This is a genomic window from Pseudoalteromonas sp. APC 3355 (assembly GCF_030407615.1).
GTDB lineage: Bacteria > Pseudomonadota > Gammaproteobacteria > Enterobacterales > Alteromonadaceae > Pseudoalteromonas > Pseudoalteromonas distincta.
In genome coordinates this window covers 1-57,671 of sequence record NZ_JASDDB010000004.1, presented here as the reverse complement: position 1 = coordinate 57,671, position 57,671 = coordinate 1, and the positions used below count along the sequence as shown (strand labels likewise).

The window sequence follows — 57,671 nt, the reverse complement described above, 5'->3', positions numbered from 1 at the left end:
TGATACACGGCTAGAGCCAGTATCAGACTGTGAAACAGTATTACCATCGTTGTAGTTATAGATTAAGTTTGCACGGTGATCTTCGTTGATGTTCCAATCTAGTTTAACTAAGATTTTTTCATCTTCAACAGGCATACTTGAAGGCATTCCGCCTACATCGTAACCATATACAGTTTGAGCAACGCTTGTGATACGCGAGATATCATCAGCAGTTACACTGCCACTGCTTAAACCATCGTAGTTAAACTGTTGAACACCTTCAAGTTTTTCATATGAAGTGAATAAAAATAGTTTATCTTCAATTAGTGGAAGACCTACGTTGAAGCCGTAACGTTTTTCAGTATAGTTACCGTTATCAACGTCATCACCTTCAATTTTATCACCCTTGAAAGAGTCACTAGTGTAATCGTAGAAAACAGCGCCATGAACATCATTGCCACCAGATTTGGTTACAGCGTTGATGTTACACGATGTAAAACCACCGTATTGAACGTCAAACGGTGCAAGTTCAGCTGAAACTTGTTCAATTGAATCAAAAGAGAAAGGGGCGCGAATAGTAGGGTAACCATTTGAGCTTAAGCCGAAGTTATCGTTCATACGAACGCCGTCTAGCGTTAAGCTATTGTAGCGAGGGTTACCACCACCACAGTTAATTGAACCACGGCTATCATCAATTGTGATACGCGGGTCGATACGGATAATGTCTTTTAAATCACGGTTAATAGCTGGTGTATTTTCAAGATCAGTTAGCGTAAATGTAGACGCCGGACCAGTACCACCAGACATAGAGCTAATTGGCGCGCCAGAAACTACAATTTGTTCCATGCTTGATTGTGACTCAAGAGAAACGTTTACTGGATAATCGTTACCAATATTAAGAATAATGTTATTGAATTCTTGGTCTGCATATACATCTGAATCAACAATTACTTTATAAGGGCCGCCAACTCGCAGGCCTTTAGCTGTGAAATAACCCGCGTCATTTACTTCAGTTGTTTTTACTGATCCAGAAGGTACGTGTAAAATTGTTACTTTAGTGCCGGCTGCTGGGTTGCCGTTAGGCCCCATTACTTGACCTTTAATTGCAGAGGTCGTTTCGTTAGCCATTGCAGCGCCACTTACACCAACACATGCTGCAATAGCAAGTGAAAGAGCTGTTTTGCGTAATTGAGTTTTCATTTAATTTTCCCGTGTAGTTATTAATTAAATTTTTATATTTTTATTTTAAAATTTTTCAAAATAAACAGTTAAAGTTCATTTATTCAAAATCCGTTACTAGTGTACCTTATTTATTCGTTACAAATAAAATACAACTGCAATATATTTTTAATAAATAGTACTATTTTTGTCTATTTGAGTGTTTTTTTGAGCAATAACTCTATATCGGGGTATATATTACGTGGGCTTTATGACAAACATGTGAAATTGGGGTGTGAAAAACAAAAAACCCATTACAATTTTGCAATGGGTTTTGTTAAAAAATAACTTAATGTGTTATTACTTACCTATTAAGGCTTAAAACTTGTAGCTAATACCAACTTTAGCCTGCCAAGCTGATGACGATGAATTGATTTGTGAGTAATTACGCACATCTGCACCGCCAAAGCTGTTGTCTATTTTATATCTGCCTTGGTCATCAAGGCCACCAAAGTCATAAATAGTTTGGTTAGAGTAACCTAAGCGTTTTTCTACACCCCAGTCGCTGTTTAGAAGGTTTGCGAAATTATCAATCATTAGATAAACCTCACCAGTGTGACCTTCAGCAAAGCCTGGTATTTCTTGCTTAATGCTAACGTCCATCGTAGTAACCCAAGGTTGAGTTGCTGTATTTTTACCTAAAATACCACCACGCTGAGATATACCAGCACGCTCTAGTAATGGTTCTAACTCAGCCCAAGTCGTACCTGATTCATCCCAGTTTACATTTGGATCATCAGCACCTGTAGGTATATATGGTAAGTAAGCACCATTACTGAAGAAACTACTCGTATCACCCAAATCACTGTCTTTATACATGTTCATTGTATAACTAAATGGACGACCTGAACGACGTTCAAAATACACGTTAAACTTAGTCGCATACCCTTCAAAAAACTCTGTGTTATATGCTAAGTTGATTTTAAAGCTGTGCTCAACTTCGTAAAAACCACGTGCTGCAATATCTTCATTACGATTTACTGTAATATTATGCTTGTAGTTGCCTTCCGCTTGAGAAGCTGAACCGGCTGATGACTCGGTAACATCCTGGTGTGCATAGCTTGCCGATACAAACAGGCCATTATCCCACTGTTTAGCAATACCTGTTGAAAAAATAATTGAACGTCCATCATCAGATGAATTCGTCATTTCTATGTCAGCGTTATCAGCTAAAGAGCCACTATAAATAGTTTCATTTATAACGCGTTCACCATCAGCTGCAATACCAATTGGGTTAATAGATGTATTATGCCATACCGCCTCATTCTCTTTTTTATGATAAGCAATCTCTGCTTGCCATTTAAAGCCATCACCTAATAGTTCAGAATCAAACTCATATTCAAAACCTATTTGGGTGCGAATGCTTGAAGGCAATTTAAAATCAGGGTCGATATAAGCAACGCTACCAGCACCTTGTTCTAATGAGTTTTTAATTTCATCAGGCACCTGAGTAATATCAGCAGTGTTATTTGCATAGTAGTCGTTAATTACATCGTTAGGAGCAGATACTAATGTAATACCATCGCTTTGGAATGAGTTGTTATACCAAACATTTGGAATACCACCTTGGAAGCGACCAATACCACCGTTAATAGTAAGGGCTTCTGTTACGTAGTATTTAAAGCCAACGCGAGGAAGTATAATGTCTAGACCATCTAGATTTTCTTGGTTAGTAAAGCCATACGTATTCGCAAAATTTTCATTTAGAGTTGGTTTATCATCTGATGATAAACGCTCATAACGAACACCTGCTGTAACTTCTAAATCGTCACCTACATAAAAAGTGTCTTCAATGTAAAGTGCTAGTTGATTGCGTCTTACATCATATGCTGTATCAGATGAATCATTAGTGTAAGCATTCTGATAAGAGAAATCATAAGAACCAATTTCACGGTTTTCAAAATTTTCTAAGCTATCAAACTTCCACGTGCCAAGAGAGTTTTCAGCAAATAAGTTATATAAACGAAGTGACTCATATTGAGCACCAAAGTTTATTTCATGCTCATCCATTAAATAGGTAGCATCGAGTGTAAAAGTTAAATTTTGCGTTTCAGAGCGGTTAGCATGACGATATTGATCTGTACCAAAGTTGTAAGAAGGGCCATTTCGACCATCTTCATCAACTGAAATACTACCTAGATTTGAGCGAGTTGCGCTATCAGAGGTAACATCTTTATACGAAACACCAATTTCAGTAGAAAAATCTTCAGTCCAATCAGAGTAAAGCTTTGTTGAAAAGTTATTGAACTTCGTTACGTAGGCGTAGGTGTTCGATGTTAGTACAATATTATTGCCACCGGTGCTAGTGTTACGCTCATCTTGATCGTCTTGCCATTGGTAAGTAAAATCTAAACGATGGTCATCACTTGCGTTCCAGCTTAGCTTAACTAACAGGTTTTTATTTGTATCTTCTGGCGCACCTGCTAATGAATCAGTTAAGCCATATTCATTATTTAAAATAGAGATGAAACGGTTATAGTTAGCTTCAGAAGTATTAAATTCGTTGGCTGCACCAGAGCCGTCAAAGCCGTAATCAAGATCTAATTCGCTTGACCATTCTGAATAGTTAACGAAATAAAACAGTTCGTCTTTAACAATTGCGCCACCAACGTTAAAACCAAATCTTTCTTCAGTTTTAATCGGCTCTACTTTATTTGTAGAATAAGTTTTATGACCTAGCTCATCAAGGCCATCTTCTTGAACAATGCTATCGACATCGCCTGCAATCTCTGGAGTAGAGATTTCATAAAAGCCAGAGAACTTAAACTCATTTGTACCAGATTTTGTTACTGCGTTAATAGTACCGCCACCAAAGTTACCTTTAGAAGCTGAGAAAGGAGATACATCAACAGAAACTTGTTCAATAGCATCAAGTGCTACAGGAGGCTGAGAAGTAGGGTAGCCACCAAAGTTCAAGCCAAAGTCATCATTTTGACCAATACCGTCAACGGTTAAACCGTTGGTACGAGGGTTACTACCTGCAAACGTTAGCTCGCCATTACCATTAATACTGGCAAGTGGGTTTAAGCGCGCAATATCTTTAATGTCGCGGTTAAAGCTTGGCATGTTCTCAATAGTATCAGAACCAAATGAGCTGCTTGAGCCACCAGATTGCTGAACAATTTTATAACCAGACACTTCAATTTTTTCGATGTTTAGCGGAGCAAGCTGCGAGCTTAAACGGTAAGTTTCACCCAGATTTAGATAGATATTTTCAACAGTTGTATCATTAAACTTATCAGAATCGATGATAACCATGTAAGGACCACCTACACGTAAGCCATTAGCGATAAACGTACCACTTTCGTTTGTAGTTAGCTCGCTAATAGTTCCCGTTGGTTGGTGAACTACTTTAATTTTAACGTTTGCAGCACTGCCACCTGAAGGCGTCGTAATTTTACCACGCATTGCAGATGAAGTATCAGCAGCCATTGCGCTTGTAGAAACACCTAGAGCTAAAATTACCGCTCCAGTTAATTTCGAAAGGCGAAGCTTAGTCATAATGTTGATTTCCCGTGTGTAGGTTATATAAATTTAATACTGTTTATTTGTCAGTCGTCATTTTTAGTGCCGTTTCTAACTCTTTTGCAGAAGGGTCAAATAAGGCGTTTAATAGTCCAGCTAGTCGAATACCCGCTTGTTGTAGGCGTGTTTTTACAATTGGAGTGTTGTTATAAATGTAGCTGTACCCAACTTCGTCGTTGGTGTACTTATAAATTTTTGTTGCTAAATTGTGTGATTCTTCAACCCAAGTTTTAGGTGAGCTTTGTAAATACTCAGCAATTAATTCGCTGTTATTTGTATCAATAAATTGAGCGTATTCAGTAAACGACAAGTTCTCGTTCTCAACTAACTTTGTATCCCAAAGGCTGTGAAGATTTGTTTCTTCGTTAAAAAATGAAACCTTAATACGGTTACCACCTCTGTCTTCACCTCGACCGGCATGAAATGGCTGATGGCTATCGCCTACTAAATGCACTAAAAAACGCAAACTGAACTGCTTAGCATCTAAGGTGCTATTTTTATCAGTGAGTGTTTGCATTGAATAGTGAATGCCTTCTAGGATATTACTTACAGATTCTTTGTTTTTAGTGTGCTCGTGATTGAAGCTGAAAGATTTTCCTGGTGCTGCATTAATATAATGCCAACGAGATGATTGCTTTTGCCAAAAGTCGCCAGGAGCAGAGCGCATTTCATCAGGCCACGTTGATATTTGCGCAAGTGACTCACCATCTAAATAAGGTTTAATTGCTGCTTTAGTTGTTTCGCTTATATGAGATTGTGCAATCTGCCCTACAATACGGTGGCCATTTTGACCCCAAGCGTGTGAGTTAGTGCTTGTGAATATCGCACTAATCAAAAGCGCAGAAGATATCGAGTACTTTATATTGTTATGCATTAAAACTTCCTAAATGAATATTTCATGGGGTTGCTATAAGCTAATGCGGTCAATTGTCCTCATTTTTAATGTTGATAGGAAGGACTTATTAAAATTCATAGTTTCTTATTCAATTGCGTTTAAAATCAGTCCCTTATATTTAACAGGTAAAATTACTTGTTGTAATAGGTAAGCGAAATTGTTCAAATACACTATATCGTCTATTTTTGGGTGGCATTGCTTTGAATTATAAAAATATTGTGTTGCACAAAATGTTAATTGTTACATTTTTGTTTCTATTGTTGATCGTTACGTGGGTTTGCGGTCAAGTTAGTGTATACAATGATGATTTACATTTTCCGGTTATGATCGAAACCTCAACAGAGTGTCAAACAACTGCTACAAGTAATAAAGGCCAATTAATTGTTTTTACACAATCAAAAAAAATAGCCAAATTATTAACACAAAAGTTATGCTCTGATAACGTAGTAGCTAAGCAATATGGCTCGGTAAAAGGGTATTGGGGATATAGAACGGCAGATAGCTTTGAGTTTGTTGGTAAAGGAATTGCTGACCTAATTTTGGCTAAAAGTAATATTATGGCTGCATTTAAAGCGGAGTCGACCTATAACTACCAACCCGTAGTTGGTTTTTCTGACTACACGGCTTTTTTTATATCTTCTAAAGAAAAACCTCGAATTACTAAACAATATTTTTTAGATAAACGCATAGGTTTGCTTGATTATCCTACCAGCCGATCAGGGCATATTTTACCAAAGCAAATGTTTAAAGAACTGGATATAAATTTAGCTAATTTGAAAATCACTTATGCTAGTTCTCATAACGAATTACGCGATTTACTCGCCGACGGAAAAGTAGATATTATTGCTTCGTTTTGGAAAGAGAGTGACGAAAAACGTTTTTCAAAAAACTATATTACGCCTTTGAGTAATAATATTACTGGAACAAGATGGTATTTAAAAATGCAGCAAAACAATACTGATTTATTATGTGCAGTACAGGCAAATTTGCTTGATATGTCTAAAGATCAAAGTTTGCATTATTATCAAAATGCACAATCGTTTTGGAGTTGCGGTACTAGCTCAGTAAACTTAAAAGAGGAAGTTAGTGATGAGTAAATATAAACAACTACTTGTTTTACTATGCTTATTTTTAACTTTATCTTCTGTGTTTTATATTTCTGTAATTCAAAAAAGCCAGCAAGTGACTAAACAAAAAATAACGCAGATAGAAAGGCAAATTGCACTCGACTTACCATTACTTGATTTATCAAATGAGCTGCTAAAGCATTCGGGGAATAAAGATGCGGTTAATAGCTACATTAAAACCTTAAATAGCTACATTAATTCGAACGATCTTAAAGTTGTTGCTATTGCACCAAAAGGCGAAATGCTAGCACCTGTAAACTTACACCAAATAACACGTAGTTTGAGCACTAATAACGGACCTATATTAGTTGTATTTAACGTTCAGCAAACCCACTTTACATTAAGCCATTTTATTTACTATTTTATATTTTTAGTATTAAGTGTGCTGATTAGTTTTTGGGTAAAGTTTGCGTTTATTAAACAAAGTAATAAGCAGTTTAATAATGCACAGCATCAGTCAATTATAGAGCCTACGCCGCTGATGCTTATAGTTGATCTTAACGATAAAACACTATCAAGTAGTTGTAATACAGAGCAAAAAGTGGGTTTAGCCAATAAGCCATTATGCTTTTATTTAGCACTTATAGAGTATTGTACAAATAACGATGATGTAGCGCTTAGTCATAATAAAGATGTACCAGAGGAGCTTCTAGAGCTCGCTAACAAGTATTTTTATAGGTTGGTCGAACTTGGTCATACGGTTAGAAAAAGACCTAATTTTAATAATAGCCTAGAAAAAACCTTGAGTGAGATACGTGCGGCGTTAGATGAAGTACTTAGTGAGTGTCCTGAAGAAAAAGAGTTATATTACCCACCTAAAGCCTATGGAGAAGGCTCTCGTTCTCGTTTGCATAGTTATGGGCTGGCAAATATTAAAAAAGGTAATATTGAAATAAGAGGAAAGTAACTAGATTACTTCCCTCTTATTCTTAGAGGTTATTTAGGGGTAAATTCAGCCGCTTTGAGAGGGCTATTTTTTGAAATAAAGTCTTGAAGTGCTTTAGCATCTGTTTCGTCTGTACTTACAAAGCCTTTTTTATTTGTAAGTGCAGGATAACCATCACCGCCTGATGCGTTATAGCTATTTAGACTCATTCTGTATGTTTTATTTTTATTAAGCGGTTCGCCATTGATCAAAACATTAACCAACTGATTATTTTTACGCTCAAACGATATTTTATGGTATTGCAAATAAGCACCAGCATCCGGTGGGAAGCTCGTTACTGTATTTAAGTAATCCCATAAATCACTGCCTTGCCAATCCATATAAGTAATGCGGTTTTTAAAAGGATGTACTTTTAAAATATCTTTATAGCTTACTTTACCAGCCTCTATTGAGCTGCGAATACCACCGCCACTTATTAATCCAAAGTCTGCATTTACTACATCCATTTGAGCTTGAATAATTACACGTGCAAGGTTTGTTTGTTGGTAACGAACTTTGTTTCTGTCACCTTCTAAGCGAGCATCTACTTCACCAATGGTACCTTCAATTTGTTTAGCGCCTTTAGCTTGGTATACCGCTAAATAAGATTCAAGTTTAGGGTCTGGTTTAATGTACTCGTTTGCTAATACTGCTTTAGTAGAGCCATCAGCTTGAACTTTATCTACATACAAATTAACAGGCATGAGTTTGTAGTCTAGTAACGTTAATTTTCCGTTTTCAAGCTTAAACTCAGCTTTACCAACATACTTACCCCATTCATGGGCTTGCATAATGTAAGTACCGTTTTGCTGGTCTGGCTTACAGGCAAGGCCAGGTTTAAAGTTATCGTCATTTACATTTGTATCACTCATACACACAGGTTCTTGTGAGTGACCGCCAATGATCATATCAAGTGTGTTTGCAGGAAGTGAGCGAGCAAGTGTTACATCACCTGGTGCATTAATGCCAAAGCTAGCATCAACATAATGACCCATATGAGTCAGCGCAATGGTAATGTCAGGGTTGTACTTAGCTTTTATTTCTTTAGCTAGTTCTGCGGTAACATCAACAGGGTCTTTAAACTCTAAGTGCCCAATATACTGAGGGTTACCAATTTTAGCTGTGTCTGTTGTTGTTAATCCAATGACAGCAATAGTTAAGCCATTTTTTTTGAATATTTTATAGCTATCAAACGCATGTTCGCCTGATTCTTTTTCAAATATATTGGCTGATAGAAAAGGAAAGTTCACCCATTTTTGCTGTTGCTTCAAAACATCAATAGGGTTATCGAATTCGTGATTACCTAATGCCATTGCATCATAACCAATCAGCGACATGCCTTTAAAGTCAGGTTCTGCTTTTTGTAAATCTGACTCAGGAATACCGGTATTAATGTCACCACCAGAGAGAAGTAAAACGGCATGACCTTGCTTTTGGGCGTCATTACGTAAAGAGTCAATTAACGTTTTGCGAGCGGCCATACCGTATTCGCCTTTTTCGTTTTGCCAAAAACGGCCGTGATTATCATTAGTATGAAGAACAGTTAAATATTCAGTAGGAGTACTGTTAGAGGTTGATTCAGGAGCAGGAGATGTACATCCAAGTACACTAAAAATAATCGAAAATAAAATAATTATACGCATAAAATACCTATGGATTAAGGTCTACTTAATTTATCAAGCGGGTAGTTTAAACTAGTTTTATGCTAAAAAAACGTACTTATTGACATTTTATTTAGAAGGTACAGTTAATCGATTTGTGGCGGCACTTTCGCGACGCTTTAACTCTGCATCCGCATATTCCCGCTTAGTATGGTTTATACCTACCATCCACGTTAAAAAGCTCGCCGGTAGTTTTGTGTATGGTTCACCTTTGTGTAAACCAAAGTCGCAAATTGTTTGTTTAGTGTGTGGCATTGTTAATTCCTGTTGTTTGTGTTTTTTTAAGGTAACAAATAAGTGACCACACTTTTAAGATGATTTAATTTTAAATAGTTAGATTTATATAGCAAAAAAGAATATAAATAATGGCATATGTAATTAATTTGTTATCAACACGGTCTTAATTGTATCAACTCACACTTTAGAATCGATTTTAGTCGCCGATGGCATTAATGTGTTAACGCATTAACTAATTATTTAAAAAATATAACAACAGGAATAAAACATGAAAAAACTTTTACTTGGATCAGCACTTGCTGCAGCAAGTTTTACAAGCACCGCTACTATAGTTGAAATGAACACGAGCCAAGGTGTCATAGAGATTAACCTGTTTGATCAACAAACCCCCAAAACAGTCGCAAATTTTTTAAGTTACGTTCAAGACGATTCATATAACGAAACAGTAATTCACCGCTCTGTTAGTAACTTTGTTATTCAAGGTGGTGGATTTACATTTTCTGATTCGCTAGATGCGATTACTACAAAGCCCGCTGTAGATAATGAGCCCGTTTTTTCTAATGTTAAGGGCACCATCGCGATGGCTAAATTATCGGGTGATGCTAATAGCGCAACAAGTCAGTGGTTTTTTAATATGTCTAATAATAGCGCAGGAAGTGCAGCACTTGATACGCAAAATGGTGGCTTTACTGTGTTTGGACAAATTACTGCAGCAAGCCAATCAACTTTAGATAAAATTGCAGCCTTAGTTCACTGTGATGAAACACCCGTGGTTGATATTACTGCTGAGCAATGTGCAAGTACTGATGTAACAATTAGTAGTGCTAACTTAGTGACTATTCAAAATGTGGCGGTAATGGATGATGATCCTAATTCAGCAGCAGGCCTTACTGTTACTGAAAATACGCTAATTGATTCTGACACATCAACAGATTCTAGTAGCAGTTCTGGCGGCGGGTTAATTTGGCTTTTAGGTGCTTTTTTACTTGCGGTACCTCGTTTAAAACGTGCTAAATAATTAAAATTAACGGTAATGTGGATGGCCTAAACCAGCCGTCCACATTACTATTATTAAACTTTGCTGTTTAAAATAGTACTCGCCAAACCATTGCTAGCCAAATTGAAAACACACAAATACAACCCAGTAAAAACACTTTAAAACGTGCGCGTACGTTATTTTCACCTAAATGAATAACACTGTGCACAATACGTGTTGCTACAAATAAACAGGCCAGTATTGCCACAAGTGTACTGGCGCTATTTAGTTGCAGTGCAAGTAAACACCCCGCGTAAAAAAGCACAGGTATTTCAAACTGATTTGAAAAGTTTCTATCTGCCACCCTAATAGTGTCGCCAGCCTTATCTAATTGCATTGTTTTAAAGTCACTTAAATCTAGTTGTTTGTTTTTAGCTGCGGCAAAGCGCCTTTTACCCATAATGAGCATGACAACCAGTGAAAGCGTAACTTGTGCAAACATGGCAAGTATGATGATTTTTTCCATTGTTTTTCCTTATTATTATTTAGAATTTGCGTATTTTTTGATATTGAATGATTTTTAATCTCGCAAGGTTGGCAGACTCCCAACTAATATCCGATTATGAAGACATTTTTCACAATGTGTTACACAAAATAGCGTTATTTTGTAGAAAGTTATTAATTGAAAATGTTAGTTTAGCTTAACTATATTGCTTTGAATTGGCGCACGCTATTTTGCGCAATACTTTTTAATGGAAAACAAAAATGAAAAAGATTATTGGTTTTAGTGCTATCGCACTTGCAGTTTTAAGTGGTTGTTCAAATACGGCTTTGGTTTCAGTGGCGCCTCAGGCCTCTTTACTATCAGATACGTTAGTCGTTAGTCCTAACGATAACCGTGAATATAAAACACTTAAGCTGGCAAACGACATTGAAGTAATTTTAGTGTCAGATCCAGGTGCTGAAAAATCAGCAGCGGCACTAAGCGTTGGTGTTGGTTTACTGCACGACCCAATGTCGCAACAAGGTATGGCGCATTATTTAGAGCACATGCTGTTTTTAGGCACAGATCGTTACCCAGATACAAAAGGGTATTCTGATTTTATGACCAAAAATGGTGGCGCGCACAATGCTTACACGTGGCTCGATATTACTAATTACATGTTTAAAATTAATAACGACGCGTTTGATGAAGGGCTAGATCGTTTTGCCGATTTTTTCAAAGCGCCAAAGCTATACCCAGAATACACAGACAAAGAAAAAAATGCAGTGAACGCAGAGTGGTCAATGCGCCGCGAAATGGACTTTTTTGGTCAGTTTAAACTCGCGCGTAAAATGATGGGCGATCACCCCGCTAATCGTTTTTTAATCGGGAACCTTGAAACGCTTGGCGATAAAGAAAGCAGTTCACTTCATAAAGAAACGGTTGATTTTTATAATAAATACTACTCTTCAAATATTATGAAAGTTGCGCTTATTTCTAATTTACCTATTGCTGAAATGGAGCAAAAAGCGCAAAAATACTTTGCTGACATAAAAAATAAAAATATCGAAAAACCAACAGTGACTGCAAAACTTGATTTTGATAACGCTGGCGGAAAACGCGTGTTTTATGCACCAAATGAAGATGTAAAACAGCTGCAACTTGATTTCACCATTGCTAATAATAATAGCGAATTTGCACTTAAACCAAACCGATTTGTAGCGTATTTACTAAGTAATGAAATGCCGGGCAGCCCAGCGCAACTTCTTCGTGATAAAGGGTGGGTGTCTCAGCTTTCTGCTTCAGCTGCACCAAATCAATATGGTAACTACGGTTCGTTAAATGTAAATGTAGAGCTTACCGATGAAGGCATGAAAAATCGTGATGAAATAGTTGCGACTATTATGCAGTACATCGATTTAATTAAAAAAGAAGGTGTTGATAGCAAGTACTTCAACGAAATTCGTACTTCCCTTAATAACCAATTTAAGTTTTTAGAAAAAGGTGATGAATTTAATTATGTAAGCTCGCTTACGCAAAGCATGCAAGATTATCCGTTAAATCACGCTATTAATGCACCTTATTATTATGCAAAGTTTGACGCTGACGCTGTAAACAATGTACTTGAGCAGTTAAATGCCGACACCCTTCGTATTTGGTATGTATCGCAGCAAGAAGAGACAGACTCACAACTACACTTTTACGACGGTAAATACCGCATCAGTGACATTAGCGATGATGAAATTGCCAGCTGGAAAAAACCAAGCGAATTTAAGTTAGCACTACCAACAGTAAACAATTTATTGCCTGAAAATTTTGCAATAAAAACGCAAGCATTTAAAGAGCAAAAACACCCAGAACTTGCTTACGATAAAAATGGTGTAAAAGTATGGCGCCAAGCAAGTCAAAAATTTGCAGAGCAGCCAAAAGGGCTTGTTGAAGTTTATATAAATACTCAACCCGGTTTGAACGATATTAAGGCAGAAGTCCTTTATTCTGTTTGGGCTGATTTATACAATATTCAACAAAGTCAGTTAAGTACCGAAGCAGCAATCGCCGGTATGAGCGTAAGCTTAGCACCGAGTAATGGCCTTGTTTTATCTATGAGTGGTTTTACAGATAAGCAAGATGTATTGCTTAAACAAGCTTTAACCGGGTTAAAAGCTGATGAAACAGCACAAGCATTTAGCCAAGCGGTAGATCGTTTTAAACGTAATTTACTAAACCAACAAAAGCAGTTTCCGTATGCACAAGCATTTGGCGAGTATTCAAAACTAACGCGTACTGGTGGGTTTGATACAGATGCGCTTATAAAAGCCGCTGACTCACTGAGTGTTGCCGACTTAGCACAATTAAAAACAGCTACGTTTGCACAAAACGATTTACGCGTATTTAGTTACGGTAACTACGATCAGCAAGATATTGACGCGATAGCACAAGAGTTAAGTGCAACATTACCAAGTAATCATAAGCGCAGTGAATTTGCGCGAAGCAAAGCGTGGTTGCCACAACCTGGCGAAACGCTGGTATTGCAAAAAGATATTGATGTAGCCGATGTAGCGGTGGTTGATATGACCGTTCATCCTGTTGCGGGTTACAAACAAAAAGCAGAAGCAGCTGTATTACAAAGCCACTTTAGAACTGTTGCGTTTGATAAAATGCGTACTGAGGAGCAACTTGCATACGCAGTAGGTGCGTTAGCTCGCCCAATTGAAGATTACTCAGCAATAGGTTTGTATATTCAAACACCGGTTAAAGGACCAAAAGAAATACAAGCTCGTTTTGATAAGTTTAAAAAAGAATACGCAGTTGAACTTGATAACATGAGCGAAGAGACTTTTGAGCAGCTGAAAAACTCTACCCTTGTATCACTTAAAGAGCAGCCTAAAAACTTAAGTGACGAAATGAGCCCACTTATAAACGATTGGTACCGTGAAAACTTTACCTTTGATTCTAAGCAAAAGCTGATTGATGAAGTTGAAAAAGTAACGCTTGCAGATATAAAAGACTACTACAAGCAAACAATGCTTAACCCTAATGCTGCACGTTTAAATGTGCAACTACGCGGGACTAAGTTTATAGAAAGTGACTTTGCCGATTTACCAAATCAAACTAAAATCACAACGCTTGATGCCTATTACAATGGTATTAAACTACAAAAATAAGCTTTATTTATGTAGCTTAAATAAACCCCAATGTATCACTACATTGGGGTTTATTATTTATTCAGCTAATTTAAGCCATTATTAAAAAGCCTATAACAGCTAATGCCGCAGCAATTAGCGTGTAAGGCAATTGTGTAACGGCATGGCTCATTAAATTACAACCAGAGCCTTGCGCTGCGAGCACCGTTGAATCTGAGTAAAAACACGCCTGGCTACCAAAAGAGGAAGCCGATAATAGCGCACCAATGACCAGTGGTATGTTTGCATCAACCGCATTTGCCAGTGGCATAACAATGGGAATTGATACAGCAAAAATACCCCAGCTAGACCCTGTTGCAAACGCTAAAATAGCCATTGAAATAAATACCACGGCTGGTAAATATGCAGCGGTCATATAAGGGCTTAAGCTGCCAATAACAAACTGAGGCAAACCAATTAAGTCGCATACATCTTTAAATATAAACGCAGCTATAACAGTACCAATCGCGGGGATCATACTTTTAAAGCCATCAAGCATGCGTTCAATCATTTCACTTACGCTCATTAATTTTTGTAGAGCATAAAACGGGAGAGTGACCGCCATTGTTGCTAATAAGCCTTTGTATACGTCTATTTCAAAGTAAACAGTAAATGCAACCAGTAAAATAATCGGCACCAAAAAGTTACGTAATTTACCTTTAGGATCAGCATCTTCAAAGTTCTCTTCTACGGCTTTTACTGCATATTCATCCGCTGTTTGAACGTCATTGTATTGGGCTGGATCAACTTGAGCTTGCTCAATTTGTGCCATTTGCTCTGCTTTTTTCATTGGACCAATCGCAGGAATAATACCCAGCACAACAAGTAAAACAACAAGCACTGCAAACCACGCATAAAACATATACGGTATGGCTTGGATATAAACTGCAATCCCTTTGCCTTCTTCAGCAATACCGTTATCTACGAGTAAGCCACCAAAAAAAACCGCCCAAGTAGATAAAGGGACAAGTACACAAATTGGTGCAGCAGTAGAGTCTACAACATAGGCAAGCATCTCACGGCTCACTTTAAATTTATCGGTAATGCGTTTCATGGTTTCACCCACGGTAAGCGCATTTAAGTAGTCATCAATAAAAATAACTACACCCAAACAAAAGGTCATAAACAAAGATGAGCGTTTACCTTTAGTGTATTTAAGGGCTAACTTGCCAAAAGCCGATGCGCCACCTGTGCGCACTAATAGCGCGATTAAAGCACCAAAGCCACCACATACAAGTATTAGCCAGCCGATGGTTTCGTCTGTCATCACTTTTAGCGATGTACTCGCAAAGTTAGTAAGTACCTGTGCAGGATCGGCGATAACTAAACCAACTAAAGCACCAATAAGTAAAGATAAAATAGGGCGGCGTAATACAACAGCCAATACAACTACCACCAACGGTGGCAGTAAACTTAACGCAGAAGGTTCAAGCATTTAAGTATTCACAAAATTAAAAGCATGTATAAAAATTAAAATAGTATTAATTTTTAAACTGCTTATACAAAAACAAAGAAGATGATAAGTTTGTTGTAAAATCATCTTCCAAGTCACTGCTTTTGTACGCGAGGGAGGGACACATAAACAGTTATGTTAAATAGCGGCTTAAGTGAAACGCGTTGGCTTTGGCGCCAGACGGTGCAAGGAGTGCAAACCGCTATTGTTGTGCCTGTAAAAACATCGGCGCAAAAATAATCTGCTTTTTAATTTCAGTCAACAAAAATTTACATGTTTGATAAAATTTTATTAGAGGTGGTTTAATAGAGTGCTTTGTAGCGCTAATTCCTTGATGTAAAGAGATGCCATTCATCAACTTAAAAAATTATTGAAGAAGCAGCAAAAAGTAAGATTCGACGGTAATTGATGTTAAAACCGCCGTGATTATATTGTCACTTAATGATTAAAGTCTTGCTTGTTCTATTTGTTTTGCAACATTTAGGTTTATATTTAGCCATGTTGCTTCAAGTGTCGAAACCAGGCCGTCATAGCCATCATCATCAATAGGCACTAGGTTTGAAAAATTATGAATACTTATAAGACGTCGGCCTGTTTCAGGGTGTGTGTAATATAAACGCCAAAGCCCAGAAATATCAGCGTTACCTTGCATATCGCCATTAAAGTGGTGAATTTCGTATTCAAGCTCATAAAACGTTTGTTGATCAAGTTCAGTAATGACCGGTAAGCCTTTTATTACCATCCAGTTGGGCATAGCATTAAAAAGTGTTTGCTGGGCTGTTGCAGTAAGCATTACATCCGGCGATTCGCCCCATAGGTTGTAATTTGCAGCATGAATTTGGTTGCTATCTATTTTCATCGCAATGCCCAAATTATTTAAAGCGCCTCTAAGTACAACAGTTTGTATTCTTAGTTGCGCATCTGTATCTGCAACGTTTCGAGACGATGCACCTATAGGCTGCTCAAACTGGTAATACTGTGTCGCAGTTTGTATTGATGAACTACAACCTGCCAATAGTAATAATAAACTTGCAGTTAAAAATAACGATTTCATTATTGCTTCCTTGGTTTTGGATCTGCTGGTAATGATTTATCAAAAATTAGCATATTAGGTTGCTCGTTTAATCCGCGAGTTAGAGGCTGTAGGCCCTCACTTAAACGTTTAAACTCTTTTAATGTTTGCTGTATTTGATGATGAAGTTCAGAACCGGCTTGGTAACTGGCCATGGTTTTATCAAATTGGCGCATAGTGACTTCAAACTGCTCCATACTTTTTGTCATCTTTTCGAAGTTACGATTAAAGTCGCCTGGTAAGTTTTGTGTATCTTTTTGGCTTAGCAGCTCTCGCATTTCATTAGCAAGCGCTCGGTAATCGGTAAATGTGGCTTGCATTTGTGCCAAGCTATCTTCAACTTTTAAGTTATTTACTTTATTAAGTACGTCAGAGACTTGGTCTGCTAATACGGTTATGCCGCTAGAAATACTCGGAAAAACATCATACTGCACAAGTTTACCTAGGTGCGCTTCTGGCGCGTCGGGGTATATGTCAAAATCTACATACACAGCACCCGTTAATAAATTACCGGGCTTTAACGAGGCGCGCATACCACTTTCAATCCAGCCCTTTAAACTGCCTTGCCAATACTCTTTTGCTGAAGCACTGTCGTGATACAAGCGTCCGTATTCTACTTTTATAAGCACTGGAACCGCCGTATTATGGTTTCTAAAGTGGGCAGGTTTACCGTCAATAATTACATTGGCAGGGGTTTCAACAACAGTACCTACACGCATACCTCTGTACTCGACAGGTGCACCTGTGCGTAGTCCTCGAACTGATTGTTCAAATTCAATTAGGTAGTAATCAAAATCATAAAAGCGCTCTTCTAACGCCTCTTTATAGCTTTGGCTTAATGAAAAGCTATGCCCATCTTGTGCTATTTCACCCGGGGCCTGTTGTTCAGGTAAACCAACCGAAATACCGCCTTTTAATAGTTTACTCAAAGAGCCTGTATTAATATTGATGCCATCGGCAGATAGGTCAATTTCAATTCCTGCGTTCACCCAAAAAATAGAGTTCATGGTGATCAGATTTTGATAAGGGGCTTTAATAAATACGCCGTACTTCATTGCTTGGTTTTCCCAATCAAAAGTGGCGGTTTCTATTTGCCCTATTTTATAATTTTTGAAGAATATACCGGTGCTTACATCAAGTACTTCAGCGTTGTAACTCATTAATTTAAAACGACCACCTTTCACATCTTTACCAATGAGGGCGGGTTCATCTTGTAACTTAAAACGCTCTTTTAGCTCTTTACTTTCACCGGGTGAAAACTCTAAATATACACCAGACAATAACGTACTCATCCCGCTAATACCTGTTTCATCAATGCGTGGTTTCACGACCCAAATTTTAGCATCGTCAGTCAGTAGCTCGTTGTAATTTTTATCTATTTGCGCGCGAGCAATTACGCTGTCTTGCGTGTCGGATAGCCTAACATGATCAATTTGGCCTATTTTTACACTGCGCACTTTTATTTCAGTCTTACCTGCAATAATACCTTCTGCTTGTGGCATTTCGATAAAAATAGTAGGGCCTTTATTAGCTTGGTATTGGTATAACATCCACATGCCCACTAACAGCGCAATTGCCGGAATGATCCAGATAGCGGAAATTTTCGGTTCTTTTGTTATTTCAGCGGTTTCGGTCATGCTTTGTTCTCTGATTTTTTGTTTTTAGGGGAATCCCACAATAAGCGTGGGTCAAAGGCATGGGCAGCCATCATTTGGCATATTACCATAACTGTAAAAAATACAATGCCTAATCCTGGCGTTACTGACATTAAATTACCCAGTTGAACTAAGGCCACTAAAATAGCAACCACGAATACATCTATCATCGACCATTTACCAATAAACTCGGTCAGTTGATAAATTCGGGTGTAACTTTTTGTATGTTTATTGGCAGGCCTTGTAACCATAAAGCATAAAAAGCTCAATACAAATGCCTTAGCAAGCGGTACAACCACACTGGCTAAAAATATAATAGCGGCAATAGGGTAGGAGCCACTGTTCCAAAGAGTAATAACACCACCAATTAAAGTTGAAGGGGATTCATCCCCAAGGCTAGTGGTGTGCATAATAGGTAAAACATTAGCCGGAATATAACAAACAACAGAAGTAATTAGCCAAGCTGCTGCTTTTTGTACGCTATAAGGGTTTCTTACGTGTGTTTTTGTATGGCAACGCTGGCAAATATTACCGGTACATAGTTGATGGCACACATGGCAGGCTTTAATATTTTCATCTATTGCACGTTTAGCATGCTCTGCGCCTTCGAGTACTTTTACAGGCTTTATTTGAGCCCATAAGCGTGGGCGATTTAAGTGAACAAGTGCAGCTATATATAAAATAACAAACCCCACATAAGCCCAAAAACTCGTGCCGAAGCTAATATCAGCCAGCGACATGATTTTAACCATACTTACAAGTACGCCAATTAAAAATATTTCCGACATAATCCAAGGCTCTAACGCCAAAGTGAACTTTAGTAGTCGCCTTGCAATGCTCTCTGGTAATGCTTTTAAAAGCCCAAGATGCAAAGGAATTAAAATAAGAAGCAAACCCATGGGCAGGGCAATAATGCTCAAATCAATAAATAAGCCAAGCAGCTCACTATCATAATTAAACAAAATTCGAGCCGCGTCGGGTAGTGTAATAGTTTGAGTTATACCGCTACTACTAAATGAAATAAAAGGGTAAAACATACTGCTGAGCAGCATTAATAGTGCGCTAAAGCTTAGTGCAACTATGCGACTGTCGTGATTAACATCGGCTTCGCAAAGTTTATGGTGACAATGTGGGCATATCGCCATTTGTTTTGCGATTATGCGAGGTATATCTATGATCAGATCACAACAGGGGCAGACAGTTTGCAATTTAATACCAAGCAAGAAGAATATTTCTTCAATTTTGCTATATTTAATACATTAATACAACGCGTTCTGCCATCAAGCTGCTCGTTATATAAAGGAAGCGTGTGAAATATTATTTGTACTGCATATTAATGTGGCTCTTTATTTGTTCGCAAAATGCTGTGGCTATTAATAAAGAGCGAGAAGTAATTATCGCCGCGAGCGCATCAATTCCGCCCTATGTTTTTGCAAAAACAGACTCGGGTATACACCTAGGTTTAATCAAAGCCGCGTTAAAGGCTAATGGATTTGCCAATATTAATGTGCAATATATGTCGAATAAACGCGCTGAGCATCAATTGCACAATAAAGGAGTAGATATACTTTTAAATTATGCAGGAGGAAGTAGTCCTGGTGTTTACCCAAGTAAACCGGTACTTAGTTATGAAAATGTAGCCATTACACTCAAGCGAAATAAATATAATATTGATGAAATAGAAGGCATGTTTAATAAAAACGTTCTTGCTTTTCAAAATGCAATTGCATATCTGCCTTCTATATTTAAAAGTAATGTTAAACACTTTAGCTCATATCAAGAGGTTATTAATCAAAAGGCGCAGGTAGATAAGCTGTTAAAAGGTTGGGTGGATGTAATTGTGTTAGATAAGCGTATTTTTTACTATTACTACAATCAACATAAATCACCCGAAGCTGTGCAAATTTACACTTTATTTCCAAAAGCAGAGCGACCTGCTTATTTTAATAACTTCTCTTTAGCTACTGAGTTTGATATAGGTTTGGCGCTCATCAAGCAAAACGGTACTTATAAAAGAATTGTTGATGAAGGCCAAACCCATTCATCAATCAAATAACGCCACTGTTTGACGTGTAAGCGCTATTAGCTCACCGGATTGTGACCATATACAGCCATCTTCTAAACCATAGCCATCTTTTGAATGATGAGTGATTGCTTCAAAGCCAAGCCATTCTCCAGGTGTTAAGTTTGGCTCTTGTACAAACTCTAAATACCATGACATGCTACTAGCTGGAGCGGGTTGTTTAAACATTTGTAATAACGTAGGTGGCCATGCATCTGTTAATGCAATTACATGCGCTTCAGTTATTTGCTCTGGGGTGTGCTTAAAGCGCATCCAGCCCCCTAAGTGAGAAGTTTCTGCGCTGCTAAATGGCATGGCACCTTGTTGAGGGCATAAATCAACATGTTGAAAAAATTCAGGCATCTGGCCTTTAATAAAAGGTAGAGTATGGCGCTCGTCTACCGGTTTTAACCCTAAAGACTTTGAAACAGGCACATTTACACCCGACTCTCTACTTTTAGCAAAACACGCTTGTACAATTACACACACTTGTTCATTTTGAATCGCTTTGGCGAGTACCTGTGTGCTGCTTTTACCTTGTCGTAATATTTCTACCGATAACGAAAAAGGAGTATCAGCTAGTAATGGCCCTACAAAATTTGTACTGAGTGAGAGTAGGCGACGATCATTAGATACTTTTCCTCTGATAGCTTGATACAACAGTGCGGCTGAGAGACCACCAAAAGCAGTTCTGCCTTGGCACCAGTTTTCTGGAAATTGCATTGTGCTAGTTAATTGTTCGGTATTGTCTGAACTTCCAATTTTTGAAGCTTGGAGAAGTAATTGTTCAAAGTGCATGAAGATGTCCTTTTATAGTGCGATTTAATAAATTTATAACACAACCAAACTAGTCAGACCAGTAATTAAAAACGTCTCTGGCGGTGCAAAAATCACCATTCCTTACAATTATTAGGGTTATTTTGTAAATAAATCACAAAAAATGAATTTTTTTTCATTTTTACAGTTGAAATAAGTTTGGCGCATCCCTATTTACTATGTCATCGAACGTATTAACGAATATTGAAGTTGGAGAAGTTTCATGGGTAAAATTATTGGAATCGATTTAGGTACTACAAACTCTTGTGTTGCAGTACTTGATGGTGGCAAAGCACGTGTTATTGAAAACGCGGAAGGCGATCGCACAACCCCGTCTATTATTGCTTACACGCAAGACGGCGAAACATTAGTAGGTCAATCTGCTAAGCGTCAAGCGGTTACTAACCCGACAAACACATTATTTGCAATCAAGCGTTTAATTGGTCGTCGTTTTGAAGACGAAGAAGTACAACGCGATATCGGCATCATGCCGTTTAAAATCATCAAAGCTGATAACGGCGATGCATGGGTAGAAGCGGGTGGCGAAAAACGCGCTGCACCACAAATTTCTGCTGAAGTACTGAAAAAAATGAAGAAAACGGCAGAGGACTTCTTAGGTGAAGAAGTAACTGAAGCTGTAATCACAGTACCTGCATACTTTAACGATTCACAACGTCAAGCAACGAAAGATGCTGGTCGTATTGCGGGTCTTGAAGTTAAACGTATTATCAATGAGCCAACTGCTGCGGCACTTGCTTACGGTATGGATAAAAACCGTGGCGAAAACATCGTTGCAGTATATGACTTAGGTGGCGGTACTTTCGATTTATCAATCATTGAAATTGATGAAGTTGAAGGCGAGCACACTTTTGAAGTACTTGCTACAAACGGTGATACTCACTTAGGTGGTGAAGATTTCGATAACCGTGTAATCAACTACTTAGTAGCTGAATTCAAGAAAGATCAAGGTTTAGATTTAAAAACTGATCCTCTTGCAATGCAACGTGTTAAAGAAGCTGCTGAAAAAGCAAAAATTGAACTGTCATCTGCACAATCAACTGAAGTAAACCTTCCGTATGTAACTGCTGATGCATCTGGTCCTAAGCACATGAACGTGAAACTAACACGTGCTAAGCTTGAATCACTAGTTGAAGATTTAGTAACTAAGTCTCTAGAGCCACTTAAACGTGCACTTGCTGATGCTGATTTATCAGTAAGCGACATCAACGATATTATTCTTGTTGGTGGCCAAACACGTATGCCTTTAGTACAAAAAACAGTTGCTGATTTCTTCGGTAAAGAACCACGTAAAGACGTAAACCCTGATGAAGCAGTTGCAGTAGGCGCAGCGATTCAAGGTGGTGTACTTGCTGGTGACGTTAAAGATGTACTATTACTAGACGTTTCTCCATTATCTCTAGGTATTGAGACAATGGGCTCAGTAATGACTGCATTAATTGAGAAAAACACGACGATTCCTACTAAGAAATCGCAAACATTCTCAACAGCTGAAGATAACCAATCTGCTGTAACAATTCACGTGTTACAAGGTGAGCGTAAACGTTCAAGCGACAATAAATCTCTAGGTCAATTTAACCTAGAAGGTATTCGTCCAGCACAACGTGGTACACCGCAAATCGAAGTAACATTCGATGTTGATGCCGATGGTATCTTACATGTATCTGCGAAAGATAAAGATACAGGTAAAGAGCAAAAAATCACAATTCAAGCATCTTCAGGCCTAAGTGATGAAGAAGTTGAAAAAATGGTTCGTGATGCAGAAGCACATGCTGAAGACGATAAAAAGTTTGAAGAACTTGTAGCTGCTCGTAACCAAGCTGATGCTCTAGTACACGGTACTCGTAAGCAAATTGAAGAAGCTGGCGATGCATTACCAAGCGAAGACAAAGAAGCGATTGAAGCGGCTGTTGTAGATTTAGAAGCTGCTATTAAGAGCGACAACAAAGAAGAGATTGAAGCTAAAACTCAAGCTCTTGCTGAAAAGTCTCAAAAACTAATGGAAATTGCACAAGCGAAAGCACAGCAAGGTTCAGCAGATGCAGGCGAGCAACAGCAATCAGCTAAGCAAGACGACGACGTTGTTGATGCAGAGTTCGAAGAAGTGAAAGACGACAAGTAATTGTTGCTAACGCTTCTCGCTAGCCAAAAACACTTAACTCAATCGAGTGTTTAGGTTAGGATGAACAATTGAGGCGCGCGAGCAATAGCTTGTCGCGCCTTTTGCATGTATTTAAGGTTTAAAAATTCAATGATAAATCGATGCGATTTATCGGTTTATCCAGCAGCTCACGCTGCAAACAGAAAAGAGTAGTGTGATAGATATGTCAAAACGCGATTATTACGAAGCCCTCGGCGTAAGCAAAGATGCGAGTGAGCGAGACATAAAAAAAGCGTATAAACGCTTAGCGATGAAATATCATCCAGATCGTACCGCAGGCGATAAAGAGCTTGAAACTAAATTTAAAGAAGTTAAAGAAGCTTACGAGATTTTAACCGATCCTCAAAAACGCCAAATGTATGACCAACATGGTCACGCGGCATTTGAGCAAGGCGGTGGCGGTGGTCATGGCGGCTTTGGTGGCGGTCATGGCGATTTTGGTGATGTATTTGGTGACGTATTTGGCGATATTTTTGGTGGCGGCGGTGGTCGACGTCAATCTCGTCAACAACGTGGTTCTGACTTACGTTACAACATGGACTTGAGCTTAGAAGAAGCGGTTCGTGGTAAAGAAGTTGAAATTAAAGTACCAACATGGGTGGGTTGTGAGCCGTGTGATGGCAGTGGTGCTAAAGCAGGTTCTAAGCCTAAAACATGTACTACGTGTCATGGTGCTGGCCAAGTACAAATGCGCCAAGGTTTCTTTGCTGTTCAGCAAACGTGTCCAACGTGTCAGGGACAAGGTCAGATTATTTCAGACCCTTGTAACAAATGTCATGGCCAGGGCCGCGTAGAAAAAACTAAAACGCTTTCAGTTAAAATTCCAGCTGGCGTTGATACAGGAGACCGTATCCGCTTAACTGGTGAAGGTGAAGCCGGAATGCACGGCGCGCCATCTGGCGACTTGTACGTGCAAGTATCTGTTCGCGAACATGAAATATTTGTACGTGAAGCAAATAATTTATACTGTGAAGTACCAATTAGCTTTACAACAGCAGGTCTTGGTGGCGAAATTCAGGTGCCAACACTTGATGGTCGTGCAAAACTTAAAATACCTTCTGAAACGCAAACGGGCAAAATGTTCCGTATGCGTGGCAAAGGCGTTAAGTCTGTTCGAAGTGGTGCCCAAGGCGATCTAATTTGTAAGGTAGTAATCGAAACGCCAGTTAATCTTAACGAGCGTCAACGTGAACTACTGCAAGAGTTAGATGAAAGTATGGGTACAGATAGCTCGAAAAATCGTCCTAAAGAGCAAGGCTTTTTTGACGGTGTTAAAAAGTTTTTTGATGATTTAACCAAGTAAATTTAAATTATTATTAATAATGAAACGGCGCTTTTTAGCGTCGTTTTTTTTTGCTTTAAATTTTATTTTTGTTACTGTTAAAAAAAACACGATTAAATAGTATGACCCCAGCAATCGAATTACTTAAAAAACAAAAAATCCCCTTTGAAATACTCAGTTACGAACACGATGCAGGTAATAGTCAATATGGGCTTGAAGCTGTTGAAAAGTTAAATTTAGATAGCGCCCAAGTATATAAAACCCTCGTTCTTGAAACACATGAAAGGCAGCTAATTGTTGCTGTTACTCCTGTGTCGCAACAAGTTAACTTAAAACAGTTAGCAAAATTATGTGGTGCCAAAAAAGTAGCCATGGCTGCCCCGCAAAAAGTTCAAGCTAGCACTGGTTATATTTTAGGTGGAGTAAGTCCACTTGCGCAAAAAAAACGCTTAGCTACGTTTATTCATAGTAGTGCTTCACTTTTTGATACTATTTATGTGAGCGCCGGAAAGCGAGGTTTAGAAATAGCACTCTCCCCAACTAATTTAGCGGCGTTAACTAGCGCTAAATTTGGCGATTTATAGCCTTTATTTTTAAAATTACTCTCCATAAAGGCAATTAACTCAAGTTAAGCAATTTGCTCAATACCTTATTTGTAACTACATTGAGAGTATCTTTATACCGTTAATATTTAATACCAAACGGTATTACACATTTTGTATACGGCTGTTTGTATGAACCTTTTAGATGTAGATTATTTTGCAATACTGGTGGCTGCACTGTCTTCTTTTATGCTTGGCGGCATATGGTACTCAAAAGCACTCTTTAAAAACGCTTGGCTAGAAAGTATTGGCTTAACTGACCTTGATTTACAATCAGCCAATCCTAAGTTGATATTTGGCGGCAGCTTCTTTTTAGTATTTATAGCGGCTTTAATGTTGTCTCTATTTTTAGGTAAAGACGCAAGCTTAGTTGAGTGTATAGGAACAGGCTTTGTAATCGGCTTTTTTTGGATCAGTAGTTCACTAGGATTAAGTTATATATTTGAGCAACGCCCTTTAAAGCTATTTTTAATTAATGGGAGTTACTGTATTTTACAGTTTTCGTTAATGGGGCTTATTTTAGGTATTTGGCCGTAAGGGTTGAGTAGCCGTTAATGCCCGGTTTGATTCTTACCTGAGAGTAGAGTAGGTTTATATAATCGTATTTACATGATTTGGTAGCGGTATTAATGAAAATATTAGTAGTTGATGATATGCCACTCATGCGTCATGTTTTAATTAATATGCTAAGAAAGTTGGAGTATTGCAATATCGTTGAAGCTACAGATGGATTACAAGCTTTGGCTTTATTACGTGAGCAACATTTCGATTTGGTTATTACAGATCTTCATATGCCAAAAATGGATGGTGTTGATTTACTCACAAACATTCGAAAAGACAGAGCCCTTGCTGATATTCCTGTGTTGATGGTTACCTGTGAGGATAGTACAGATAAAGTTAAGCAAGTTATTGCGGCTAAAGTATCGGGGTTTATAATCAAACCTTTTAATATGAATGTATTATCATCTCAATTAAACCGCTTCTTTTTCAAAGATTAGGTTATATTTTTCATCATCATTAAATTATTATGAGCTCACTTTAATAACCATACCGCGTAAAAATTTTAAAACCCAGTGGTCACCTTTACCCACCTAATACCAATGAGCAATGATACTTAATCATTTTGCGAGGCTAAATGTGTCGCTCCCTGTGTTAAAAAATTCTCATTTAGAACAGTTAAATAGCGAATTTTCGCCTAGCTATCAACACGTTTTTCTACCCTCAAATAGATCACTTAATTAAACGAATTGCTATAAACTGGTATCATAAAGAATAATTTTTTATATAGTACTGAAGGACTTAATGGCAAAACCTAATAAAAAAGGCCCAACTAAAACGGTCGATATTTTTTGCTCTGCTTGTAAAGCTTCCTTATTTAAATATCGAAAAGGAGGCAAAGGAGCATTAGTTAAGTGTTTTAAAGAGCGTATTAGTCAAGACTTTACACAAGAGCCTTGTATTTGTCCTAACTGCAGTCGGCCTTTTGCCCGAGAAGCGATTATTCGTGGTGCACCTGCCTATAAAATAATTGGTGGCAAAGTAACGTTTAAATAATTCAGATACAGTAAAATTTCTTCATACGGACATATGGCCTTGTTAGAATTTACCATATTGATAGAATCGCTCGGTTTGCTGTTTCAATGAATGAAAAAATACCCTCCCCATGGATCGGGCCAGTTTATTGGGTTATTTAAAAATGGATAAAGGATAGTTTCGTGATAGCACTCTTATTTGACATCATAGGTATGACAGGTACTTTTTTAGTAGTTGGTTCATTTTTCTTACTGCAGCTAGGAAAAACGTCTCCATCTAGCCTAACGTATAATATGATGAATTTAACAGGGGCGATTTTGTTGTTAATTAGCCTTTGCTATAACTTTAATTTAGCGAGCTTTGTGATAGAAATATTTTGGATAGCTGCTTCATTAATTGGTTTATACAAATACCTAAAAAACAGATCAGCTTTAGCTACAAATTAATAACGTATTAATTTTGTTCTAAACCTTAAACACTGCAAGCACAACTGTTTGCGGTGTTTTTTGTTTTTAGGACTAAATTTAATTAACAAGTATAATTAAATTCATTTGTTAACAAAAAGTTTATATCCCTGCCTCATATAAGTCGTTACACTAGCGACCTTAAATTTTTAGGCTATTTCTCGGGTAGGCCATGTTTACGTTTTCTAAAAAAATAATTACAGTATGTATATTATTAGTATTAATTTTGGTTGTTACATTTTGGGTAGGCCGCGCTCACGATATTGAAAAAGCAACAGCTCAAGCGCAGCGTCAGGTTACTCAATTAAATAATTACATTGATACTGAACTCGCTCGTTTTTCGGCTATTCCCCAGCTACTTACTTATAATCAGTTAATGATTGAATTTGCAAACGGCGACCAAGCCCATTACAACGCTATAAATAACTACTTAGCTGATATACAACAAGCCAGTGGTGCATCAGATATATTTGTACTTAATGCCCAGGGCGCAGTTACGGCAAGTAGTAACTGGCAAGCCGATTACACATTTTTAGGCAGTAACTTTGCCTTTAGACCTTACTTTAAGCGTGCATTTGCAGGTGAAAAAGTGGCCTACTTTGCACTAGGTATGCGTTCAAAAGAGCGTGGTATTTATTTTTCGCAGGCTGTTTATCACGACAACAAAGCGGTTGGTGTTGTTGTATTAAAAGTGAATGTAAGCAAATTTGAAAACGACAGAGAGCTTTTAAATACATCTAAAGGTAGCCATTTTTATTTAGAGCTTAGTGATAATGTAATTGCGATGTCTGATATGCAAACATGGCGTTTAAATAGCTTCAGCGAGTTTGATATAACAAAGCGACGTAATATAAAGTTACGCCGTGCTTATTTAGATCATCAACCTGTATATATTAAGCAATTTCAATATAAGAGCCAGGGTATTTCGCATTTCAAAATTAATAAAAACCTTTATGTGAGTGCGACAAAACCATTGCGTTACTTTAGTGCACATATGAACGTACTTGTTGATATTACAAAAGTAAATTCAGCTCAATTAATACGCTTGTTTTGGGCATTTAGTATTTATGCTTTAGTTATGATTGTTGGTTATAGTTTACTTGCTCGTTTTGCGGGTTATAAAAAGCTCGTTTACTCTAGGCATAGTCTTGAGCAAAAAGTGATTGAGCGCACACAAGAGCTTGAGAAAACGCAAGTTGCATTAGTTCAATCAGCAAAACTTGCAACAATTGGGCAGTTAAGCGCAGGTATTAATCACGAAATAAACCAGCCCCTTAGCGCTATGAATACTTACCTAGCAAGCGCCAAACGTTTACTCGCTAAGCAAAATTACACCGCACTTGGCGAAAGCATAACGGTGATTGAGGGGCTTGTAGGTCGCGTACACAAAATAGTGGGGCAGCTAAAACATTTTAGCAAACCATCACAAACTCAATTAAGGCCTTATCCGTTAGCTGGTTTATTAAATAACGCCTTGATGATTGCCAGCTCACAACTAAAACAAGATAACGTACACGTAGAGCAGCCTAATTTAGATAGTGGGTTAATAGTGTGGGTTGATTCACTTAAATTTGAGCAAGTGTTGGTTAACTTAATAACTAACGCGAGCCAAGCTATGAATGGCGCAATAATACGTAAATTAAGTTTTAATGTTGAGTGCTTTGATAACCGAGTAAAACTCTCAATTTTAGATACAGGGCCTGGAATAGAGCAACATGCTTTTGGTAATATTTTCGAACCTTTTTATAGTACTAAAGAGAGTAACGGCTTAGGCCTTGGGTTATCTATTTCAAAACAAATCATTGACTCGTTTAATGGCTCTTTAAGTGCGCACAATCGACTGCAAGGCGGGGCTGAGTTTATAATCAGTCTATCAAGCACGCAGGATAAAACCGATGATTGAAAACTCACCGTGTAAGCACATCATTGTAGTTGATGATGAAGCGATGATCAGAGATTCATTAAAACAATTACTTACTCTCGAAGGCTATACAGTTGAGTGCTTTAATGATGCAAGTACGGCTCTAACAAAGCTTAATCGACGTTTTATGGGCGTTGTACTGAGTGACATAAATATGCCTGCAATGGATGGGCTTACTTTACTTGAGCAAGTCACGGCATTTGATAGTGAACTGCCGGTTATATTTTTAACAGGGTACGCCGATGTAACTATTGCTGTTAAAGCTATGCAATTAGGCGCGTATGACTTATTTGAAAAACCAGTAAACGAAACATTGCTTGATTGCATAGCAAGAGCATGCGACAAGCGTAGCTTAGTGATTCAAAATCGTGCACTAAAACTTGCTGTACAAAAAACCTCAGCGCCGGGTGTAAGAATCCTGGGTGATACTCCTAAAATGCAAGATATGATGCATTTACTCAATACGGTTATTGATACCCCTGCTGATGTAATGATTGAAGGTGAAACTGGCACGGGTAAAGAGCTTGTAGCGCGTTACTTACACGATCAAAGTATTCGCTCAGCAAGTAACTTTGTGGCTATAAATTGCGGCGCGGTGCCTGAGCAGTTGATAGAAAGTGAGTTATTTGGTGCTGCAAGTGGTGCCTATACCGGAGCAACTCACACTCGTAAGGGAAAGTTTGAATTTGCACAAGGTGGTACAGTTTTTTTAGATGAAATAGAAAGTACCCCAATGTCGTTGCAGGTTAAATTATTACGCGTATTAGAGGAGCGAAAAGTAACTCCAGTAGGTGATAATAAAGCAATTGAATTAGATATAAGAATTGTTGCAGCCACTAAAGTAGATTTGCTTTTATTAGTTGAAAAAGGTGAATTTAGAGCAGATTTATATTATCGGCTAAGTTTGGTAAAAGTAGATATACCGCCTCTTAGAGCTCGAAAAGCAGATATAGTATTACTCTTTAAGCACTTTAGCTCTATTGCAGCAACACGCTATCATAAGCCGCCAGCACCTCTTAATAGCGAAATACAACAGCGACTCTTAGCGTACGACTGGCCTGGTAATGTAAGGGAGCTTAGAAACCAAGCTGAGCGCGCGGTTTTATTAGGAGTAGAACTTGCTTTTAGTGTTAGCAAAACGCAGGCTAAAGGTGAGCTTTCTCCCGATTTAAGCCTATCTGAAAAAGTTGCTTTTTATGAGCAGTCGTTAATAGAAGAAGCCCTAGAGCGTAACCATGGAAGTATTAAAAATACGATGGATACACTGCAAATCGCTCGTAAAACCCTTTACGATAAAATGAGTAAATACAATTTAAACCGTGATATGTTTATTGACTAAATTGTGTGGTTTATGTGACAACTTCGTTTTTATGGTGTGTGGGAAACCGCACATTTATTCTCTTTTTTTATACGCAATATCCATTAACCATCTGAAATATAGAAGTATTTTACCATTGGCAGTAAAGTTGCCTTATTAGGTCTGACAACAAGTAGATTCTAATAATTAGGACACATAATGATAAAGTTTACACACTCTACTATTTTACTCACCTCAATAAGTAGCTTTGCTTTTTACTCGTACACGGCTTGCGCTACTGAATATGATGTTTATGGTAAAGCCGAAGTGCAAATTGCTAATACAGATACGGGTATTATGCGTTACGCAGAAGAAGGCACGCAGATTGAAGCGCCATTTTCGCGTATAGGCATTCAAGGGCAACACAAATTAAATGAATATTTAAACGTTGTTTTTAAATACGAAGTGCAAGTAAAAGGTTTTGAGCAAGATGACACCGAAGAGCCATTTAGTGCAAGGAATACATACCTTGGTTTAAAAGGTCAATTTGGCGAGCTTGTAGTGGGAAGAAATGATACTCGCTTTAAATACTCTGAAGGCAAAGTTGATAACTTTAATGAAACCCAAGGTGACATAGCTCAAGTTATTGCAGGACAAGATAGACTTGGTGATACGCTAACATACACTTCTAATTATTGGCATAATACGCAATTTTCGTTTACTTATGCTCCAAAAGACGACAACAAAGATAACGAAGCTGGATTTGCAGCAACCTTTATTTATGGTGATCGTAGCTTAAAAAACACCTCATATTACTTATCATTAAGCCATGTTGATTCTCTTAATAATATTAATGCGAGCCGAATAGCAGCAGCCTATAAATTTGAACAATTACAGCTTGGTGCACTGTATCAGCATTCTGAATCAACAGATGGTATAAAATCAGGTAACGGTTATGTGTTAAGTGCAAGCTATACGCTTGAAAAATGGGTACCTAAATTACAGTTTGCTAAAGATGACTCTTTACTTCGTCAAACTTCTGAGGCAACGCAATGGACTACGGGCCTTGACTATGTATTTGATAAGCAAACAACTGCTTACCTTTTATACACCGACCTTAATTTAGAAGAACAAGACGACAGCAGTGTTGCGCTTGGTCTTAAATACAAATTTTAGAGGCCTGCCATGACAGATAATATACTCACGCAAAAACCAGATAAGAAAAGACATTTCCAATGGCTTTTTTTGATACTAGGCCCTGTAGTAATGCTATTAACATGTTTACTCGATCCACCAACGGGTATGTCTGTAGCGGCATTTAAAACCGCAGGTTTAGCATTTTGGATGGCATCGTGGTGGGTGAGTGAAGTAGTACCAATTCCAGCAACTGCTTTGCTCCCTCTGGTAATATCACCACTTGCTGATATAGCAGCAATTAAAAGCGTGGCTGCCCCATATGCGCACCCGCTAATATTTTTATTTTTAGGTGGTTTTTTAATTTCTATTGCTATGGAGCGTTGGGGGTTACATAAACGTATTGCGCTAAGCACCATGTTATATGCGGGTAAAAAGCCAAGCTTGCAAATTTTAGCAATGATGCTTGTAACTGCATTTTTGTCGATGTGGATGTCTAATACCGCAACAGCCGTAATGATGCTACCTATTGCGCTTTCAATTACTAATTTAGTTAAGCAATCAGACCCGAGTAATGAAGGTTTTGGTAAGGCTTTACTGTTATCAATCGCTTATGGTGCAAGTATTGGTGGTATTGCTACCTTAATCGGTACTCCGCCTAATGCTTTAATGGCTGCTTACTTGTCAGATAGTTACGAAATAGAAATTGGCTTTGCGCAATGGATGATTGTAGGCGTACCTCTGTCTTTAGGTATGCTAATTATTAGCTGGGTTTGGCTTACTAAATTTGCGTATAAAGTAGATGCTAATGTTAAAAACGATCAAAAAATTGATACAAAAGCGGTGTTTTCAACACAGTTAAAAAACCTAGGTATAATGCAGCGCGCCGAAAAAGGCGTGTTATTTGTATTTGTTTTAGCAGCACTGTGTTGGATATTTAGACCTTTATTAGGTGACATAACAGGTCTTAATATTTCAGATACTACTATTGCAATTGCAGCGGCATTGCTGTTGTTTGTAATGCCAGCGAATAAAGGCAAAGATGAGCGTATTCTTGATTGGGAAAGCGCAGCTAAAGTGCCGTGGGGCGTTTTATTATTATTTGGTGGCGGGCTTACACTTGCATCTCAAATTAAGTCATCAGGGCTTGCTGAGTTTATTGCTCACCTAATTGAAGGCGCTAGCACTATTCCACTTGTTATGAGTGTACTTGTTGTTGTGGCATTAATTACGTTTTTAACTGAGATCACAAGCAATACAGCAACTGCAGCTGGCTTTCTTCCTTTGTTAGGGCCCGTTGCAGAGTCTATAACAGGTTCACCATTGGTTTGGGTTATTCCTGCAGCTATAGCGTGTAGTTGTGCGTTTATGATGCCGGTAGCGACACCACCAAATGCTATTGTGTTTGGCTCAGGGCAAATTCAAATGCGCGACATGATAAGAGCGGGCTTTGTGCTAAACATTGTGGCTATTGTATTAATTACGCTGGTAACAATGACGATTGCAGCCCAAGTATTTGGTTTTTAAAGCTGTACTAAATTAGTTCTAACCAACCTATGCCAGAGTAGTTTTGTTTATACTTACAATTTTAAACAAAGCTACTCTTTATGCTTATATATATATTGCTTAAGAAGCTCTTTTTTAGATAATTAGTGTTATTGCTCGAAAAACAGAACAAGGTTATAGTCGTTAATAACTTTAAAAATTGAGTAACCTATTTTGAGCACTGAGACATCACAGGCAATGCCTTTAATTCCCCAGTTTGATGAATTGCAAAAAAGCTTTCTCGAAACGCCTTACTTGCCAATTGATAAACGTCTCGTTTTATTGAAAAAACTCCGTGTACGTATTGTTGAACTTGAGCAAGAGCTAGTAGATGCTGCTTCAAAAGACTTTGGTTACAGAACCGCTTTCGATACTTTACTTGGCGATATATTGCCTACAGTGCAAACACTCGCGCACATTATTAAAAAACTGCCAAAATGGGCAAAGCCAAGTAATCGCTCTGTGGGTTTAAGCTTATGGCCTTCAAAAGTAAGTGTTAATTATCAGCCCAAAGGTGTGGTTGGTATTATTGCACCGTGGAATTACCCGATTCAGTTAGCGTTAGTACCTGTGCTTACCGCCATAGCTGCCGGTAATAGAGTGATGCTTAAATTAAGCGAATTCACACCTCATACAAACGCCGTTATCGAAAAAATCTTTAAAGATGATCTGCAAGCTCATTGTAAAATAATACTAGGGGCGAGTGATGTTGCAGCACAGTTTTCATCACTGCCATTTGCTCATTTATTATTTACGGGTTCTACGAACGTAGGTAAATTAGTAATGGCGTCAGCGAGTCGTAACTTAACGCCGGTAACGCTTGAACTCGGTGGTAAATCGCCGGTTATTATTACGCAAAATGCCGATATTAAAAAAGCGGCACAAGCCTTACTGTTTGGCAAAATGGCCAACGCAGGGCAAATATGCGTTGCACCCGACTACGTATTTGTACCCAAAGAGCTTGAGCATCAGCTTATTCAGCAATTATGCGAGTTGTATAAAAAGCATTTTAAAGACGGTGTTGAAGGTAAAAACTTAACTTCTATCATTAGCGATGCGCATTATAAACGTTTGGCAACCTACTTAGAGCAAGCCCAAGAACTGGGTGCAAACATTATTAAGCCACTTGAGCAAAACCAGCAAGACGAAGAAAAGCACCGTATGGGGCTGCATTTAGTAACTCAAGTAACTGACGAAATGCAGCTTATGCAAGATGAGTTATTTGGTCCAATACTACCAATAATGAGTTATGAAAAGCTCGACAGCGCAATTGACTATATTAAAGCTCATCACCACCCATTAGCGCTTTATATTTTAGGCCAAGATAAGCACGCTCAAGAATACATTATGAAGCAAACAATCAGTGGCACTGTGGCAATAAACGACACCTTAGTGCAAGTAACTGCTGATGATGCTCCCTTTGGTGGTGTAGGGCATTCAGGAATGGGGCATTATCATGGTATAGAAGGGTTTTTAACGTTTAGCCATGCTAAAAATACGTTAGTATCGGGCTCGTTTAATCCTCGCATTGTTATGCTACTAAAACAAAGCAAACTTATTATTAAGCTTCTAAAGTGGCTTTACATAAAATAATAGGGTGCTGATTTGGTAAAGTTGAATAAGTGTTAACTTGCTAATCAAGATATATTAAAAAGGCTGAATTACATTATGTAATTCAGCCTTTTTTAGATTAGTTTAAAGCTACGGTCTTAAACTCTAAAATAAGACTTTAAAATAAGCGACCTTCGCCAGCATAGGTACCCACTTGTATTTTTGCATAAATGGCATCGGCTTTTTCTTTAGCTTCTTCAATTTCTTTAGGCAGCATTTTACGCTCATCAAGTTTACGGCTATGACTCGCTTGCATATTACCGTTGTACTCAGCGATAGTATTCCAAATATATGACTTTTCTAAATCTTTTGGCATACCTAGTCCTTCAAAATACATGAGGGCTAAATTAAATTGCGCTAAAGAGTAATTGTTTGCAGCTGCTTTTTCGTACCAGTTACGTGCCGCTTCATAGTCTCGTGTAACACCCACGCCATTAGCGTACATTACGCCCAAATTAAATTGAGCTGCAGGTAAATTCTTCTTAGCTGCTTTTTCAAATAAGGTAACTGCCATTTGATGATCAAGTTTAACGCCTTTACCTTCATCGTATAAAACAGCTAGAGCAAACATCGAATCAGCATGGTTCTTTTTAACGCCTTGTTGATAAAGTGCAGCTGCTTTGCGGTAATCGCGTGTTACACCGTATCCACCTTCGTATAATTTGGCTAGTTCGTAAATTCCTGGCGCAAAACCTTTGTCTGCTAGGTATTGGAATTCTTTTAGGGCGACTGCAAATTCACCTTCGTTAGCTGCTCTTATGCCATCTTCTAATGTTGCATGAGCGAAAGGGCTGACAAGTAAAACGCCAGCAAGAATGAGTGCTTTTAAATTAAACTGTGACATATTAATGTCTCCAATTAGTAATAGTTTCGATAGATTTTAGGGCCAGTACATTTTTAGATTAAACATCCACTGCTATTTAGGCTCGCCCTTGAGGCGGTTTGCTCTTTGTTGCTCGGTTTTTTAATGAGCTTACTAAGTTACAAACTTCGCGCGGCGATTAAATAGCGCCTAGATAGAACAAATTTTAACCCTAAAAGGTCAACAGGCCATAGTTAAATGCTAATTTATTAAATTTTTGCACTATTTGCACATTATAAACGTTTAATACCCAATACATTTATGTAAAGACTAAATCGGTTACTATAGATAGATGCAAAAAAGGGTGTCTACTGTTATGTTTTACGCCAGCTTTAGTGTAAACGCAAGGCGGTACCTTATTAGATCGTGCGTATAAAATGTAAATAACAGCGCGGTGGACTTTCAAGGTAAGTAAATGAGTTTAAGAAGTGTAAGATACAGATTTTATAGAAAATTTAAAGATATAAAAAAAGCCCGTTAGGGCTTTTTTGAGTCATATTAACCGTCACTAATATGAGCAATGTAGCAAGTAAATGTGATATTTGGTGTTATTACTTGGGTCGAGTAAGTAATACCACGAAGCGGCACGTTCTTCTTTTAATGTGTCAGCATCCTTGCTGAATATCCTTCCATAGGCACTGAGGTCGGTACATTTTGTTTCTGATAATGATTATTAGTTAGATTAGCGCGCAAGTCAATGCTTAAATGATAATTATTATCAAATAAGATTTTCATGATTATAAAATTTAAAATAAGGAAAGTGATGCTTAATAATCTTAAAGCTAAAAAAGTGATAAATGCATGCTTTGCTATCAGCATGGTATTTTTGTGTAGCTGTTCAGCCTCATTCACTTATAACAACTTGAGCTGGCTTTCGTCATTTTGGGTAGATGATTATATTGATCTAAATAAAACACAAAATAAGCAGCTCAAACAGATTATTAACACGACCCAAGCGTGGCATAGAAGTACGCAGCTACCAGCCTACAAACAAGACATTCAAAATATTAAGGCACTTTTTAACAACACACTAAGCATTGATCAGTTAAAAGAGCAGGTGGTTTTTGCTAAAAAGCATTGGCAAAACCTACTTGAATACGCGCACATGCCTTTAGCTGAGCTTGGGGCAACCTTATCAAGTGAGCAAAGAGAAGAACTTTTAAACAATATTCAAATAAAAATTAACGACGAACGTGAAGAGTTTAACGAACAAACCCCGCTTGAGCTAAAAAGTGAGCGTTTGGAAGAGCAATTTGAATACTACGAGCAGTGGATAGGCAAACTTAATAAACAACAAAAAGCGCTGATTAAATCAACTAATGAGCAACATCAAGACTCAGGAGCGCTGTGGTTAGAGTACAAGCAAGCCCGTTTGAATGCGGCCAAACAGGTATTTACAAATGCTGAAATTACAAAAAAAGAATTTATAAATCAGTTGAGTACAGTTATTAAAGAGCGCGAACTATATATGAGCGACGCACTATTGAAAACCAATGAAGCAAACTTAGATTTATATATAAATTTACTCTACGAATTAAACTCAACCTTAAATGATAAACAACGCCAAAGCGTTAATGATCAATTTGATGAGTTAATTGAGACCTTAAACGATATAATAGAAAACTAAATTGTGCGTGAATTATTAAGTTTTAAATTAGCTGTTTAGGCTGATTTGTTTTTAAACGCAAAAATGCTTTTTAAAGGGCAATATATGGTTACAGATTTGAAAAGTATCTTAAACACTTGGTATCCCAACAGGGACAACCAAGAATGGGTTTTAGCTACTTTGTATAAAATTGAAGGCTCTAGCTACAGAAAGCTAGGTGCTATGATGCTTATTTCGAGCCTAGGCGAGCGCTTAGGGATGCTTTCGGGTGGCTGTTTAGAAGCTGACATACAGCGCCATGCTAAACAAGTAATGAGTACTTTAAGCAGTAAAACTATTAGTTATGATGCCACCGATGAAGACGATTTAACATTTCAACTTGGCATTGGTTGTGGAGGCATAGTACATATTTTACTGCAGCCTATTCATAAGGCTAATGACTATTTACAGTTAGAGCTTGTATCTAAAGCACTTAATGAGAATAAACCAGGGCGATACCTTCAACAAGTAAGCCCCATTTTACCAGCCGGTAGTGGTGTATTTACGCAAAATGATGAGTTACATGGTTTATCAATGAACCGCAAAGCGCAGTTGGTAGAATTACAAGGCGCTACGTGCTTGCAAACCTCTATTTATCCACCGCCCCATCTATTAATAGTAGGTGGTGGCGCTGATGCAGTTCCGGTTTATACATTTGCCAAACAACTTGGTTGGAGTGTAACTGTATGGGATACGCGCGCTGCCAATGCAAAAAGACAGTATTTTAAAAATGCAGATGCTATTTTGCGCATCACACCGAGTGAGTTAAAAGAATATTGCATAACCCATAAAGTTGATGCGGCTATTTTAATGGCTCACAGCGTTGAACTTGACGCCAGTACATTGGCTCAATTTAAAGATGTTCCGTTTAAGTATATAGGGCTATTGGGTCCTAAGCACAGACGTAAACAAGTTTTAGAGCACGCAAATACGCATGTTTCACAAATTAAGTCTCCTGTTTTTGGGCCTGTCGGTTTAAATTTAGGGGGCGACTCGCCAGAGAGTATTGCACTATCGCTGATCAGCGAAATACATGCAGTGCTGTGTGATAAAGATGCCCAATCACTAAGTCATTGGGGGCAAGAGCCGTGCTAATTGCAAAAGTTGTTTTAGCCGCAGGGCAATCATCTCGCTTTAACGGCTGTAAATTAACAGCTGATATTGGCTTTGGCAAAACAATGATTGAGCATGCTGTAAATACACTTCAAGAACTTGATGACACGCCGGTGTATGTAGTTACCGGGGCATGGCATAAAGAAGTAGTACAAGCACTGGCAGGTTATAAAAACATAGAGCTGATTGAGAACAAGCAATGGAGCCAAGGCTTAGGTAATTCAATCGCGATAGCTTCTCAAACAGTGTTTAAAAATAAGTCCTTTGATGGGATTTTATTTATGCTCGCGGATCAGGTTGAGCTAAAAGTAGCGCACTTAAGTGAGCTAGTTACTGGTTTTAAACGTAACCCATCGCGCTGGTGCGCAAACTATGGCGAGCGTTTAGGTGTACCCGCTATATTCCCAGCGGTTGATTTATCTCAGCTTGCAAGCTTAACTTCAGACAGAGGTGCGCAGCAATTACTGCGCTCCAGCAGTGAGGTCGTCAATACAATTAGTTTAAGTAGTGCGAGTGTAGACATAGATACTCAAAAGCAGCTAAGTAATTTTATAGCTAAAAATGAGTGATAAAGTAGTAGTAGGGCAAAATAAGTTTTAGCTGCGCTAACGCTTTAGTGCAGTGGTTATGGTATTTAGCTGTTAATGTAGCTGATGCGGTAACTATATGTGTTATGGATTAGTAGTTACAACAATCTTAACTGTTATAACCTGAGTTTAAATTAAACAATTTAAACGCAGGTTATAAAGCTTAATCAAGGGGCAAGCTATGGTGACGTTTACAATTAATGGCAAGGTGGTTGAATCACACGCAAGTGAAGATACACCATTGTTATGGGTTATTCGCGATGAAATTGGATTAAAAGGTACGAAGTTTGGTTGCGGTATTGCAATGTGTGGTGCGTGTACGGTGCATTTAGATGGGCAAGCAACTCGCTCATGTGTTTTACCAATTGGCGCAATTGCAGGAAAAAACATTACCACAATTGAAGGGCTTAATAACGAACATCCACTTCAAAAAGCATGGGTTGAAGAGCAAGTACCACAGTGCGGTTACTGTCAGTCGGGGCAAATAATGCAAGCTGCTACATTACTGGCAGCTAATCCAAGTCCTTCAGATGAAGAAATAGTAAGCCATATGAATGGTAACTATTGTCGCTGTATGGCTTATAAACGTATTAAAACTGCTATTCAACGCGCTGCAGATGAGTCACAAAGTGTAGTAAATATATTTGATCCAAATGCACAAAACGCTTAACTGGAGCCAATAATGAAAAAATTATTTCAAAAAAATAGCGAAACCGTTAATTTAAATCGTCGCTCGTTTATGATTGGCACTGCTAGCGCAGGCTTAGTCATGGCGTTTGCCCCTGCGTTATTTTCGGGTTCGCTCAGTGCAAAAGAATCAATTGCGCAACAGGCTTTTTCACCCACTATTTGGTGGACTATGAGCACCGACGGCGCCGTAGAAGTGAGTATTGCTAAAGCTGAAATGGGTCAACATATCGGTACTGCTCTTGCGCGCATTGTGGCTGATGAGCTTGAATGTGATTGGGATAAAGTATCAATTACCTATGTAGATACTCATGAAAAATGGGGCTTTATGGTAACGGGTGGTTCGTGGTCTGTATTTCAAAGCTTCAAGCCATTATCTCAAGCCGGCGCTGCGGGTCGAATTGCATTAATAGAAGCCGGAGCTAAAATGCTCGGCGTGCCTGCAGACAAATGTCGTGCTGAAAAGGGCTATATTATTGCAGGCGAAAAATCGGTTAGTTACGCAGACATAGTTAAAAAAGGCGAGTTTAATCGTACATTTACCAGTGATGAAGTTGCAAACCTTCCACTAAAACCGGCTAATAAACGTCATTTAACTGGGCTTAAACAAGACTTTAAAGCGCTTGATATACCAGCCAAAACAAATGGTACAGCAGTATATGGGATAGATGTAGAAGTTGAAGGCATGCTGTACGCGCGTCCAGTTATTCCACCAACTCGTTATGGCAGCACAGTAACAAACGTTGACGATAGTGCAGCAAAAGCTATTAAAGGTTACAAAGGCTATGAAATTTTAAATGACCCTAGTAACACAGTGCAAGGCTGGGTTGTTGTATTAGCTGATAGTTACCCAAGTGCCATTAAAGCAGTAGATGCTTTAAAGGTGAGTTACAAAAAGGGTGAGTCAGCAAATATATCTGAAGCTGATATTCAAAAAGAAGGTAAGCGATTATGCGAGCAACGCGACTCGGGTACTTTGTTTGTTGATGAAGGCGATATAAAGAAAACCCAAGCAGACGCCAGTGAGTCGTTAGAATCAATGTATACCACAGCGACAGCGAGTCATTATCAGCTAGAGCCATTAAATGCGGTTGCAGAATTTAAAGACGGAAATTGGATTATTCATACCGGTAACCAGTGGCAGTCACTTACGTTACCTGCGCTTGCTAAAGCACTCGAAATAGAACAAAACAAAGTAATTATTCGTCCTTACTATTTAGGTGGTGGTTTTGGTCGTCGATTATTTGGTGACTGGACTGTACCTGCAGCTCTAACTGCAAAAGCAGTAGGTAAACCAGTAAAACTGGTATTTACACGAGCAGACGATAGTTTATTCGATCAGTCTCGCTCAGCATCAGCTGCAAAAATGACGGCGTCGTTTGATAAAAATGGTACATTCACAGGAATGGAACATGCATTTGCTGCTGGTTGGCCTACTAAAGCTATGGCACCAGGGTTTTTATCACCGGGTGTTGATGGCAAAGGTAAATTTGATGCATTTTCGGCATCGGGCGCTGATCATTGGTACAGCATGAGCAGTCATCGTGCACGCGCTATTAATAACGAAGTTGCGCAAAGCACCTTTACTCCAGGTTGGTTACGTTCAGTAGGGCCAGGCTGGATTGCATGGAGTCTTGAGTCGTTTATTGATGAAATTGCCCATAAGCAAGGCAAAGATCCTGTTCAATTTAGAATTGAAATGTTAGATGGTAAAGGCAAGCAAGCGGGTAAAGCACCTGAGAGCGTTGGCGGAGCACTGCGCTTACGTAATGTGCTTAAAACGGTGTCTGACAAAGTAGCTTCTGTAAAATTAGCGAAAGACGAAGGCATTGGTTTTTCTGTAAGCTCAGGGCAAGAACGTACTATGCCAGCATGGCTTGCAACCGCAGCGCATGTTCACGTTAACCGTGATAGTGGTAAAATAACGCTTAAAAAGCTTTATGTTGTTGTAGATGCGGGCTTAATAGTTCACCCAGATGGCGCACTGGCGCAAATTGAAGGGTCGTTACTATGGGGCAGCAGCCTTGCATTGCATGAATCAAATACGTATAAAGATGGGCAAGTATCTGCGACTAACTTTAATACTTATTTACCGCTAAGAATGCAAGATGTGCCAGATATGGACATCGAGTTTTTACAAAGCGATGAGTTTCCAGTTGGTTTAGGTGAGCCTGGGGTGATCGGAGTTGCTCCTGCTATTGGTAATGCAGTGTTTAATGCTGTAGGCGTGCGTTTACGTGACCTACCAATGAAGCCAAGCGAACTTAAAAAAGGCTTAGAAGCGTAAAACAAAATAATTAAAGGGGTATGCTTTAGGCTGCCCCTTTAAGTTATTAAATATATTTATGTAATTATTATTTATGTATCAATAGGTAGCGTTGTTTATACCAGTTTGCTTAATTAAACGATTAAGTATTAGTGCAAATTGGTATTAGGTTGTTATTACGTGTTGATATTAGTTAAGGTTTATTTATGCTAATCGACCCAACAGGGCGAGAGTTTAGTTACTTACGTTTGTCTATTACTGATGTATGTAATTTTAAGTGTGTTTATTGTTTACCAGATGGTTATCAGGGCGGTCATGACCGTGGCTTTCTCACAATTGATGAAATTAGCAATACGCTTAAAGCGTTTGCACACCATGGTATTGAAAAAGTAAGGATCACTGGCGGAGAGCCAACCCTTAGAAAAGACTTTATAGATGTTGTTCGCGCGGCAAAAGATGTTGCGGGCATAAAAAAAATTGCAATGACTACCAATGGTTTTTCTCTTCATAAGAATATTCATGACTGGGTAGATGCAGGCTTAAACGCCATTAATGTAAGCATTGATAGCTTAGATTCGCGCATGTTTAACACCATTACTGGGCATGACAAATTTACCTCAGTAATGAAAGGTATTGATACTGCGCTTGAAACGGGTATTGATTCGGTAAAAATAAACAGCGTGCTGATGAAGCAATACAACGCAAAAGAGTTTGATACATTTTTAAATTGGGTTAAACACCGCCCCGTTACTATCCGCTTTATAGAATTGATGCAAACAAACGACAACAAAGCCTTTTTTGATGCTAACCATGTATCTGGGCAAGTTTTAAAAACTCAGCTACTACAAACGGGCTGGCAGCAAGTTGCTCGAAGTGCATCAGCAGGTCCTGCTCAAGAGTTTGCGCATCCTGATTATCAAGGCAGAATTGGTTTAATAATGCCTTACAGCAATGATTTTTGTAGTACCTGTAATCGACTAAGGGTTACAGCAAAAGGAAATCTGCACTTGTGTTTGTTTTCTGAAGAGGGTATTTCGCTAAGAGAATATATGAACGACAGTTCGAATAGTGAATTAATGGCATTGTTATCTCGTTATATTAAAACTAAAAAGCCAACTCATCTTTTGCATCAAGGTAATACGGGCATCACCACTAATTTATCTATGTTAGGTGGTTAATTTTTAGAGCTAATTTGTAAACAAAAACACCAAACGTGTCCCTAAATCACCAATAAAAGGGTGTGTTTACATGGTTTTAGAGCAACAAAGCTTGTTAAATTGTATTTTCACGTTAAACTTACTTTTTATTTTTATTAAGTGATTAGAATGGATATCGCAGCCCTTAATAGCACTAAATCATTAAGAAAGGACGTTCTAAGAGGAATGTGCCTTTGTTTTGGTGTTTTATCGGTTGGATTTGCGGGATTTAATTTAACTGTAAATAACTTTCCATTGCTTGGCTATATCGAAATCTGTTTTTCCATTTATTGTATATTTACTTACATTACACTTATACGCCGCCCATTACAGTTTTGGCAATCCGTTGTAATGTGCGCACTTATCACATTCATCGTTATTTTGGGTACATCTTTGGCGTCGCCTCGTAACGGTGTGTATGTATGGTCGTTTGCATTACCTATTTTGTACTACCTACTATTGGGTAAACAATATGGTGTAATTTTCTCTGCAAATTTATTAGTGATCCAAGTGTTTATTTTAGGTAGTCAGTCTACACTTGCCCCCTTTGAAACTTTTAACTTATCCCTTAATCTACTCTGTGCTTATTTAAGTATTTGGGCGATTTCTCATGTTTTTGAAGGGAGCCGCTCACACTTTTCAAGGCGACTTAAAAATTTAGCGTTACTTGACCCATTAACGGGTGCAGGTAATCGCCTTTCAATGAACCACTACTTTGAAGTAGAACTACAAGATAAGTCACAGTTATATTTGTTTTTACTCGATTTAGACTTTTTTAAGCAGATAAATGATGAGCATGGCCATGGTGTCGGTGACCAAGTACTTATCGAAGTGGCCACTTTACTAAGAGTTATACTCGCTAGAGGGTATGTATTTAGAGTCGGCGGTGAAGAGTTTGCTTTATTTAGCTCTTTTGAAAATGAAGAGGCTGCACTTAATACCGCTGAACAAATAAGAGCACGTTTTGAAAGTACCACATTCGACATTGAAGGCCTTGCAATCAATGTTACAACCAGTATTGGTGTCGCAAAATTTAAAAGTACCAATTCATTGGAAAGCTTTGTAAACCAAGCTGATAAACAGTTATACAAAGCAAAGCAATTTGGTCGCAATAAAGTGTATTGTAAGTTTAAAAAAGAAAATGATTACCAGGCAGTCGTTGCGTAAGTCGTGCTACTTAGTACATTTGTTCAAAGTTAGGGATCCCGTTTTCCCAAATCGGTTTATCTTTTCCTAAATGCTCGCGTACAGCATCAAAAAATAATCGGGTTCTTACTGGTAAATCTCGATGCGGATATACGGCATACATCGCGCTAAACTCCATCAGTTTTACATCGGTCAATAAAGGCACTAACTTACCTTGTATTATTTCATCACCAATAATAAATGCAGGGGCGACAAAGTAAGTTGTACCCGATAATGTTTTCATTAACAATGACTCGGCATCATTAGCACGAAACACACTTTTTATTTTTTGCTCGCAGCGCTCACCTTTACTATCGTAATAATCAATTGCTTCTACTCGAATAGAGTTACTGGCATAGCTTGCTGCTGGTAATTTCGCTAACTCTTCCATTGTTTTTGGCATACCATAAGTTTCAATAAACTGTGGCGCAGCTAAAATTAATAATCGATTACGCGCTATTTTACGTGCAATAAGTGACGAGTCTTTAGGCTCTCCTACACGAAAAGCCAAATCAAATCCTTCAGAGACTATGTCTACTAATCTATCGTCTAAACGCAGTTCAACTTCTACTTGCGGAAAGCGTTTTTGAAAATCATTAAGTACAGGTTGTAAATAACGACGACCAATAAGTGTTGATGAAGTGATTTTTAAAACGCCGCGCGGCTCTAAATGGTAGTTTTCAGCCATGCGCACGGTTTCGCCGAGCAGCTCTCTAAGCTCTGCGGCTTTTTTGATCATTTCGGCGCCTGCCGCTGTGAGCGAAAATGAACGGGTAGTTCGGTTAAGTAACCTAACGCCTAACTCATCCTCTAAACGGCTAATTTGTTTAGATATAACAGAGCGATCTATGTTGCGTATTTCTGCAGCTTTAGCAAAAGAGCCTTGCTCAACTACTTCAAGTAACATTAAAAGTCGACTTGTTGTATCCATTATTACACCTTAACTAATCTATTGATGCCATTTTGGCATTAATGAATTTAAAAATCTATGGTTTTTACACACGGGTTTAATCCGTATTATGCGAGGCTAATCAACAATGGAGCGTCTTCATGAACAAACATCTAATTGCTGCTGCACTTACTGCGGCATCTTTAACACTTGCGGGTTGTGCTGATGAGAGCACAGCTCAATCAGCACCTGCACAGCAACTTCAACCAATTGATGTAGCACAGGTGCTTGTTAAGCCGGTACAGAGCTGGCACACATATACAACTCGTTTAGAGTCTCCACAAGAAGTTGCTTTAATGCCGCGTGTATCAGGAATCATCGATAGCATTGAATTTAAAGAAGGCGACGTGGTTAAGCAAGGCGATGTTTTATTTCAATTAGATGCTCGCCCATTTGCAGCGGTTGTTGCAAGCTTGAAAGCGCAAATTAAAAGTGCAGAAGCCGCACTTGAACAAGCTAAAAGTGAAGACAAACGTGCGGTACGCTTATTAGACCGTAAGGCAATCTCTACAGAGCAAGCACAAGCGCGTACTTCAACACTGCGCCAACGCGAAGCACAGCTTTCTGCACTGCAAGCACAACTTACCTCAGCAGAACTTGATTTAGAGTTTACGTCAGTAGTATCACCAATTGATGGCATTATTTCTCGTGCAAATATTACTAAAGGTAATAACGTACTTGCGGGTCAAAGCGTATTAACATCGATTGTTTCAAACCAAGCTATGTACGCTTACTTTGATGTTGATGAGCGCACATGGAATAGCTCTTTTAATGATGTTACTGCTGCGAGCCACCAAACTGTTGTAATGCAAAAAGTCGGTCAAATTGATTTTGCATACAAAGGCTACATTAACTTTATTGATAACCAAATTAATTCATCAACGGGCACATTACGTGTACGTGCGGTATTTAATGAAGACAACAACCAATTACGCGCAGGCTCGTTTGCACGTATCAAGCTTGCAGCCAATTCTATTAGCGACGCTATTATTATCCCAGAACGTGCAATTGGTACTGACTTAAAAAATCGCTTTGTACTAACCGTTGGCGAAAACAACGTACTTGAATACAAACTAATTACTATTGGTGAACGTTACGGTGCATTACGTGCGGTTACTTCAGGCCTTAACGAAGGTGATGTAATTGCTGTAAATGGTCCTGCTCGCGTAGGTCCTGGTATGCCAATCTCTCCTCAAACAGTAACAATTGATACAAGCGGTGTGGCATTTACATTGTCAAACGACAACGCACAACTTGTGGCTAAGCAATAAGGTTTATTGATGAAATTTTCGCATTTCTTTATACAGCGCCCAATATTTGCGGCTATGCTGTCGTTGGTTATTTTAATTGCTGGTGGCATATCACTATTCCAATTACCAGTAAGTGAATACCCAGAAGTAGTTCCTCCAACAGTTGTTGTTACCGCCAACTACCCAGGTGCTAACCCTACCGTTATTGCGCAAACAGTGGCAACACCGCTGGAGCAAGAAATTAACGGCACTGAAAACATGTTGTATATGTTTTCGCAAGGTACTAGTGATGGCCGTATGACACTAACGGTAACTTTTGCGTTAGGTACCGATTTAGACCGTGCTCAAGTACAAGTACAAAACCGTGTAAACAGTGCACTTCCGCGTTTGCCAGAAGAAGTACAGCGTTTAGGTGTTGTGGCTGAAAAGTCATCACCCGATTTAACCATGGTAGTGCATTTATACTCACCTGAAAAAACGCACGACACAGCTTACTTATCTAACTATGCTGATTTAAACATTAAAGATGAAATTGCGCGCTTACCAGGCGTAGGTGATATTCGCATGTTTGGTGCTGGCAAATACTCAATGCGAGTATGGCTAAACCCAGATGCACTTGCTGCACGCGAATTAACAGCAACAGATGTAGTAACAGCACTTCGCTCGCAAAACCAGCAAGTTGCTGCAGGTAGCTTAGGTGCGCAACCAATTTCAAACGACAGTCAATTTCAAATATTGTTAAACGTTAAAGGTCGTTTAAACAGTATTGAAGAATTTGAACAAGTTATTATTAAAGTAGGCGACGAAGGTCAGTTAACGCGTTTATCTGATATAGCCCGTGTTGATCTAGGTCAAGACACTTACGCCCTGCGTGCAGAGCTTGATAACCAACCAGCCCTTGCAATGCCAATATTTCAACGTCCAGGTTCAAACGCTATTGAGCTTTCTGATCAAGTACGCGAAACAATGGCGCGCTTATCTAAAGATTTCCCTACTGGTGTTGAATACGACATTGTGTACGACCCTACGGTATTCGTTCGCGGCTCAATTGACGCGGTAATTGCCACTTTGCTTGAAGCAATTGTACTGGTGGTTATTGTTGTTATTGTATTTTTACAAACGTGGCGTGCATCTATTATTCCGCTAATTGCTGTGCCTATTTCACTTATTGGTACATTTGCCGTAATGCAGTGGTTAGGTGTATCAATTAATACCTTGTCGTTGTTTGGCTTAGTATTGGCCATAGGTATAGTTGTAGATGATGCGATTGTAGTTGTTGAAAACGTAGAGCGTAATATTGAAAAAGGCTTATCGCCACTTGAAGCAACCCGCGTTGCAATGAGCGAAGTAACAGGCCCTATTATTGCCATTGCGCTAGTACTAAGTGCCGTATTTATTCCTACTGCGTTTATTACCGGTTTATCAGGTCAATTTTATAAGCAATTTGCACTTACAATTACAATTTCGACGATTATCTCAGCGTTTAACTCATTAACGTTATCGCCTGCGCTTGCTGCATTGTTATTAAAATCACACGATGCAAAACCAGATGCGTTCACGCGTTTACTTAATAAATTGTTTGGACGTTGGTTGTTTAAACCATTTAACCGCGTATTTAATCGTGGTGCTAAAGGGTACGAAAAACTGGTACAAAAACTAATTCGTATGACCGTTGTTGTAATGGTGGCTTACATTGCACTTGTTGGCGGCACAATTAAGTTATTTGATACCGTACCAGGTGGCTTTATTCCACAGCAAGATAAACAGTATTTAGTGGCTATTGCGCAGTTACCTGACGCATCAAGCCTTGATCGTACTGAAGACGTACTTGCTCAAATGCAGCAAATTGCATTAGAAGTCCCAGGCGTTGCACATACTGTTGCTTTTCCTGGCTTATCAGTGAACGGTTTTACAAACAGCCCTAACAGCGGCATTGTATTTACACCACTTGAGAGCTTTGACAAACGTACCGATCCGAGCCAATCAGCGATGGCGATAGCGGCGCAGTTGAATAAACGTTTTGCTGCCATTGATGAGGCATTTGTAGCGGTATTTCCACCGCCGCCAATTCAAGGTTTAGGCACTACAGGTGGTTTTAAACTGCAAATAGAAGACAGAGCTAATAAAGGGTTTGAAGCACTATTTAATAGCCTGCAAGCTGTTATTGGTAAAGCGCAACAAGACCCTGCATTAATGGGCCTGTACTCAAGTTTCCGTATCCAAGTTCCACAAATGGATATTGATATTGACCGTGAACAAGCGCTTATTCAAGGTATTCCACTTGATGAAGTATTTAATGCACTGCAAATTTACTTAGGCTCTGTGTACGTAAATGACTTTAATATGTTTGGCCGTACGTACCAAGTAAATGCACAGGCTGATGCTGACTACCGCTTAGATCCTGATCAAATACTTAATTTAAAAGTACGTAATCGCTCAGGTAATATGGTGCCATTAGGCTCTGTATTAACAGTAACACCAACAATTGGTCCTGACCGTGTTATGCATTATAACGGTTACCCAAGTGCAGAACTAAATGGTAGCCCAGCGCCAGGTTATAGTTCTGATCAAGCACAAGTTGCTATTGAAAAAGTACTCGCAGACACACTACCAACAGGTATTGAATATGAGTGGACTGAAGTAACGTACCAACAAGTACTTGCCGGTAACACCATGGTTTATGTATTCCCGTTAGTTGTATTACTTGTATTTATGGTACTTGCAGCGCAGTACGAGAGCTTACGTTTACCACTGGCAATTATATTAATTGTACCAATGACTATCTTCTCAGCCTTGTTAGGTGTGTGGTTTGTTGGCTCTGACAACAACATATTCACCCAAATAGCGCTCATAGTTCTGGTCGCGTTGGCTTCTAAAAATGCGATATTGATGGTTGAGTTTGCAAAAGATAGACACGACTCAGGCTTATCGCACTTAGAGGCAATACTTGAGGCATGTCGTATGCGCTTGCGCCCAATATTAATGACGTCAATTGCATTTACAGCAGGTGTTGTACCGTTAGTACTTGCCACCGGTGCGGGCGCCGAAATGCGACACGCAATGGGTAACGCCGTATTCTCAGGCATGATAGGTGTAACCGTGTTTGGTCTATTATTCACGCCGGTATTTTATATGTTAGTGACTAACAAAAAAGAGAAAGCGCAGGAGAATACTCATGACTAAATTAATGCAAAAAAGACTTAAAACAAGTCTAACTGTCAGTGCGGTATTAGTCGCTGCGTTTTTAGCCGGGTGCGCGAGTAAAATAGACACCATGAGCGAGCAAAAAGCTGTTAACGAATTTGTTGCTAAAGCTAATATTGCTAGTAACGTTAGCGTTGCTGATGAAACAAACTGGTGGAAAAAGCTTAATTCTGATCAACTAAATGAGCTTGTTACTGGTGCGCTTGCAAATAACTATAATTTGCAAACAAGCCAGTTAACACTTAAAAGTGCATTAGCACGATTAGGAGAGCAAAAAGCCCAATACCTACCACAAGGTGGCGTAAATGTTGGCGCGGCTCGAAGCGATGCACCAAGCGTTTATGACCGTCAATCAAGTGCAAACGTTGCACTTGATTGGCAGCTAGATTTATTTGGTCGCATAACAGCGTTGGTTGATGCTGCAAATGCATCGGCCATGAGCCAAGCAGAGCAAGTACGCTTATTACAAATTGAAGTAGTATCGTCAGTTGTTAAAGGCTTTGTAAGTTATCAAGGCAATGTTGAAAAGCAACACATTGTAGCACTTCAAATTGAAGCGCTTGAGCAAAGTATTGACGTTCTTCAAGCCCGTGTTGACGAAGGTGTTGCAAACGAGCTTGATTTAAACCGTACTATGGCGCAGCTTAGGCAGCAACAAGCACTAATGCCTGCCATTGAGTATGCAAAATACAGCGATTTATCTGCTCTTGCAGTACTAAGCGGTAAGCTAGCGCAAAATATTGCTATTGAAAACGAGCAAAGCGTGCTTGAACGTGACTTTAGCGTTGCACTAAAAAACGCTAATAATGCCATTGCCTTACGTCCTGATATTAGCCGTGCCCTGTTTGACTTTAGCCAAGCAAATAGTTTAAGTGTTGCAGCTAGCAAAGCGTTATTACCAGATATTAGCTTATCTGCATTTGCAGGTGTTGTGAGTATAGACAGCACAGGCTTAAAAAATACCGATCAGCAGTGGCAAGTAGCACCGCAGTTACAATGGTCGTTATTAAGCTACCCAGCATTATTAGCACAGCGCGACGCGCAGCAGTTTTTAAGTGAAGCCGCTTACAGCGATTATCAACAAGTGGTATTAACTGCACTAAGTGAAAGTGAACTTTCACTGCAATTGTTGGTCAATCAAGCACAGCAAAAACGCTTTGCCGATGAACGCTATGACTTTGCTAATAAAGCATTTTTACAAGCACAAGCAATGTATGAAGAAGGCCAAATTCCTTACCTTGAGTTGTTAGATGCGCGTCAGGATGTTTTAATAGCGCAAGAAAATGCTGTTGAAACAACAATTTCTTCACTGCTTGCCAAAGTAAATGCTTACCAGTCATTTAATGGCCAATGGAGTTATGCGTTAAACGACACTAATAAGTAGAGTTATATTGATGCCAAATACTGAAAATTTACATGAATACATTATCCCGCAAACGATGCGCGCTATTGTACTGCCAGAACCAAATGAAGCAATTAACTTAGCGGATGCTGAGCTGCCTGTTCCAGACTGTGCAGATAACGAGCTGCTTGTAAAAGTAGAGTACGTTGGTTTAAATCCAGTTGATGGTCAATTTGCTAAAACAGGCTTTTGTAAATGGCAGTATCCACACATTTTAGGCTTAGATGCCGTAGGTGTTGTGGTTAAAGCTAATAAAGGTGTGTTTCCAAATGTTGGCGAGCGGGTTATGTGGCATGCCAACATTGGTGAGCAAGGTGCTTTGAGCGAATACACCAAAGTACCTAACTTTGCAGTGTCGGTTGTGCCAAGCGGTTTAAATCCCGCCATTGCAGCTACACTTCCATGCTCCGGTATGGCAGCACTTATCAGCTTAGATAAAATAGGTATTAGTGAAGGCGATACTATTTTTATTGAAGGCGGAGCCGGAGCGGTAGGGCAGTTTGCTATTCAATATGCAAAACAGCGTGGCGCAGATGTATTTACCACCGCATCAAAGCGTAACCATAAATTGGTTAAGCAACTAGGCGCTGATGTGGTTTTTGACTATAGCGATAAAAAGCTATGCGAAAAAATCCGCAGAGAACTTGGTCCGCAAGGCTTTGATGCGGTTATTGATACGATAGGTGGTGAGTGTACTCAGCGTAATATTGAGTTAATGCGTTTTTGCGGACGTATTGCCTGCTTAAATCCACTCCCTTGTTTTGATCAAGACTTAATGTATCACCGAGCGCCAAATATTAGCGTTGTATCGATTGGTGGTGCATGGCTTGCTAATAGTTTATGTGCACAACAACGCTTGAGCTTTATGGGCAACCTGTTACTTGAAGGAGCTGTTAGTGGCGACATTAAACACCCAGAAATAACGCCCGTAGACTTTAGTGCTGAGTCAGTATCGCAAGCGCTTAATAAACAACTTGCTGGTGGTTTTACCGGCAAGCAAATTGTTAAAGTTGCTAAGTGAAGCGCTTATACAATTTGATTTAAATTTAAGTAGTTTTAGCTAGATTAACTGATAATGTAGCCTCTACAAATTGAATAAAAACGTAGCCTATTTGTGCTGCGTTTTTTTATGCCCATCAAAAAATAGATACAGCGCTAGGGTCTGTTGATCTTTCAAGGTTGAATTTGCAGCAGTCTGTTTGGTATTTAGGCAAGGCAGAGCCTATGTAGTGTGGTTATTCCCCATAAATGGGCGATAACGTAGCATTAATGCCAAACAGGCGCTGCCCAAAGGGTTCTTCCTAGGGGCTATTTACTCTTTGTTGCTCGGTTTTTACTTAGCCCACTAGGTTACAAACCTCGCGCCGCGATTAAATAGCCCCTAATTTGAACAAATTTTAATCCGCAAAAATCAACAGACCCTAGAGCTTTTGCTGTTTTATTCATCATTTTAGTCAAAATACTTTTTTTCAGCGTACAACTGTAAGCCTTTGTGTTTCAACAGTTTACGTTCAGGTAAAGAAAATAAATTGAAAAAACTGTTAATTAATTGAATAGAGTAATTGATCTAAACGATTTTTTATGACGTAATGTAGGTATTATTAGCTGGTCGGATGAGTTCAATCATGAGTTTACGTACAAAACTAAAAAAAGTATTACCAAGTATTTCTATCACAGAACAAGAAGCGCTAGACGCGGGTGATGTATGGCTTGAAGGTTCTATCTACCAAGGTAAACCTGATTTCAGTGCACTTCGCGACGTACCTGCTGCTACATTAAGCGCAGACGAGCAAGCATTCTTAGACGGTCCAGTAAAAGAGTTATTGGGCATGATTGACGATTCAGTGATTCAAAACGGCATTCATTTACCAAATGACATCTTAGAATTTTTGAAAAAAGAGCGTTTTTTCTCGCTTATCATTCCTAAGTCGTTTGGTGGTTTAGAGTTTAGCCCTTATGCAAACTCTACCATTGTTGGCACAATTGCGACTAAAAGCTCAGCAGTTGCGGTAACCGTAATGGTTCCTAACTCGTTAGGTCCAGGTGAGTTATTACTTCACTTTGGTACGCAAGAACAACAAGCACATTACTTACCACGCCTAGCAAATGGTACAGACATTCCATGTTTTGCATTAACAAGCCCAGAAGCGGGTTCTGATGCAGGTGGTATTCCTGATGTTGGTAAAGTAACTAAAGGTATGTACAACGGCGAAGAAGTCCTTGGTTTAGAAATTACCTGGGACAAGCGCTACATTACACTTGCACCTATTGCTACCGTACTTGGTTTAGCATTTAAAGTAGTTGACCCTGATGGTCTGCTAGGTGGTAAAGAAAACCTAGGCATTACCTGTGCACTTATTCCTAAAGAGCACCCAGGTGTAGAGCTTGGTAATCGTCACGACCCAATGGGTATTCGTTTTTACAACGGTACTACACGTGGTAACAAAGTATTTGTACCAATGGATTTTGTTATTGGTGGACAGAAAAACATCGGCCGTGGTTGGCAAATGCTGGTTAGCTGTTTAGGTGCTGGCCGTGGTATTTCATTACCTGCGCTAGGTGTTAGTACAGCACAAGTTGCATTTAAATCAGCATCTGAATACGCAGCAGTGCGTGAACAGTTTGGTTTAGCCATTGGTCAGTTTGAAGGTATTCAAGAAAAACTAGCCGACATTGCAGGTAAAACATACCTACAAGAAGCAATGCGCGTACTTACAACTGAAGGCTTAGGCATGGGTTTAAAACCATCAGTAGTAACCGCAATCGCTAAATACCATATGACAGAGCTTGGTCGCGACGTACTTGATTCAGCAATGGATATTCAAGCAGGTAAAGCGATTCAAAATGGTCCACAAAATACATTAGCAAGTGGTTATGTTGCACAGCCGATTGCCATTACGGTAGAAGGCGCGAACATTCTTACACGTAACCTAATGATCTTTGGTCAAGGTGTTATGCGTTGTCACCCATATTTACAATCTATGGTTGAGTCAATTCACAGTGAAGACAAAGGCGCAGATAAAGAATTTAACGGCATTTTACGTAAAACAATTGGCTACAGCACAGCAAACAGCTTACGTGCTTTCCGCCTTGGTGTTTTACCATTTACAGCAAGTGCTAATTCTGAATTACCAGAAGTACGTGACTACGAAAAAGCAGTACATAAATTATCTGCAAAACTTGCAGTGTACGCAGACTTTTCGTTACTTGTACTTGGTGGTAAGTTAAAACAAGCAGAAATGCTATCGGCACGTTTAGGTGATGTAATGAGCTTCTTATATGCAGCTATGGCATCAATTAAATACTACGAGCAAAAAGTATCAAGTAGTGACCGTGAGCAAGCAGCGCCGTATTTCCATTACGCGACTCGTTTTGCACTACAAAGTGCTGAAGAAGCATTGCATAAGTTTTTAGATAACTTCCCTGCAAGTGGTACACGTAAGTTTATTCGTTTCATTACAATGAACTACTCAACTAAAATGCCAAAAATTAGCGACGATTTAATCCGCGAACTAGCTAAGCAAGCTCAGCTAGATACCGCATTTAAAGCGCAAATCACGCATTTAGTTAAACCAGTAGTGGGCGATGGCCATCATATTAATGAGCAAGCTTACAAAGCTAAAATGGCATCACTTGGCGAGCTGGCTAAAGTTAAAAAAGCACTACGTGCTAAAGTAATTAAACCAGGTGCACGTTTTAACATTACGCTTGATAACGCACTAGCGGCGAACGTAATTACCCAAGCTGAACACGTTCAGTTAATTGATTACAACATCAAACGTGAAAAGGCGATTCGTGTAGATGAGTTCGATTTTGATATGAACATACTAGATGATAACGCACAGCCAATTAACCCGCTTAAAAGCGTAGTTAACCAATAAAATTAAATTCAATGATGCAAAGCGCCCGCAGTATCGGCGCTTTTATTTTTGAAAAGAATTAGTGTGGGGCCCCGCTTGTGTAAAAACAAGCGGGGCTTTTTTATGTGTTTTTTAAAGTAGAAATAGATGACGGTATTGGTTTGAAAGTGAATATGTATGTGTAGAGGATTAAAAAGAGACGCTTATAATCTTGAAAAAGGGCTAACAACCCCGTTAGCACCTTGCTGTAGTACATGGGTAGCATACCCACTGAATTAAAACGTTGAACATTTTAGCGTTCTAAATAGCTCATTAACTGCGTTAAAAACTTCTCATATAGATAAACTATATAACCAAGTTTTTGCCTTGTTATTGAGCTATTTATCTATCGCTATAATTGCTCACTAATTCAATACAGCGGGTATTATTTGTGTTGTACGCACATCGCTGTGACCTAGCTGTGTTTGTAATGTGCGGATATCAGCGCCACTTTGCAGTAGATGAGTAGCAAAAGAGTGTCTCAATGTATGAGGTGTTATTATTTTTGTTAACCCTGATTTTTGGACGGCTTTTTTAATCTCTTTTCTAATACAAGAGTGATGAAAATGATGTCGCCTTATTTCACCACTTTGAGGATCTGAACTTAATATATGAGAAGGAAATAAATATTGCCACGCAAGCGATTTTGCGGCACTTGGATATTTTTTTGTTAAAGCATATGGCATCCATACGCCAGAATATTCCGTATTATTTAAATCCAGTTTTAAATAGTCATCAACGTTCAAAATTTGATTTCTCAGCATAGGAATTAGCTCTGTGGCCAGCGTAACAATGCGGTGTTTATTACCTTTTCCATTCCATACTTGAATGCATTTATAATCAAAATCAATATCTTTTACTCTTAATTGCACCGCTTCCATTACTCTTAAGCCACTTCCATACATAAGGGCTGCAATTAAATAATAGCGCTTATTTAAATGAGCCATCAACATTTTAACTTCCTCTGGGGTCATCACTACAGGGAGCTTTGCTTGTTTTTTACTACGGGCAAAATTTAAATTTAATGAGAGTTCTTTTTTTATTATGTGCTTGTATAAAAATGACAATGAATTGAGTGCGGTGGCTTGCGTACGTGGTGCAACGTTTTGCTTTAACACTAAATGTTCTAAGTAGCGTTCGACTTCATTGTCCCCCATTGAGGCGGGATGGCGTTTATTATGAAAATGGATATAAGATGCAATCCATCTTAGGTAAGTATCTACGGTGCGTAATGAATACTGACGTACCAACATATAATCGGCTATATAATTTAAAAATGGAGAGCGTGTTTTCATATTACCACCAACAATATAACTGTATTTATATACAGTATAGTTGTGCTGCTCCCATATTCAAGAAAATGAGCGACGAGCGCATTTTGTCTTTTATTGAGAGTTTGAATGCTAATAAAAATTATATATAGCAATGTGTTAAGTTATTTGGTAAAAATGATTTATAAAATACATGAGCGTATCGTTGGCAGAAATATGCGCGATGAGCGCACTATTAAATTGTTATAAGGCATAGTTGAAAAATGTTGAAAACGGAAAGATTGCTGCTTCGTCAGTGGGCAGAAGACGACTTTCTTCCTTTCGCAGAAATGTGCAGCGACAAGGATGTTATGGAGTTTTTCCCAAAGCTTCAGACGCAATCAGAAAGTTATGAAATGGCAAAAAAGATTCAGGCCTTGATCGAAGGTCGGGGTTGGGGGTTGTGGGCGCTGGAAATTCCAAATCAACATAGGTTTATTGGGTTTGTCGGCTTGCATATCCCCAAAGACAATATGCCGTTTTCGCCATGCGTAGAAATTGGGTGGCGGTTATCAAAACAATATTGGGGTAAAGGGTACGCAACAGAAGCTGCTGAAAAAGCACTCGAATATGCTTTTAACAAATTAAATTTAAGTGAGGTTGTCTCGTTTACTACTGTGGCCAATGTACGTTCTATGGCAGTCATGCAAAAAATTGGTATGTGTAACAGCGGTCAAAATTTCATGCATCCAAATATTGAAGCTTCGCATCCACAGTGTGAGCATGTACTATATAAAATAAGTAAGTCAGAGTGGCATCAAAATGTCTTATAACAAGCACATTAAAAATCGCCCGCAAAAAGCGCGGGCTGGACTCGCTAACGCTCGCCTTTTATGTGGGCGTTATATGCTAAGTCACTACGGTAGTAGTTTGATCATCTATATTATTTGAAGGAAGCAAGATGGAAAGCAAAGGTTCAGAATGGAATAGATGGGATTTACATTTTCATACTCCTTCATCATATGACTATAAAGACAAGACAATTTCCAACGCTGAAATAATTCAGGAAATGAAGCGAAATTCAATTTCAGTATTTGCGATTACAGACCACCATATTATTGATATTGATAGATATCGTGAATTGAAAGAACTTGGTGAAAAAGAGAGCATTACAGTTTTGCCTGGTATTGAATTTCTTTCTGATGCTAGAGGAAAAGATCCCGTTCATTTTATTGGTATATTTTCTCAGAACACTAATTTAGAGGTAAGCGTCTAGCAAAGTGCACCTGCCAATAGCTCATCAAACCGATTAAGCTATTTCTTAATTTCAATTAGGAGATA

44 protein-coding genes and 1 pseudogene (1 of these 45 running past the window's edge) are annotated in these 57,671 nt (G+C 38.8%); 31 read left to right on the top strand and 14 right to left on the bottom strand.

The annotated features are described in order from the left end of the window. The 3 genes from QMA08_RS08395 to QMA08_RS08385 form a co-directional block, all read right to left on the bottom strand. Positions 1-1,179, bottom strand: the beginning of a protein-coding gene (locus tag QMA08_RS08395) for a TonB-dependent receptor (RefSeq protein ID WP_200220650.1). The gene continues 1,944 nt to the left of window position 1, outside the view; only the first 1,179 of its 3,123 coding nucleotides appear in the window; its start codon is at positions 1,177-1,179; its stop codon lies off the left edge, out of view. 336 nt (positions 1,180-1,515) lie between these two features. Next, positions 1,516-4,698 carry a TonB-dependent receptor gene (locus QMA08_RS08390; RefSeq protein WP_290174181.1) on the bottom strand — a complete coding sequence of 1,061 codons (3,183 nt, stop codon included), beginning with the start codon at positions 4,696-4,698 and terminating at the stop codon, positions 1,516-1,518. Between the two features lie 43 nt (positions 4,699-4,741). Next, on the bottom strand, positions 4,742-5,596 hold the full coding sequence (locus QMA08_RS08385; RefSeq protein WP_290174180.1) for a S1/P1 nuclease: 855 nt from the start codon (positions 5,594-5,596) through the stop codon (positions 4,742-4,744). Between the two features lie 251 nt (positions 5,597-5,847). Here QMA08_RS08385 and QMA08_RS08380 point away from each other — a divergent pair, with 251 nt between their 5' ends. Further along, on the top strand, positions 5,848-6,714 hold the full coding sequence (locus QMA08_RS08380; RefSeq protein ID WP_290174179.1) for a hypothetical protein: 867 nt from the start codon (positions 5,848-5,850) through the stop codon (positions 6,712-6,714). Further along, complete coding sequence (locus QMA08_RS08375) at positions 6,707-7,651, top strand: hypothetical protein (RefSeq protein WP_290174178.1); 945 nt, start codon at positions 6,707-6,709, stop codon at positions 7,649-7,651. Before QMA08_RS08380 ends, QMA08_RS08375 begins: the two co-directional genes overlap by 8 nt. Positions 7,652-7,680: 29 nt before the next feature. On the opposite strand, the gene ushA is transcribed toward QMA08_RS08375, so the two are convergent. Both ushA and QMA08_RS08365 read right to left on the bottom strand, forming a co-directional pair. Next, complete coding sequence (ushA, locus tag QMA08_RS08370; protein ID WP_182716350.1) at positions 7,681-9,312, bottom strand: bifunctional UDP-sugar hydrolase/5'-nucleotidase UshA; 1,632 nt, start codon at positions 9,310-9,312, stop codon at positions 7,681-7,683. Positions 9,313-9,399: 87 nt separating this feature from the next. Then, the gene (locus QMA08_RS08365; RefSeq protein ID WP_024594581.1) at positions 9,400-9,585 is read right to left on the bottom strand and encodes a hypothetical protein; all 186 of its coding nucleotides are present in this window, start codon (positions 9,583-9,585) and stop codon (positions 9,400-9,402) included. Between the two features lie 250 nt (positions 9,586-9,835). On the opposite strand from QMA08_RS08365, the gene QMA08_RS08360 reads away from it, so the two are divergent. Beyond that, entirely contained in the window at positions 9,836-10,585 is a 750-nt protein-coding gene (locus QMA08_RS08360; RefSeq protein ID WP_290174177.1) for a peptidylprolyl isomerase, read from the top strand. Between the two features lie 67 nt (positions 10,586-10,652). On the opposite strand, the gene QMA08_RS08355 is transcribed toward QMA08_RS08360, so the two are convergent. Continuing rightward, entirely contained in the window at positions 10,653-11,069 is a 417-nt protein-coding gene (locus tag QMA08_RS08355; RefSeq protein ID WP_002959052.1) for an MAPEG family protein, read from the bottom strand. Positions 11,070-11,308: 239 nt separating this feature from the next. Between QMA08_RS08355 and QMA08_RS08350 the strand changes: the two genes are divergently transcribed. Further along, positions 11,309-14,191: an insulinase family protein gene (locus QMA08_RS08350; protein ID WP_290174176.1), complete on the top strand. Its 2,883-nt coding sequence runs from the start codon at positions 11,309-11,311 to the stop codon at positions 14,189-14,191. A 70-nt stretch (positions 14,192-14,261) separates the two neighbouring features. Here the strand turns inward: QMA08_RS08350 and QMA08_RS08345 are convergent, their stop codons facing one another. From QMA08_RS08345 to QMA08_RS08330, 4 genes are all read right to left on the bottom strand, one after another. Continuing rightward, a complete protein-coding gene (locus QMA08_RS08345) occupies positions 14,262-15,644 on the bottom strand; it encodes a Na+/H+ antiporter NhaC family protein (RefSeq protein WP_024604188.1) in 1,383 nt (460 codons plus the stop codon). 463 nt (positions 15,645-16,107) lie between these two features. After that, positions 16,108-16,716 (bottom strand): PqiC family protein, encoded by a 609-nt coding sequence (locus tag QMA08_RS08340; protein ID WP_039488488.1) that lies wholly within the window; start codon positions 16,714-16,716, stop codon positions 16,108-16,110. Next, complete coding sequence (gene pqiB, locus QMA08_RS08335) at positions 16,716-18,371, bottom strand: intermembrane transport protein PqiB (RefSeq protein ID WP_002959056.1); 1,656 nt, start codon at positions 18,369-18,371, stop codon at positions 16,716-16,718. Before pqiB ends, QMA08_RS08340 begins: the two co-directional genes overlap by 1 nt. After that, positions 18,368-19,534, bottom strand: coding sequence for a paraquat-inducible protein A (locus QMA08_RS08330; protein ID WP_231619691.1), 1,167 nt, complete (start codon positions 19,532-19,534; stop codon positions 18,368-18,370). The genes pqiB and QMA08_RS08330 overlap by 4 nt, the downstream gene beginning before the upstream one ends. 164 nt (positions 19,535-19,698) lie before the next feature. Between QMA08_RS08330 and QMA08_RS08325 the strand changes: the two genes are divergently transcribed. After that, on the top strand, positions 19,699-20,445 hold the full coding sequence (locus QMA08_RS08325) for a transporter substrate-binding domain-containing protein (protein ID WP_290174175.1): 747 nt from the start codon (positions 19,699-19,701) through the stop codon (positions 20,443-20,445). On the opposite strand, the gene QMA08_RS08320 is transcribed toward QMA08_RS08325, so the two are convergent. Next, positions 20,434-21,249, bottom strand: coding sequence for a thioesterase family protein (locus QMA08_RS08320; protein WP_290174174.1), 816 nt, complete (start codon positions 21,247-21,249; stop codon positions 20,434-20,436). The two genes, QMA08_RS08325 and QMA08_RS08320, sit on opposite strands and share 12 nt — an antisense overlap. Before the next feature lie 241 nt (positions 21,250-21,490). On the opposite strand from QMA08_RS08320, the gene dnaK reads away from it, so the two are divergent. The 12 genes from dnaK to QMA08_RS08260 all read left to right on the top strand — a co-directional run bounded on the left by dnaK (position 21,491) and on the right by QMA08_RS08260 (position 34,817). Continuing rightward, positions 21,491-23,407 (top strand): molecular chaperone DnaK, encoded by a 1,917-nt coding sequence (gene dnaK, locus QMA08_RS08315; protein WP_002959064.1) that lies wholly within the window; start codon positions 21,491-21,493, stop codon positions 23,405-23,407. A gap of 202 nt (positions 23,408-23,609) precedes the next feature. Then, complete coding sequence (gene dnaJ / locus QMA08_RS08310; protein ID WP_002959065.1) at positions 23,610-24,749, top strand: molecular chaperone DnaJ; 1,140 nt, start codon at positions 23,610-23,612, stop codon at positions 24,747-24,749. A 101-nt stretch (positions 24,750-24,850) separates the two neighbouring features. After that, positions 24,851-25,312, top strand: coding sequence for a Cys-tRNA(Pro) deacylase (gene ybaK, locus QMA08_RS08305; protein ID WP_290174173.1), 462 nt, complete (start codon positions 24,851-24,853; stop codon positions 25,310-25,312). 150 nt (positions 25,313-25,462) lie between these two features. Next, positions 25,463-25,867 (top strand): DUF1761 domain-containing protein, encoded by a 405-nt coding sequence (locus QMA08_RS08300; RefSeq protein WP_002959069.1) that lies wholly within the window; start codon positions 25,463-25,465, stop codon positions 25,865-25,867. A 92-nt stretch (positions 25,868-25,959) separates the two neighbouring features. Beyond that, positions 25,960-26,328, top strand: a complete 369-nt coding sequence (locus QMA08_RS08295; RefSeq protein WP_182712324.1) for a response regulator — start codon at positions 25,960-25,962, stop codon at positions 26,326-26,328. A 304-nt stretch (positions 26,329-26,632) separates the two neighbouring features. Beyond that, entirely contained in the window at positions 26,633-26,884 is a 252-nt protein-coding gene (locus QMA08_RS08290) for a hypothetical protein (protein WP_024595559.1), read from the top strand. A 161-nt stretch (positions 26,885-27,045) separates the two neighbouring features. Continuing rightward, complete coding sequence (locus QMA08_RS08285; protein WP_024595558.1) at positions 27,046-27,309, top strand: hypothetical protein; 264 nt, start codon at positions 27,046-27,048, stop codon at positions 27,307-27,309. Between the two features lie 190 nt (positions 27,310-27,499). Beyond that, positions 27,500-29,230 (top strand): ATP-binding protein, encoded by a 1,731-nt coding sequence (locus tag QMA08_RS08280; protein ID WP_039488491.1) that lies wholly within the window; start codon positions 27,500-27,502, stop codon positions 29,228-29,230. Then, positions 29,223-30,587, top strand: coding sequence for a sigma-54 dependent transcriptional regulator (locus tag QMA08_RS08275; protein ID WP_002959078.1), 1,365 nt, complete (start codon positions 29,223-29,225; stop codon positions 30,585-30,587). The genes QMA08_RS08280 and QMA08_RS08275 overlap by 8 nt, the downstream gene beginning before the upstream one ends. 177 nt (positions 30,588-30,764) lie before the next feature. After that, a complete protein-coding gene (locus tag QMA08_RS08270) occupies positions 30,765-31,721 on the top strand; it encodes a porin (RefSeq protein ID WP_290174172.1) in 957 nt (318 codons plus the stop codon). A 9-nt stretch (positions 31,722-31,730) separates the two neighbouring features. Continuing rightward, positions 31,731-33,206 carry an SLC13 family permease gene (locus tag QMA08_RS08265; RefSeq protein WP_290174171.1) on the top strand — a complete coding sequence of 492 codons (1,476 nt, stop codon included), beginning with the start codon at positions 31,731-31,733 and terminating at the stop codon, positions 33,204-33,206. Between the two features lie 192 nt (positions 33,207-33,398). Further along, entirely contained in the window at positions 33,399-34,817 is a 1,419-nt protein-coding gene (locus QMA08_RS08260; RefSeq protein ID WP_039488496.1) for a coniferyl aldehyde dehydrogenase, read from the top strand. Positions 34,818-34,953: 136 nt separating this feature from the next. On the opposite strand, the gene QMA08_RS08255 is transcribed toward QMA08_RS08260, so the two are convergent. Beyond that, positions 34,954-35,679, bottom strand: coding sequence for a tetratricopeptide repeat protein (locus tag QMA08_RS08255; RefSeq protein WP_290174170.1), 726 nt, complete (start codon positions 35,677-35,679; stop codon positions 34,954-34,956). A gap of 781 nt (positions 35,680-36,460) precedes the next feature. On the opposite strand from QMA08_RS08255, the gene QMA08_RS08250 reads away from it, so the two are divergent. The 7 genes from QMA08_RS08250 (at position 36,461) to QMA08_RS08220 (ending at position 44,358) form a co-directional block, all read left to right on the top strand. Beyond that, a complete protein-coding gene (locus QMA08_RS08250) occupies positions 36,461-37,324 on the top strand; it encodes a DUF6279 family lipoprotein (protein WP_290174169.1) in 864 nt (287 codons plus the stop codon). An 84-nt stretch (positions 37,325-37,408) separates the two neighbouring features. Then, entirely contained in the window at positions 37,409-38,437 is a 1,029-nt protein-coding gene (locus QMA08_RS08245) for an XdhC/CoxI family protein (RefSeq protein WP_138490401.1), read from the top strand. Then, entirely contained in the window at positions 38,431-39,024 is a 594-nt protein-coding gene (locus QMA08_RS08240) for a nucleotidyltransferase family protein (protein ID WP_290174168.1), read from the top strand. Before QMA08_RS08245 ends, QMA08_RS08240 begins: the two co-directional genes overlap by 7 nt. 199 nt (positions 39,025-39,223) lie before the next feature. Then, the gene (locus tag QMA08_RS08235) at positions 39,224-39,712 is read left to right on the top strand and encodes a (2Fe-2S)-binding protein (RefSeq protein WP_290174167.1); all 489 of its coding nucleotides are present in this window, start codon (positions 39,224-39,226) and stop codon (positions 39,710-39,712) included. A gap of 12 nt (positions 39,713-39,724) precedes the next feature. After that, positions 39,725-42,016 carry a molybdopterin cofactor-binding domain-containing protein gene (locus tag QMA08_RS08230; protein WP_290174166.1) on the top strand — a complete coding sequence of 764 codons (2,292 nt, stop codon included), beginning with the start codon at positions 39,725-39,727 and terminating at the stop codon, positions 42,014-42,016. 185 nt (positions 42,017-42,201) lie between these two features. After that, positions 42,202-43,173, top strand: a complete 972-nt coding sequence (gene moaA / locus QMA08_RS08225; protein WP_007582018.1) for a GTP 3',8-cyclase MoaA — start codon at positions 42,202-42,204, stop codon at positions 43,171-43,173. A 147-nt stretch (positions 43,174-43,320) separates the two neighbouring features. After that, positions 43,321-44,358 (top strand): GGDEF domain-containing protein, encoded by a 1,038-nt coding sequence (locus QMA08_RS08220; RefSeq protein WP_290174165.1) that lies wholly within the window; start codon positions 43,321-43,323, stop codon positions 44,356-44,358. A gap of 10 nt (positions 44,359-44,368) precedes the next feature. Here the strand turns inward: QMA08_RS08220 and QMA08_RS08215 are convergent, their stop codons facing one another. Continuing rightward, the gene (locus QMA08_RS08215; protein ID WP_002958690.1) at positions 44,369-45,307 is read right to left on the bottom strand and encodes a LysR family transcriptional regulator; all 939 of its coding nucleotides are present in this window, start codon (positions 45,305-45,307) and stop codon (positions 44,369-44,371) included. Positions 45,308-45,426: 119 nt separating this feature from the next. Between QMA08_RS08215 and QMA08_RS08210 the strand changes: the two genes are divergently transcribed. The 5 genes from QMA08_RS08210 (at position 45,427) to QMA08_RS08190 (ending at position 55,062) form a co-directional block, all read left to right on the top strand. Further along, entirely contained in the window at positions 45,427-46,596 is a 1,170-nt protein-coding gene (locus QMA08_RS08210; protein WP_290174164.1) for an efflux RND transporter periplasmic adaptor subunit, read from the top strand. Between the two features lie 9 nt (positions 46,597-46,605). Further along, positions 46,606-49,758 carry a multidrug efflux RND transporter permease subunit gene (locus tag QMA08_RS08205; RefSeq protein ID WP_002958688.1) on the top strand — a complete coding sequence of 1,051 codons (3,153 nt, stop codon included), beginning with the start codon at positions 46,606-46,608 and terminating at the stop codon, positions 49,756-49,758. Continuing rightward, positions 49,751-51,163: a TolC family protein gene (locus QMA08_RS08200; RefSeq protein ID WP_193226861.1), complete on the top strand. Its 1,413-nt coding sequence runs from the start codon at positions 49,751-49,753 to the stop codon at positions 51,161-51,163. Before QMA08_RS08205 ends, QMA08_RS08200 begins: the two co-directional genes overlap by 8 nt. A gap of 10 nt (positions 51,164-51,173) precedes the next feature. Then, a complete protein-coding gene (locus tag QMA08_RS08195) occupies positions 51,174-52,202 on the top strand; it encodes a zinc-binding dehydrogenase (protein WP_290174163.1) in 1,029 nt (342 codons plus the stop codon). A gap of 604 nt (positions 52,203-52,806) precedes the next feature. Then, entirely contained in the window at positions 52,807-55,062 is a 2,256-nt protein-coding gene (locus QMA08_RS08190) for an acyl-CoA dehydrogenase (protein ID WP_149603631.1), read from the top strand. 383 nt (positions 55,063-55,445) lie between these two features. On the opposite strand, the gene QMA08_RS08185 is transcribed toward QMA08_RS08190, so the two are convergent. Further along, entirely contained in the window at positions 55,446-56,375 is a 930-nt protein-coding gene (locus QMA08_RS08185; RefSeq protein WP_290174162.1) for an integron integrase, read from the bottom strand. A 239-nt stretch (positions 56,376-56,614) separates the two neighbouring features. On the opposite strand from QMA08_RS08185, the gene QMA08_RS08180 reads away from it, so the two are divergent. Together QMA08_RS08180 and QMA08_RS08175 are read left to right on the top strand one after the other, a co-directional pair. Next, complete coding sequence (locus QMA08_RS08180; protein ID WP_290174161.1) at positions 56,615-57,163, top strand: GNAT family N-acetyltransferase; 549 nt, start codon at positions 56,615-56,617, stop codon at positions 57,161-57,163. A gap of 128 nt (positions 57,164-57,291) precedes the next feature. Next, a pseudogene (locus tag QMA08_RS08175) lies at positions 57,292-57,594 on the top strand (PHP domain-containing protein); the annotation flags it as partial. Between the last annotated feature and the right edge of the window lie 77 nt (positions 57,595-57,671).

What these genes read in the sequence shown, in the direction of transcription:
- QMA08_RS08390 (WP_290174181.1), bottom strand. Translation starts at nt 4,698, where the DNA reads ATGACTAAGCTTCGCCTTTCGAAATTAACTGGAGCGGTAATTTTAGCT.
- QMA08_RS08215 (WP_002958690.1), bottom strand. Translation starts at nt 45,307, where the DNA reads ATGGATACAACAAGTCGACTTTTAATGTTACTTGAAGTAGTTGAGCAA.
- QMA08_RS08255 (WP_290174170.1), bottom strand. Translation starts at nt 35,679, where the DNA reads ATGTCACAGTTTAATTTAAAAGCACTCATTCTTGCTGGCGTTTTACTT.
- QMA08_RS08375 (WP_290174178.1), top strand. Translation starts at nt 6,707, where the DNA reads ATGAGTAAATATAAACAACTACTTGTTTTACTATGCTTATTTTTAACT.
- pqiB (WP_002959056.1), bottom strand. Translation starts at nt 18,371, where the DNA reads ATGACCGAAACCGCTGAAATAACAAAAGAACCGAAAATTTCCGCTATC.
- QMA08_RS08290 (WP_024595559.1), top strand. Translation starts at nt 26,633, where the DNA reads ATGGCAAAACCTAATAAAAAAGGCCCAACTAAAACGGTCGATATTTTT.
- QMA08_RS08380 (WP_290174179.1), top strand. Translation starts at nt 5,848, where the DNA reads ATGTTAATTGTTACATTTTTGTTTCTATTGTTGATCGTTACGTGGGTT.
- QMA08_RS08220 (WP_290174165.1), top strand. Translation starts at nt 43,321, where the DNA reads ATGGATATCGCAGCCCTTAATAGCACTAAATCATTAAGAAAGGACGTT.
- ushA (WP_182716350.1), bottom strand. Translation starts at nt 9,312, where the DNA reads ATGCGTATAATTATTTTATTTTCGATTATTTTTAGTGTACTTGGATGT.
- QMA08_RS08245 (WP_138490401.1), top strand. Translation starts at nt 37,409, where the DNA reads ATGGTTACAGATTTGAAAAGTATCTTAAACACTTGGTATCCCAACAGG.
- ybaK (WP_290174173.1), top strand. Translation starts at nt 24,851, where the DNA reads ATGACCCCAGCAATCGAATTACTTAAAAAACAAAAAATCCCCTTTGAA.
- QMA08_RS08345 (WP_024604188.1), bottom strand. Translation starts at nt 15,644, where the DNA reads ATGCTTGAACCTTCTGCGTTAAGTTTACTGCCACCGTTGGTGGTAGTT.
- QMA08_RS08275 (WP_002959078.1), top strand. Translation starts at nt 29,223, where the DNA reads ATGATTGAAAACTCACCGTGTAAGCACATCATTGTAGTTGATGATGAA.
- QMA08_RS08180 (WP_290174161.1), top strand. Translation starts at nt 56,615, where the DNA reads ATGTTGAAAACGGAAAGATTGCTGCTTCGTCAGTGGGCAGAAGACGAC.
- QMA08_RS08185 (WP_290174162.1), bottom strand. Translation starts at nt 56,375, where the DNA reads ATGAAAACACGCTCTCCATTTTTAAATTATATAGCCGATTATATGTTG.
- QMA08_RS08340 (WP_039488488.1), bottom strand. Translation starts at nt 16,716, where the DNA reads ATGAAATCGTTATTTTTAACTGCAAGTTTATTATTACTATTGGCAGGT.
- QMA08_RS08330 (WP_231619691.1), bottom strand. Translation starts at nt 19,534, where the DNA reads ATGGCGATATGCCCACATTGTCACCATAAACTTTGCGAAGCCGATGTT.
- QMA08_RS08280 (WP_039488491.1), top strand. Translation starts at nt 27,500, where the DNA reads ATGTTTACGTTTTCTAAAAAAATAATTACAGTATGTATATTATTAGTA.
- dnaJ (WP_002959065.1), top strand. Translation starts at nt 23,610, where the DNA reads ATGTCAAAACGCGATTATTACGAAGCCCTCGGCGTAAGCAAAGATGCG.
- QMA08_RS08235 (WP_290174167.1), top strand. Translation starts at nt 39,224, where the DNA reads ATGGTGACGTTTACAATTAATGGCAAGGTGGTTGAATCACACGCAAGT.
- QMA08_RS08295 (WP_182712324.1), top strand. Translation starts at nt 25,960, where the DNA reads ATGAAAATATTAGTAGTTGATGATATGCCACTCATGCGTCATGTTTTA.
- QMA08_RS08300 (WP_002959069.1), top strand. Translation starts at nt 25,463, where the DNA reads ATGAACCTTTTAGATGTAGATTATTTTGCAATACTGGTGGCTGCACTG.
- QMA08_RS08355 (WP_002959052.1), bottom strand. Translation starts at nt 11,069, where the DNA reads ATGGAAAAAATCATCATACTTGCCATGTTTGCACAAGTTACGCTTTCA.
- QMA08_RS08230 (WP_290174166.1), top strand. Translation starts at nt 39,725, where the DNA reads ATGAAAAAATTATTTCAAAAAAATAGCGAAACCGTTAATTTAAATCGT.
- QMA08_RS08360 (WP_290174177.1), top strand. Translation starts at nt 9,836, where the DNA reads ATGAAAAAACTTTTACTTGGATCAGCACTTGCTGCAGCAAGTTTTACA.
- QMA08_RS08350 (WP_290174176.1), top strand. Translation starts at nt 11,309, where the DNA reads ATGAAAAAGATTATTGGTTTTAGTGCTATCGCACTTGCAGTTTTAAGT.
- QMA08_RS08250 (WP_290174169.1), top strand. Translation starts at nt 36,461, where the DNA reads ATGCTTAATAATCTTAAAGCTAAAAAAGTGATAAATGCATGCTTTGCT.
- QMA08_RS08205 (WP_002958688.1), top strand. Translation starts at nt 46,606, where the DNA reads ATGAAATTTTCGCATTTCTTTATACAGCGCCCAATATTTGCGGCTATG.
- QMA08_RS08320 (WP_290174174.1), bottom strand. Translation starts at nt 21,249, where the DNA reads ATGCACTTTGAACAATTACTTCTCCAAGCTTCAAAAATTGGAAGTTCA.
- QMA08_RS08270 (WP_290174172.1), top strand. Translation starts at nt 30,765, where the DNA reads ATGATAAAGTTTACACACTCTACTATTTTACTCACCTCAATAAGTAGC.
- QMA08_RS08190 (WP_149603631.1), top strand. Translation starts at nt 52,807, where the DNA reads ATGAGTTTACGTACAAAACTAAAAAAAGTATTACCAAGTATTTCTATC.
- QMA08_RS08200 (WP_193226861.1), top strand. Translation starts at nt 49,751, where the DNA reads ATGACTAAATTAATGCAAAAAAGACTTAAAACAAGTCTAACTGTCAGT.
- QMA08_RS08195 (WP_290174163.1), top strand. Translation starts at nt 51,174, where the DNA reads ATGCCAAATACTGAAAATTTACATGAATACATTATCCCGCAAACGATG.
- dnaK (WP_002959064.1), top strand. Translation starts at nt 21,491, where the DNA reads ATGGGTAAAATTATTGGAATCGATTTAGGTACTACAAACTCTTGTGTT.
- QMA08_RS08265 (WP_290174171.1), top strand. Translation starts at nt 31,731, where the DNA reads ATGACAGATAATATACTCACGCAAAAACCAGATAAGAAAAGACATTTC.
- QMA08_RS08365 (WP_024594581.1), bottom strand. Translation starts at nt 9,585, where the DNA reads ATGCCACACACTAAACAAACAATTTGCGACTTTGGTTTACACAAAGGT.
- moaA (WP_007582018.1), top strand. Translation starts at nt 42,202, where the DNA reads ATGCTAATCGACCCAACAGGGCGAGAGTTTAGTTACTTACGTTTGTCT.
- QMA08_RS08210 (WP_290174164.1), top strand. Translation starts at nt 45,427, where the DNA reads ATGAACAAACATCTAATTGCTGCTGCACTTACTGCGGCATCTTTAACA.
- QMA08_RS08385 (WP_290174180.1), bottom strand. Translation starts at nt 5,596, where the DNA reads ATGCATAACAATATAAAGTACTCGATATCTTCTGCGCTTTTGATTAGT.